The sequence below is a fragment of the Lutibacter flavus genome (genome assembly GCF_900188355.1).
GTDB classification, from domain to species: Bacteria; Bacteroidota; Bacteroidia; order Flavobacteriales; family Flavobacteriaceae; genus Lutibacter; species Lutibacter flavus.
Genome location: NZ_FZNX01000004.1, coordinates 1 through 57,671, shown reverse-complemented (window position 1 = coordinate 57,671; position 57,671 = coordinate 1). Strand labels below are relative to the sequence as shown.

Here is a 57,671-nt window from a genome sequence, read left to right as displayed (position 1 = left end):
CTATTAGCGGCTATTTTTACAATGAAAACGATCTTAAAAATCAACCTTTAGAGCAAGATTTATCTACTGAACAAAAACAGTTGTTAGCTGATGCTGGAAACAATCTAAAAAAAATGGTTACTCCTTCTGCCTATCTTGATACCTATTCAGAAGACAAAATTTTATACAAAAAAACGCTAATTGGGATTGATGAAATTTTTGAATATTCGACCAATGAAACTGATGAATTATACAATGTAGCCTTCACATATATAGGAGGAAATTTAGGTAGTTATGTGTTAAAAGATGTAATTGCTCTTGGTAAAATATTTGAATATGTTGGCGAAAATTCAGGGAATTATAATCCTGTAATTCAGTTAATTGCACCAAACAAACTACAAATAGCTGTTTTTAAAGCTTCTTATAGTCCAACGTTAAAAACTACTATTAATGCGGAAACTGCATTTGGTACAAATGATCAAAATTTATTTTCAACAATTGATGATACAGAAAATGATGGATTGGCTACAAAATTAGGCTGGGATCAAATTATTTTTCAAAAAAAATGGCAATTAAAAAGTGCTGTAAAATTTGATTTTATTAACGATAAGTTTAAAAGTGTTGAACGTATTCAAAATATAGAATTTAATAGAGATTGGAATCTGGAAACTTTATCTGGAAATCAAAAATTAATAAGTACTGCTTTAGAACTTTCAAATAAAAATAACAGTTCGATAAACTACTTATTTGAAAACTTAGAATTTAGCAATTCTTTCAAAGGAAATAAACACTATTTAATTGGGAGTTTAAACAATAAAAATATTTCAATAAATTTTAATAGTAGTTTATTAAATAACGAAACTTCATATGAAAAGGGAGTTTTTTCAAGGAGTTTTATTCAAACTAAATACAATCTTTCAAAAAGTTGGTATGGCTTTATTTTAAATAGTGAAAGCAATAAAAGAACTGAAATTTCAACAAATTCACTTATTAATTCAAGTCATAAATTTAATGAATATGAAGCCTTTTTTGGTGTTGGAGATTCAACCAATGTGTATACTCAATTTGGAGTTAACTTTAGAACAACAGATAGTATTCAAAGCAATAATTTTGAACAAGTTAACAAATCACAAACCTATTATTTAAAATCAACTTTAATAAACACAAATTCATCAAACTTAAAAGCTTATATCAATTATAGAACTGTTGCTAATAAAAACTTTAACAACGAAGAATCTTTAAATTCTAAAATAGTTTATAAACAACAATTATTCAATCAGTTTTTATCGTTTAATACTGTTTATCAAACACTTTCTGGAAATTTACCTCAACAAGATTTCACCTATATTAAAACTGAACCTGGGCAAGGATTTTATACTTGGATAGATTATAATAACAATGGAATTAAGGAATTAAATGAATTTGAAATAGCACAATTTGCAGACCAAGCCACCTATTTAAGAATTATATTACCAACTGTAAATTATATTGCAACACATCAAAATAAATTTACACAGTCGCTTTCAATTAATCCTCAACAATGGAATGCTGCAACAGGAATTAAAAAATTATTTTCGCATTTTTACAATCAAACCAATATTTTAATTGATAATAAACAAAAAAAAATTGACAACACATTTAACTTAAATCCTTTTGATATTAGCAACATAAATTTATTAGGATTGAATTTCAATTTAAACAACAGTTTCTTTTTTAATAAAGGGAAAAAGCATTTTTCAACAACTTATAATTTTATAAAATCTCAAAATAAAAACACCACAACTATTGATGATTTAGAAAATAAAATTAAAATGCATAGAATACAATTTGAACATAAATTAGGCACTTTTTGGCAATTTAATTTCGATTTAAGTAATTCGAAAAACAATATTGCATCATTAAATTATAGCAATAGGAACTATATGTTACAAAACAATTCATTACTGCCTAAATTCTCTTATTATTACAACAATAGCACCTATTTATCTTTGTTTTATGAATTAAAAAAGAAAGAAAATCAGATTGGTGATTTTGAAACTTTAGAATCACAAAAATTTGGAATTGAAATCAACTATGCCAACAATCCTAAAAATTTATTAAAAGCCGATTTCAATCTATTCAATAATAATTTTTCAGGCAATAAAAACTCCCCAATTGCTTACCAAATGCTAGAAGGTTTGCAACCTGAAAGAAACTATACTTGGAGTATATTATTTTACCGAAAAATTAATTCCTACTTAAATTTAAACTTAAATTACTTAGGAAGAAAAAGTGAAACATCTTCTACAATTCATACAGGTACAATTCAATTAAAAGCAGTTTTTTAAAATTCCTTAAAAATTTTGGTTCGGTTATTGTAATTATCATTTTAATTAAATCTTAGAATATGAAAAAAATTACATTTACAATAGCCCTGCTTTTCAGTTTATCAGCCTTTTCACAAGGGTATAGAGGACCTTCTACTCAAGGTTATAGAAATTCCTCAAAAGGATATGGAGGGCCATCTCACTTAAGTGAAATTAAAATTGATGCAGCAAAATTAACCATTGGAGGTATTATTGAAGCTAGTTATGAATTTGTGGGTAATGATCAATCTGGCTATGGTGTTTCAGTATTATTGAATCCTCGAGAAAATGATGTTTATTTTGAAAAGTTTTCAATCACACCTTTTTATAGAATGTATTTTTTAAACCGACAAGATTATGGTGCAAAAGGACTATTTATAGAAGGATTCTCAAAATTTTCATTTGGAACAGATAATGATCTATATTATGATTCTTACAGAAATAATAATAATAATAATAATAATGAGTATTTCGATTCTGCACTTGGTTTATCTATAGGTAAAAAATGGGTGAATAATAATGGCTTTATATTAGAAATATTTGCTGGTGGTGGAAGAACCCTTGGTTTGAGTGATATTTCACCTGAAGGTTTTTTTAGAGGCGGTATATTTATAGGAAAAAGATTTTAACAAAAAAAAACGCCAAGCAAATGCTTGGCGTTTTTTATATATGTGTTTGAAAATTAGTCTGCAAGAATAATAACCTTATTTTCTTTCATTTCAACTGTTCCACTTTTAATTGCTAAACTATATTCTTCTTTGGCATTTGTGAATTTATTTTCAAATTCCTCTTCAATTTTAACATTAGCACCTTTAAATCTAACATTCCCTTCAACAAGTAAAGAAACAATTGGAGCGTGATTATTTAGCATTTGAAACTCACCATTTACTCCTGGCACTGAAATTAAATCAACATCAGTATGTAATAAAGTCGCTTCTGGTGTTACTATTTCTAAAATCATTTTTTTTAGTTTTGAGTTGTTGGTTTTTAGTTATTAGTTTTTGTTGAATTCAACTTAAAATTTAGCACTAAAAACTTAAAACTTTTTTTATGCTTCAGCTAACATTTTCTCACCAGCATCAATTGCGTCCTGAATTGATCCTCTTAAGTTAAATGCAGCCTCCGGATATTTATCTAACTCACCATCCATAATCATATTAAATCCTTTAATAGTGTCTTTAATATCAACTAATACTCCTGGAATCCCAGTAAACTGTTCAGCTACGTGGAAAGGTTGAGATAAGAAACGTTGTGCTCTACGAGCTCTGTGTACAATTAATTTATCTTCTTCAGATAATTCTTCCATACCAAGAATTGCAATAATATCTTGTAATTCTTTATAACGTTGTAATAATTCTTTTACTTTTTGAGCAGTATTATAATGTTCATCACCTAAAATATCAGCAGTTAAAATTCTTGAAGTAGAATCTAATGGATCTACCGCTGGGTAAATACCTAACTCTGCAATTTTACGAGACAATACTGTAGTTGCATCTAAATGCGCAAACGTAGTTGCCGGCGCTGGATCTGTTAAATCATCTGCAGGTACGTAAACCGCTTGTACAGATGTAATAGAACCATTTTTAGTTGAGGTAATACGTTCTTGCATTGCTCCCATCTCAGTTGCCAACGTTGGTTGGTAACCTACCGCTGATGGCATACGACCTAATAAAGCCGATACCTCAGAACCTGCTTGCGTAAAACGGAAAATATTATCTACGAAAAATAATACATCTTTCCCTTGTCCTTCACCAGCTCCATCTCTAAAATATTCAGCAATTGTTAAACCTGATAAAGCAACACGTGCACGTGCTCCAGGTGGTTCATTCATTTGCCCAAATACGAAAGTAGCTTTAGATTCTTTCATTCCTTCTTTATCAACTTTGGATAAATCCCATCCTCCTTCTTCCATAGAATGCATAAAATCATCACCATATTTAATAATACCTGATTCTAACATTTCTCTTAAAAGGTCATTTCCTTCACGAGTTCTTTCTCCTACACCAGCAAATACTGATAAACCACCGTGACCTTTTGCTATATTATTAATTAACTCTTGAATTAATACAGTTTTACCAACTCCGGCTCCACCAAATAATCCAATTTTACCTCCTTTTGCGTAAGGCTCAATTAAGTCAATTACTTTAATTCCTGTAAATAATACTTCTGCTGAAGTAGATAAATCCTCAAACTTTGGAGCTTGACGGTGAATTGGCAAACCATTTTCTCCTTCTTTAGGTAAATCGCCTAATCCATCAATTGCATCACCAATAACGTTAAATAAACGACCATAAATATCCTTTCCAACTGGCATTTGAATTGCATTACCAGTAGCAAACACTTCTGTCCCTCTACTTAATCCATCTGTTGAATCCATTGAAATTGTTCTAACAGTATCTTCCCCAATATGAGATTGTACCTCTAGTACCAATAAAGAACCATCAGCTTTTTTAATTTCTAATGAATCATATAATCTTGGAAGTTCTGCTCCTGATTCAAACTCAACGTCTATAACCGGACCAATAATTTGCGCAACTTTACCTGTAACCTTTGCCATTATTTAACTATTTATATTTTAGATATTTAATCTTTTTAGTTTAACCTCTTTTTTCGAAGTGCAAAGATAGTTCTTTGATTTTATTTTAAAAAAAATAATTAGAGTTTTTTAAAAAAAACAAACGCCCTAAAAATTTAGGGCGTTTGTTTTATAATCTATTTTTAACTTAAATTATGGATTAATTGTCCAAGAAGCAAAATATTGTGATCCTATTTTACCATTACCTGGTGCACTTAAATATTCTTGACCTCCTAAGTTGGCTCCACCTATTTTAAAAGTAGACTTCCATTTAGGAACCGTATAATTAATTTGAGCATCAACTACAGTTCTTGCATCTATTACAGCATCTACAAATGAAGATTGCCAGAAGTATTCATCACTCCAACGAACATTCACATTAAATCCTAAATTTTCTATTAGGTCAGTATTTCCAATAGAAAATTTCACTTTATTTTCTGGTGTATTAAACCCTGCTTCATAATCTGGATCACTTGCCTGATCAAAATCAAATTTAGCATATGTATAACTTAAACCTAAACTATAATTTCCAGCAACTTTGGTTGAAACCCCAATACTACCTCCATAAGAGGTAATATCAGCAGTTGAATTTGTATACACTTGAAATGGTTGCCAATCACCATTACCAATTGCAATTAATGCTGCTGGAGTTGGACCTCCCAATTGTGCCGGTAGTGGAACAATGTCAGAAAAATCAACTTTCCCATAATGTGGTACCACAACTGTTTTATTTCCAATAAAATCTTCGTATTTGTTATAGTAAGCACTTGCATCTAAAGAAAGTCTACCAAATCCTGCTCTGTATCCAATTTCATAAGCAGTAACTTTTTCAGGTTTTACATAATCAAAATTACCAGCTTTTAATAATTCTGGGTTTATAGTACCATCTTCAGCACTTGCGCCAAATGCACGAAGAGATGCTAATGTAAAAGCATTTTCATACGCAGACCTACCGCTTAATTGTACTGTATCAGGAAACCCTAATTGTTGTGCTGTTCCGCTATTAGGTTTTGGATTAGAAGTATATCTATCCAAGTTGTCTGGTGCAGAACCGACTAAAATAGCTTGTGAGGCATCTAAACCGATATACTGGTCTTGTGTTGTTGGGTTTCTAAATCCTGTTTGGAAAGACGCTCTTAAGTTTCTAGTTTTTCCTTCTCCCAATGAATAAGATAATGAAATTCTAGGTGATACATTTCCATCAAAGTTTTTAGCTTTGTCATAACGAATAGAACCTGTAAATTTTAATCTGTCATCTAAATATTTCTTTTGAATTTGTGTATACATACCATATTCATTATAATCAATTGCACCGTCATAATCTGTAAAAATGGTTCCACTAGAGTTTAAAGAATATATTCTATAAGAACCACCTACTTGAATATCTGCAAAATCAACTAACTTATGAAAGTTATAATTAGCATCTGCATGATATATTCTTGTATTATCCTGAAATTTAGCACCTGTTTCTAAATCCGGATCTGAAGCAACAGCATTTAATGCTGCTTTAAATTCTGGAGTACCTGGTTGTAATGTAACAGTTGCATCAGAATTTTGTCTAGCAACTGCATGTGCAACCGAACTATCTCCTCCTGTAACGCCAGGAATTTGTCCAGTAATCGCACCTAAATAAGTTGGAACATAAACGCCAAACCATTCTGTAGCAGATGCTTTATTCATATTAATACCTGCAAAACGCATATCATAAGAATCTCCAGCATCTTCGTCTGTCATATAAGCTCTAACAAAAAAGTCGTCATTTCTAACTTCAATTTTGTGTTGTTGCATAAAAAAGTTTTTAATATTATATCTATTTGCTCCTTGGTAAATAGTATTTCCTTGTCCAAATTTGGCATTGTAAATAATTTCTAAATCATCTTCAAAAGGCTTATAATGGAAAGCTATATCTACTTTAGCGCTTTCGGCTTGATAGTCAGTTAAATCTCTTTCTTTATAACCTGTACGAGAAACCGTTTCAGTTTTAAGTCCTAGAGCATCTGCAACTTGAGCTGGTATTCCATTTGCAATAGCAATACCCCTAAAATCTAATGGAATTGCAACTTCATCCCCATATACATTTAATCTATCAAATGCGGTTTGTCCTGTTTCAGATATTATAGTGGTAGATTCTCCTGGTGCACTATTAAGATGATCATAATCTTTATAATCTGTTGCATACCATTCAGTTCCTTTTAAGAAAGAAAAAGAAGCTTTCGCTGCAAACTTATCACTAAATTTATGGGCAAGTCTAATTCCGGCATCTACAAAATTATTATCTCCAGCATCTTCAGATGAAGTTATTCCAGTTTTACCATAAACACTTACCCCTTCAGAATCAAAAGGATTTCTACTTGTCATAAATAAAATTCCGTTAAAAGCATTTGCACCATATAATGCAGAAGACGCTCCTGGAAGTAATTCTACCGTATTTACATCTAATTCAGACATTCCTAAAAGGTTCCCTAAATTAAAATTAAGAGCTGGTGAAGAATTATCCATACCATCAACCAATTGCATAAAACGAGTATTTGCGAACGTCGCAAAACCTCTTGTATTGATAGATTTAAAGGTTAAACTATTTGTATTAACATCTACCCCTTTTAAATTTTCTAAACCGTCATAAAAAGTAGGCGAAGAGGTGTTTTTAATTGCTCTTATATCCATCCTTTCAATAGTAACTGGCGACTCCAAAATACGTTCAGGAGTTCTAGATGCTGAAACAACAATTTCATCTAACGCCGTAGCAGACTCATCTAAGGCAATATTTAATTCTTGATTATTTTGTGTAATTTCAACTTCTGCTGAAGAATAACCAATTAATGAAACCTCAATTGAGAAAGGCGGGTTTTGGGCAATTTTCAATGAAAAGTTCCCATCAAAATCAGTTGTAGTTCCAATAGATTTTCCTACAACTTTAATATTGGCGCCTGGAATAGGTTGACCAGTTTTAGCCTCTTTTACAGTACCTGAAACTGATGTTTGAGCAATCATCACAGATCCAATAAAAAGAGCAACAAAAAAACTTAATAATTTCTTCATAATTTCTTTATATAATATTGATTAACATGGTCGCAAAATACAATTTTTTTCTAATTATTTGTAAAACAGGCAATAAAAAAAAACATATTATCAATTTATTGCCATAAATAATTGTGAATATGATATTTATCATTAAAAATAATAATTCTAATACTATTTCATTAAATAGCTCCAAATTTCGATTTAAAGAATCAAATAATTACTCATACTATTGATTGTCAGATTATTAATTTAACAAGAATATTAAATTGTATTCTAATAAAATATTAACGCTAAAAATGCTTTTTAAATTTTTATTCTTATTAATAACTGTTTAAATGGTTATTAATAAGAATAAAAAATTACGGGCATTAACTTATTAGAATTTCAATAAATTTAATATTCTATTTATAATCTAATTTTAAATTTCCTATTTTTGCAGCCAACTAAAAACTAACTATTATGATCAAAATGATTCATTCTTATTGGGCCTACCTAGTATTAATTGTATTAATTCTTGCCGTTGTAAACGCAATTTTAGGTTTAACTTCAAAGAAAAAATTTGAAGCAAAAGATGTACGAATTTCTTTATTTGCATTAATTGCTTCTCATATTCAATTAATTATAGGTTTTATATCCTATTACATGTCTTCATTTTATGAAACTATGCGTGGCATTGGAATGGGTGAGGTTATGAAAAACAGTGAACTAAGAAAATTATTAGTTGAACACCCATTAATGATGATCATTTCAATTATATTAATAACAATTGGATTCTCAAAACACAAAAAGAAAACTACAGATTTAGCGAAATTTAAAACAATTAGTATTTTTTATACAATTGCGCTAATAATAATCCTTGGCATGATTCCTTGGAATTTATGGTTTTCTAATTAATTTTAATAATCTATCCTAAGTTAAAACGCTTGGGATTTTTTTATGAAAAAAGTATTATCATATATATTGTCTTCCATTTTCTACCTTTTTTATGGAATTTTATTACTCATTTTTCATGGACTACAATGGCTTGGTTTTAACCTTGGAAAATATAAAGGTCATAAATTAGCTGTAGATTTAATGAATTGCACGCTTACTTATCTTCTTTATATTTTAGGAACCAGCATAAAATTTATTAATGAACATCCCATTCCAAAGGGTGTGCCCTTAATTATTGTTTCTAATCATCAAAGTATGCATGATATATGTCCTATTGCTTGTTATTTAAAGAAACAGCATCCAAAATTTATATCTAAAATTGAGTTGGGAAAAGGAATTCCAGCTGTTTCTTACAATTTAACACATGGTGGTTCTGTATTGATAGACAGAAAAGATCCTCGTCAATCTTTAGCTGCAATTAGAGATTTTGGAAAATACATAGAAAAAAACAACTACGCTGCTGTAATTTATCCTGAAGGAACAAGAAGCAAAGACGGGAATCCAAAAAGGTTTTCTGAAAATGGATTAAAAATGCTTACCAAATTTGCACCATCTGCATATGTAATTCCTGTAACAATAAATAATTGTTGGAAACTTAATAAATTTGGAATGTTCCCTTTAGAAATAGGTGTAAAAGTCACTTTTAAACTTCACAAACCTATTAAAGCAGACTCCATGGAATTTGTTAAACTTTTTGAAAAAGTTGAAAATACCATAAAAAATGCCGTAGTTTAGCGACTTACTACTAAAAAAAATTAAATGTCGTTACACAATATCCGGTTAGAAGTGATGCTAACCTTAGAAAAGAATATTGATACTTTTGTAGAAAAATTCTTAATAACTCCTGAAAAAATTTGGCAACCTACCGATTTTCTTCCAAATTCTCAAAGTGATTCATTTATTGAAGAGGTGAAAGAAATTAGAGAATTATCTAAAGAATTAGATGATGATTTTTGGACAGTATTAGTTGGAGATACCATTACTGAAGAAGCGCTACCAACTTACGAATCCTGGTTATTAGACGTTGAAGGAATTTCACAACATTCCAAAGACGGTGGAGACAATGGCTGGGCAAAATGGATTAGATCTTGGACTGGAGAAGAAAATAGACATGGTGATGTGTTAAACAAATACATGTATCTTTCTGGCAGAGTTAATATGCGTGAAGTTGAAATAACAACACAACATTTAATAAGTGATGGGTTTGATATTGGTACTGCTCGTGATCCTTATAAAAACTTTGTTTACACCAGTTTTCAAGAATTAGCTACTTATGTTTCCCATAATAATGTTGCAAAAATTGCACGTAAAAACGGACATAAATTATTAGCTAAAATGTCTAAAATTATTGCTGGTGATGAAATGCGTCACCATTTAGCATATACCGAATTTGTTCGTCAAATTTTTCAACACGATCCAAGTGAAATGATGTTGGCTTTTCAACATATGATGAAACACAAAATTGTAATGCCTGCATTGTATTTAAGACATTCACATGAAGAAAAAGGAACACTGTTCGATCAGTTTTCAGCAGTTGCACAACGTGCTGGTGTTTATACTGGTTTTGACTATGTTGATATAATTAAAAAATTAAATGCTGCCTGGGAAATTGATAAAATTACTGGTTTAACTGCTGAAGCAGAAAAAGCCAGAGATTATTTAATGAAATTACCTGAAAGAATGTATCGTATTACAGAGCGAATTGTAATTCCTGATACTAAATATAATTTTAAATGGTTAAATCCATTAACTTAAAAGTTTAATGATTGTCAAACTGAGCTTGTGGAAGTTTCAAATATTTCGACAAGCTTAATTTGACTTTCTATTATAAATTTATTGTCATTTTATTTTAAAAGTATCTTTATCGCTTAAAAAGTTTAATTTATTTCTTGTTTCAGAAATATGATTCTTTTCTAAAATAGCAATTATAGTCTCTTCCTTATTTGGTATAGCTTTTACTACTTCTTCACCTAAACAATTATAAATAGCACAATGCCCAGGATATTCTAAATTATTTTCATCTTTCCCTACTCTATTCACACCAATTGTATAGCACATATTTTCTATTGAACGTGCTTTTAATAAAGTGTCCCAAGCTGAGATTCTTGGTTTTGGCCAATTGGCAACATACATTAGTAAATCGTACTCTTCAACATTTCGTGCCCAAACAGGAAAACGTAAATCGTAGCAAACTAACGGACATATTTTCCATCCTTTATATTCAATTATCTTTTTCACTTCTCCTTGCGTATATACCGTATGTTCTCCTGCCAACGTAAATAAATGCCGCTTGTTATAATATTCAATTTTTCCACACGGATGAATAAATAAAAACCGATTGTAATACTTATTATTTTCTGAAATAATTACACTTCCAGCAATTGCAGTATTTTTTTTTGAAGCTATTTTTTGCATCCACTCAACTGTATCACCAATCATATATTCAGCAATCTTTTGAGGCTGCATACTAAATCCAGTGGTAAACATTTCTGGTAAAACAATTAAATCAACTGGTTCAGATATTGCATTAATTTTTTTTGAAAAATTGATCCGATTTTGTTCAGCATTTTGCCAAATTAAATCCGCTTGAATTAGAGCTATTTTTAAATGTTGCATAATATTTCTGCTGCTTTGTTAATGGTTTCATCTTTTTTTGCAAAACAAAAACGCAAAACTTTAGTATCTAATTTATTTTCATTAAACACAGATATTGGTATTGCAGCTATTTTGTTCTCTTTTGTTAATCTAATTGCAAAATCAAAGTCATTTTCATCTGTAATATTTTTAAAGTTTAACAACTGAAAATAAGTTCCTTTAGAAGGAGTAAATTCAAAACGTGAATCTTTTATTAAACTTAAAAACAAATCTCTTTTTTGTTGATAAAATGCACCCAATTCTAAATAATTATTTGGCGTTTTTAAATATTCTGCCAAAGCAACTTGTGTTGGATGATTTACACTAAACACATTAAATTGATGCACTTTTCTAAATTCAGCCATTAAATTTTTGGGTGCTAAACAATACCCTACTTTCCAACCTGTATTATGAAATGTTTTTCCAAATGAAGCCGTAATAAAAGCTCTCTCTGCTAATGCAGGAAATAAAGCTGCAGTTTGGTGTATTTCTCCATCAAAAATAATATGTTCATAAACCTCATCGCTTAACAATAAAATATTGGTGTCCTTTAATATATTTTCTAATTGCAGCATATCTATTGCCGATAATATTTTCCCTGAAGGATTATGAGGTGTGTTAATTATAATCATTCTAGTCTTGCTAGAAATCAAGCTTCTAACCAACTCCCAATCAATATTAAAATCTTCTGGATTTAATTGAACTGCAATTGCTTTCCCTCCAAAAAGTTCAATTGTTGGTTCATAACAATCATAAGCTGGCTTAAAAATTAGAACTTCATCATCTTTTTTAATAGTGGCAGCTATTGCAGTAAAAATTGCCTGAGTCGCACCAGCAGTAATAGTAATTTCAGATTCCGGATTATAAGAAACACCATATAAATTTTCCATTTTTTTTGAAATCTCTCTTCGCAAACTAAAAATTCCAGGCATTGGTGCATATTGATTTTTTCCAGTTAACATTGCTTTATTCACTAATTGAATTAGCTTTTTATCACTATCAAAATCAGGAAAACCTTGTGATAAGTTAATCGCTTTTTGCTCGTTCGCTAAAGTACTCATAATAGAAAATATGGAAGTTGGAACTGCTGGTAATTTTGATTGGATTTTAGACCGATATGTAGGCATCTCTATTTTGAAATTAGGTTTTAAATTTACTAAAACTTAACTTCATAAAATAAAAAAACCTGTTTCATTTCTGAAACAGGTTTTTTGTTTATAATAATATTGATACTAATTAGCTCTTTTATATTTAAAAGAGAATACATTATTAGTATTTAATTTCATTCTCACTATATTTTTGTTATTATCAAAATTATATTCAAAATTTTCAAAATCAGAATTACCAAATGAAGTTGTTGGAACGCCATTATTACCAAATTTAATATTAAAAGCGTGTGATAGTATAAGATCAAGATCCCCAAAAGTATTTACATAAACTGGAAAAGGAAAATGATTAGATATAGTATACTTATTAAATGTAATGGTCTTTGGGGTGATACTACCAATCTTCTCATAGATTTCAACCAACTGATTTTCATTATTGTAGGTGAAATTAAAAGTATTTGGATTTGAAATACTATACCAAACTTCTTTTAAAGTTATCATATTATCGTTATTATAGTAAAAAACAATTTGATAAGGTTGGTCCCATCCTTTTACTGTTATCTTTCCGTTTTCTTTAGTAACTTCTAACTCATGAAATGAACCATCCGCCCCTTCATTTCTAATTGAAGTTAGCTCATTTAAATCATTATATTTAAATAATGTCCTACTAATATCACTTACATTATATTTTGTAAACTTTTAATTAAAAACAATCTATCCTCTGAATCATATTCAATTTCACTAACATAAGTGATATCATCTGTAACTCCGTCGTGATGATTAATTTCAGCAATTAAATATTTAGTTTGTATTAAATCCTCATTATTTTTTGAGCATGAAAAAAATAGCAATATTAAGAATAAACTAAAACAAAATTTTAATCTTTTCATAGTCTATATTATTTTTCTACATATTTAAATCTATAACCTCCATCATATTCTGTAATATTGTCAACATCACTGAAGGTTTTCAATTCACTAACATTACCATTGTTATCAACGTCATATTCAAAATAACCATAATCCCAAGTTGATGGTTTTCCAAGACCATTAAATTTTAAATTAAAAGCGTACATTATTATAAAATCTTCAGTTGGAAATACATAATGAAATTGAAAAGGCTTACTCTTATCAAAATCCATAAATAGCCTAGTATACATTACTTCTCCATCTACACCACTTTCAACTTTAGCCAATTGATCCTCATTATTAAGTAAATAATTACTGAAATTTGTATTAAATCCTATAAAAACATCTTCAGTTTTAGTGATGAAACCATCCAAATCATAATAATAGTTTTTAATATCAGCGCCAAAATTATATAGTGAAACCTTTCCTTCTTCGTGAGTTATTAAATACTCATCTTGATGCTGTGCAGTATTTTTAACTACTTTAATTCTTTCAAGCATTCCATTTGAATCATAAATTAACCTGTTTTCAATTTTATAATAAGTATCTCGAGGATTATATTGAGTTACACTTATAAGTTTTTGATTTTCATCATATTCATAATCCCAAGTATTGTCAACACCATCAAAATCGATTTGGGTATGATCTATAGATGATACTTGAGTAATTAAATACTCCTTTTTGTTTTCGGTACTTTCTGTTCCTTCATTATCAGAACAAGAGAATAAAATACTAACAATAAATAAAATAGGAATTCTTAAATAATAATTTTTCATAGCTTTTTAAATTTTTTATAAAATTATCAATTCTATACCAATAAAAAAGCCTATTTCTTATTTGAAATAGGCTTTTTTATTGAATTTATATTAAGTCTAAATAATACTAGCCTTTAAATATTCACGATTCATACGTGCAATGTTTTCTAATGAAATTCCTTTAGGACATTCTACTTCACAAGCTCCAGTATTTGTACAGTTACCAAAACCTTCTTCATCCATTTGTTTCACCATATTTCTAACACGGTCTGCAGCTTCAACCTTACCTTGTGGTAATAACGCAAACTGAGATACTTTTGCAGAAACAAATAACATTGCTGAAGAGTTTTTACAACTAGCAACACAAGCTCCACAACCAATACAAGCAGCAGCATCCATCGATAAATCTGCATTCAATTTTGAAATAGGAATTGCATTTGCATCTTGTGTATTACCTGAAGTGTTTACAGAAATGTAACCACCTGCTTGTTGAATACGCTCAAAAGCCATTCTATCCACAATTAAATCCTTAATTACAGGAAATGCTTTAGCTCTCCATGGTTCAATATAAATAGTATCACCATCTTTAAAAGTACGCATATGCAACTGACAAGTAGTAATACCTCTATCTGGTCCGTGAGGTTCACCATTAATATGTAATGAACACATACCACAAATACCTTCTCTACAATCGTGATCAAAAGCAATTGGCACTTCATTGTTAGCAACTAAACTTTCGTTTAATATGTCCATCATTTCTAAGAAAGACATGTGCTCTGAAATATCAGTTACTTTATATTCGACCATTTGACCTTTATCTTGTGGCCCTTTTTGTCTCCAAATTTTTAACGTTAAATTCATAATCTTTCTTATTTGTATGAACGAGTTTTTAATTCGATATCTTTAAATTCTAATTCTTCTTTATGTAAAATTGCTTCACTTGGTTTACCAGTGTATTCCCAAGCTGCTACATACGCGTAATTTTTATCATCACGCAATGCTTCTCCATCTTCAGTAACATACTCTTCACGGAAATGACCTCCACAAGATTCGTTTCTGTTTAAAGCATCTTTTGCAAACAATTCACCTAACTCTAAGAAATCAGCAACTCTTCCAGCTTTTTCTAATTCAACATTCATTTCATTTAAATCCCCAGGAACTTTTACGTTTTTCCAGAAATCTTCACGAATATCTTGAATTTCTTTGATAGCTTCTTTTAAGTGCTTCTCATTACGAGCCATTCCTACTTTATTCCACATAACTAAACCTAGCTTTTTATGGAAATAATCTACAGAATGTGTTCCTTTATTATTGATAAAGAATTCTAATTTTTCTTTAATTTCTTTTTCAGCTTCATCAAACTCTTTAGTGTCTGTTGGAATTTTACCTGTTCTAATATCATGAGATAAATAAGCTCCAATAGTATACGGCAATACAAAATAACCATCAGCCAAACCTTGCATTAATGCAGAAGCTCCTAAACGGTTCGCACCGTGATCAGAGAAGTTAGCTTCACCAATACAATATAAACCATCAACAGTTGTCATTAAGTTATAATCAACCCAAACACCACCCATTGTGTAGTGCGTTGCAGGATAAATCATCATAGGTGTTTTGTATGGATTCTCAGCGATGATTTTCTCATACATTTGGAATAAGTTTCCGTATTTAGCTTCAATAACAGCTTCACCTAATTCAGTAATAACTTCTTTAGAAGCATTATCAATTCCTTTAATTTTTGCTTGCTCTGAACCATAACGGTTTATTGCAGAAGCAAAATCTAAATATACAGCTTCACCTGTTGCGTTTACACCAAAACCAGCATCACAACGTTCTTTTGCAGCTCTTGATGCAACATCACGTGGTACTAAGTTACCATAAGCAGGGTATCTTCTTTCTAAATAGTAATCTCTATTTTCTTCAGCAATTTCAGTTGGCTTTAATTTACCTTCTTGAATTGCCTTAGCATCTTCCATTTTTGCAGGTACCCAAATTCTACCATCATTACGTAATGATTCAGACATTAACGTTAATTTAGATTGGTAATCTCCTGAACGTGGAATACACGTTGGGTGAATTTGTGTCATACAAGGATTAGCAAAGAATGCTCCTTTTTTATGAATTTTCCAGGCTGCAGTTGCATTAGATCCCATTGCGTTTGTAGATAAGAAATATACATTTCCGTAACCACCAGTTGCAATAACTACTGCATGCGCTGAATGGCGCTCAATTTCACCAGTAATTAAATCACGTGCAATAATACCTCTTGCTTTACCATCAATTTTTACAACGTCTAACATTTCGTGACGATTGAACATTTCAATCTTTCCACGAGCAATTTGACGGTTCATTGCAGAATAACATCCTAATAATAATTGTTGTCCTGTTTGTCCTTTCGCGTAAAAAGTACGAGATACTAAAACACCGCCAAACGAACGGTTATCCAATAATCCACCATAATCACGTGCAAAAGGAACCCCTTGCGCCACACATTGATCAATAATAGCTCCAGACACCTCAGCTAAACGGAATACGTTTGCTTCACGTGAACGGTAATCTCCACCTTTTACTGTATCGTAAAATAAACGATAGTTAGAATCACCATCGTTTTGATAATTTTTTGATGCGTTAATCCCTCCTTGTGCTGCAATTGAATGCGCTCTACGTGGAGAATCTTGATAAGCAAATGCTTTTACGTTATATCCTAATTCTGCTAACGATGCCGCTGCAGAACCTCCTGCTAAACCAGTTCCTACAACAATAATATCAATATTACGTTTGTTCGCTGGATTTACAAGATCTACGTTTTCTTTATAAACTGTCCATTTATCTTTAATTGGACCTTGAGGTACTTTTGAATTTAAAGTAGTCATATTCTTCTAAGATTAATGGTTAAAATGGTGACACAATGCAATAATGATAAATCCTAGAGGAATTACTATTGAATAAATAGTTCCTAAATTTTTCACGCATTTTGTGTATTTATTGTTAAAACCCATTGATTGAAATGCTGATTGAAAACCATGTGCCAAATGCAAGCCTAAGAAAATAAATGCTACTACATATGCACCAACTCTTAACGGATTTACAAATTTGTGTTGTAGTTCTTCGAAATAACGATAACCTTCTTCTCCAGGTAAAACACCACTCATATCACCTAAGATATATTTAGTGTTAATTTCTGGAATCCAAAAATCGATAAAGTGCAATACAATAAATGCTAAAATAGCAGCACCGCTGTAAACCATGTTTCTTGATATCCAAGAAGCACTTGCAGCACCATTAAATTTCGCATATTTTACATTTCTTGCTCTTTTATTCCTTAGTTCCAAAACAAATCCCATTACAAAATGAAATACAACTCCAAATATTAATACAGGTTGCATAGCAAACTGAATTAAAGGATTTGTACCCATAAAATGTGACATTTCATTAAAAACGTCCTCACTAAATAATGAAGTTAAATTAACCGCTAAATGAATAACTAAGAAAATGATAAGGAAAAGTGCTGACAAAGCCATAGCTACTTTCCTTGCAATTGATGATGATAAAACGCTCATTTTTTATTCTTTTTTTAAAGAAGCAAATATAACATTTTCATTTTTTGTATTAAAAGATAAATTGACCTTATTGTTTATTTAGAATGATTATAAAAAGAAATTCTTTGATAAGCTATTCTAAAAAATTATAAATTAGTAGATTCTAAAATTCTCAAACAATCAATCATGAAAAAATTATCACTATTATTTTTAGTGTTTTCAATTTCACTTTCATCTCAACAAATTGATTTCGAAAAATTAAAAAATATAAAAACCAGATCTATTGGTCCAGCTGGAATGAGCGGAAGGGTTACTGCTATTGATGTAGTTAATAAAAGTCCCGAAATAATTTATGCCGGAACAGCTTCCGGAGGCTTGTGGAAATCTGAAAGTGGTGGTGTTGATTGGACTCCTATTTTTGATAAACAAAATAATCTCTCAATTGGTGCCGTTGCAATTCAACAGAGTAATTCCGATGTTGTTTGGGCGGGAACTGGCGAAGGAAATCCTCGAAATAGTTTAACAGGAGGTTATGGACTTTATAAAAGCTTGGATGCTGGTAAGACCTGGAAGTCCGTAGGATTAGAAAAAACCAGAAATATTCATAGAATAATTATTGATAAAGACAATCCAAATACAGTTTATGTTGGCGCAATTGGATCTCCTTGGGGCGAACATCCGGAGCGTGGTGTTTTTAAAACAACTGATGGCGGTAAAACCTGGAGCAACTCTTTATTTGTAAATAACAAAACTGGTTGTGCAGATTTAGTAGTTGACCCAACTAACCCAAATAAACTAATTGCTTCTATGTGGGAACATAGACGCAAACCTTGGACTTTTAACTCTGGTGGAGAAGGCTCTGGGATTTACATTACTTATGATGGTGGTGATAATTGGAAAAAATTAAGTGATAAAGATGGTTTGCCAAAAGGAAATTTAGGTAGAATCGGACTAGCAATTGCACCAAGTAATCCAAAATTTATTTATGCATTAGTAGAAGCTAAAAAAAATGCACTTTATAAATCTGAAGATGGCGGGATTAAATGGAAAATGATAAATGACAAATCAAGTGGAAGAGGCTCTGGAGGAATTGGAAACAGACCTTTTTATTATTCAGACATTCATGTAGATTCAAAAAACGAAAACCGAATTTATTCAGTATTTACCTATATAAATGTAAGTGACGATGGCGGAAAATCCTTTACTCAATTAATGCCTGCTTATGGAACATCTGTTGGGGTCCACCCAGATCATCACGCCTGGTGGATTCATCCTGAAGATCCAAATTATATGATTGACGGAAACGATGGTGGTTTAAATATTACACGTGATAAAGGTAAAACTTGGCGTTTTGCTGAAAATATCCCTGTCGCTCAATTTTACCATATTAGTGTTGATAATGAATTTCCATATAATGTTTATGGCGGATTACAAGATAACGGCTCTTGGGTTGGACCAGCATACGTATTAAAAGATCAAGGAATACGTAATTCCTATTGGCAAGAATTAATGTTTGGGGATGGTTTTGATGTAGTTCCAGATCCAAAAGATGCAAGATTTGGTTATGCAATGTCTCAACAAGGTAATGTTGGAAGATATGATAGAGTTACTGGAAATGCAAAAGGAATTAGACCTACACATCCAGATGCTGATGTAAAACTAAGATTCAATTGGAATTCTGCTATTTCAATGAATCCTATTGATAATGAGACTATTTATTTTGGAAGTCAGTTTGTACACAAGTCAATAGACAAAGGACATATCTGGGAAATTATCTCACCGGATTTAACAACAAATAACCCGGATAAGCAGAAACAACATGAAAGTGGCGGAATTACTATGGATGCTACAGGTGCAGAAAATCATTGTACAATTTTAGCCATTGAACCAAGTACATTTGATGAAAACTTAATTTGGGCTGGTACAGATGATGGAAATATTCAATTAACTCAAGATGGCGGAAAAACTTGGGAAAATGTTTCAAAAAACATTAAAGGAATGCCAGAAGGAAGTTGGGTTGCGCAAATTAGAGCTTCAAAATTTAACAAAGGAGAAGCTTATGTAGTTGTTAATAATTACCGTCAATTCGATTTTAATCCTTATTTATACAGAACACGTGATTTTGGTAAAACCTGGGTAAATTTATTAGAAGGGAAAGATGAAACTTTTGGATACGCCCTTTCCGTAATTCAAGATCTAGAAGAAACTAATTTGTTGTTTTTAGGTACCGAATACGGATTGCATATTAGTATTGATGAAGGTAAAACCTGGACAAAATGGAATAATAGTTTTCCAAATGTTTCTACAATGGATTTAGCAATTCATCCTCGTGAGCACGATTTAATAATTGGTACTTTTGGTAGAGCAGTTTATATTTTGGATGATATTAGACCACTTAGAGCACTCGCAAAAGAAGGAAAAGAAGTATTGGACAAAACTTTGTATTTATTTACTCCTCCTGCTGCATTTCTAACTCAAACACAACAACCATCAGGAACCAGGTTTGGAGCTAATGCCATTTATAATGGTGAAAATAGAGCTCAAGGTGCAATGATAACGTATAGCATTAACAATCCTGAACATAAAAAAGAAACTAAAACTGCTTCAAAAAAAGAAAAAAAATCGAAAAAAGCAGCAAAAACTGTTGAAGCAAAATCAGAAAAACCTGCTGTAAAATATGATTCAATTATTTTTCAAGTCTTTAATGATAAAAATGAATTAATTCGTACAATAAAAAGAAAAGCTCCTGAAGAAAATGGCGTTCACAGAATGTATTGGTATTTAGGTGAAAAAGGAAAACAAAGACCATCTAGAAGAAAAGCACGTGAAAATGCTCAAGAAAGAAGAGGGGTTACAGTTTTACCTGGTTCATATAAAATTAAACTTCATTACGGAAATCAAACAGCGGAAGAAAAAATAGAAGTTGCTTACGATCCAAGAGTTGAAATGCCTTTTGAAGTTTTAAAAAATCAATATGATATGCTAAAACAACTTGAAGATAAAATGGATGTTGCAGGAAAAGCAACCCAAAGGTTATTAGCTTCAAAAGAAATTGTTTCAGACTACCAAAAAAGGATTAAAGCTCAAAAGAATAAAGAAAAATACAAGGACATACTTAAATCTCATACAGAAGTTTTAAAGAGAATAGATGGTTTACTTGACGAAATGCTTGGCAAAGAAGATAAACGCCAAGGAATTACTGCAACAGAATTCCCTAGTAATGTTTCTTATTTATATTCAGCAAGCAGATATATTAGATCTTTATTACAAAATCCTGGCACAACTGAAACAACCTTAATGAAAAATGCAGATGAAAAAGTAGGTGCTGTAATTTCAAAAATTAACGAATTCTATAAAACAGATTGGGTAAATTATAAAACATCAGTTGAAAAATTATCACTTTCTCCTTTTGAAGAATTAGAAGAATTGAAATATTAAAAAGTTGGTTTCATATATTTAAATCATATTCAGCTTGTCGAAGTTTATTTTCTTTTAATAATGATATTTCGACAAGCTGAATATGACAAAAATGTTTACAATTTAATTTTGGAGTAAATAATGCTTGTAATTTGAATAAACCAAACATTTTTTATTTTTCCATTTATTTAACTCTTGAATAGAGATTTGTTCATTATTACAAGTTAAATAATTTCCCTTTGTATCTTTTTTTATAACTTTTAAATCCCCTTTTTTAATGGCATTTATTATTTTATAAATAAGTCCAACATTAGATCTAGTATCGTTTTTTACTGAAAAAGTTAAACCAATTTTATTATTATATAAATCCATTTTTTTTGATGCATAGTCTGGATAAGTCCCATCTTCAAAATGCCCTTTCTTAAATGATTTATAATTATCTCTTTCATGAGCTTTACCCAAATTACGGGCAGCGTTTCTACCAATTTCCTGATGTAATTTAGCCATCCAATATGCGTGTCTAAAAGCATCTACTTGTCCTCCAGAACCATCTTTATCTAACAAATTGGTTTCAGCAATTGAATCAGTTATTTTTATTGCTTCTTTTGAAATTAACAATGCTTTTTTAGCTTTAAACGGATGTAATAAAACCCATGTTTTTATTGGACAAGACTCTTTCCTAAATCGTTCCCAATTTGTTTGTGCGAATAATTGATTATAAAAAATTAAGAGTAAAAGAATTATTAGATGCTTTTTCATTTTTCTATTTCACTTCAAATGGTTTTTTAACATCCCCAATTTTTATAAAATAGCTTCCTTTAGGCAAGTAAAAAACACCGTTTTGAGCTTCTTTAATCTCAATATTTTTCTTATCAAAATAACTTTTTAAACTTTTTTTGGTTACAGTTATATCGTTTTTAAACTCATTAAACCCCTTAGTTGCTTCAACCGAAAAACTATTAAGTTTAGAATTGTCTTCTGCTAAAACATCAACTTTATAATTACCTGGATTTGAAACATAATAAGAAATTGTTTGGCTTGGCTCATTTGGTTTAGACCATTTGCTCCAGCCACTTCCCCATCTTGGTGAAAATCTGATTGAAGGGATTTCAAAAATTGCAACAGCATCATTTTTAACTTTATTAAATTCCTGTAATGGAGCAATGTTTGCCTTATATATAGAACGGCCATGAGTACCGACAACCAAATCTTTCGCTTCCGATTGAATAACTAAATCGTGAACAGCAACTTTTGGAATTCCATTTGAAAATAACTGCCAGTTTTCACCTTTATCAAAAGAAACATATAACTCGTTATCTGTTCCTAAATATAAAACATTCTCATCTGCAGGATCTTCTTTAATTACGTTTACAGCATAATTAGGTAGCTGATTTCCAATGCTTTTCCAATTGGCACCTTTGTCTTCACTTAAAAAAACATAAGGCTTAAAATTATCATCTCTATAACCGTTTAAAGTAACATAAACTCTGTCTTTTTCATGCTGAGAAGCAATTATTCTAGAAACCCAAAGCCCTTGAGGTAAATCATTTGAAATTCTATTCCAAGTAGCACCACTATTTTCGGTAATATTTATATATCCATCATCACTTCCAACATAAATAAAACCAAATTGAAAAGGACTTTCAGAAATTGTTGTTAAGGTTCCATAGGGTACATTTCCTTTTTTACCTCCTGTTGTTAAATCATTTGAAATAACGTCAAAAGTTACTCCTTTATCCATTGAACGCAATAATTTATTGGCGCCCATATATAAAATATCTTGATTATGAGAAGATAACAATATTGGTGTTTGCCAATTATAACGGTATGGTGAATCACCTAATTCGTGTTTTGGATGAATCCTTAAATAATCATCTGTTTTTAAATTAACACGATAATAATATCCAAATTGAGAACCCGAATACACTATATTATTGTCTCTGCTATCAATTTGAACCTGCATTCCATCACCTCCACCAATACTTTTATATGGATATTCTCCGCTGCTTTCCCAACGTTTTGAAGCAACGTAATTACTTGGGCCATACCAAACTCCATTATCTTGCAAACCCCCATAAACATTATATGGTTTTTGATTGTCTACATTTATATTGTAAAATTGACCAACAGCAGGAGAATTATTTTTGGTCCAATTTTCACCATCATCAAAAGTAATATTTAAACCACCGTCGTTTCCGTTAATCACATGACCTTCTAATTTGGAATTTACCCAAAGCGCCTGATGATCTGAATGCACATTTTCTTTTCCCATTGACGTAAATGTTTTTCCGCCATCATCCGATTTTAAAAGAGGAACTCCTCCAATATATATTTTATTTTCATTTGAAGTATTTACTGCAATAATTCCAAAATAATACCCATAAGAACTATAAACTCCATCTAAATAATCTTCGTGGGTTTTGCTCCAACTTTTTCCACCATCAACAGATTTATACACCTCAGCACCAATCACTTCAGAATTTAATAGCACAAAATTTGCATCTTCTAAATAAGTTGCCAAATCACTTGGAATTATCTTGTTTTTTATAATTGAGGTTTTTACCGATTTTGCTGAATGTTTTTTATCGAATCCATTATTTTTTAAATAGTCGTTAAGCATTTGATCATCTAATTTCAAAAAATCATCTTTATTCATTTTTCTGAAATCATCTTTACTTAGACCTTCTTCTTTCTTTTTTTCTTTTTCCGGCCGCATAAACTGATTGTCTAACAAAGCATAAATTGTGTTATCATTAAAAGTTGCTAACCCAATTCTACCAATACCATTTCCTGTTGGAAATCCACTTTTTTCAGTTGTAATTTTCTCCCATGTTGAACCCACATCTATACTTTTATAAATGGCTGAACCTTCTCCATTTCCAGTAAAATTCCAAGCTTTTCTATTTCTTTCCCACGAAGCAGCATACATTATTTTTGAATTTGTTGGTGAAACACTAACATCAATAATACCTGTGTTTTCATTAATAAATAAAGTATTACTCCAAGTTTTACCTCCATCAACGGTTTTAAAAATTCCGCGTTCCTCATTTGGCGTATATAAATGCCCTATAACTCCGACAACAACTTCGTTTGGATTATTTTTATTAATTATAATTCTACCGACATGCTGAGAATCTGTCAACCCAACATTTGTCCAATTTTTACCTTTATTGGTGCTTTTCAAAATTCCAATACCCGCATACGATGAACGAGAAGAATTGCTCTCTCCTGTTCCAACCCAAATAGTCTCGGTTTCCCAATGAACATCAATATCGCCTATATTTAAAGTTGGTGAATTATCTAACACTGGTATAAATGAAGTTCCGTTATTTGTTGTGTACCATAAGCCACCAGAAGCATATGCTACATAAAACTCATTTGAATTATTTGGGTTTACCGCCACATCAACAATTCTACCACTCATAATTGATGGGCCAATATTTGTAAAAGGTATGTTTTTAACTAAAGAATTTTGTGCATTTATATTTAAAGATAAAAACAGAAAACTTAATAAAAGTGCTAGGTTTTTCATTTCAAATGATTGTGTTAAGTGAAAAAAATTAATAAAATTAAAATAAGATTATCTCAAATTTAATAATAAAAATTAAAGGGAAAAACTAAACACTTTGAATTTTAAGAAACTTAAGGAGCCCCAATTATTTATTTGATTGGTGAAGCGCAAGAAATGGTGTGCTAGAATAATAATTTAAGTCTTCTATTTTTGGTCTAAATAAAATCTGCTCCAACAAATTAAGATTTTTTGCAGCCAATACGATAAGGTTAATCCCCATAGAATCTATGAAATACTCTAATGATTCTTCAAGATTTTTATTTGTCTCAGAATGAAAACTATGTTCCTCATCAATAAAATAATCATGTAATGTTTCTTTATTCCACTTTTGCTCTTTATTAAGTACTTCTTTCTTTTTACATAAATGCAAAAATTTAAGAGCAGAATCACAACAACTAACTTTGCTTATCAATTCCTCAAATAATTTAGCTTCATAAAAATTGGTGTAGTCCGTTGGAAAACCAATCTCTTCTAAACCATTAAACTTCGCTTTTTTTGGAACAACTAAAACAGAACATTTTACTTTAGTAATTACATCCTCAGATATGGAGTTTTTATTTAATTTTCCTTTTAATGACATATCATCAGCTCCAATTACAATTAAATCTATATCCTTATCTTTAACTTGTTTTCTAGTTGCTTCAATAATATTATCATCTTCAATAACTGGATAAAAATGATGTCCATTTTTTAGAGTTAAGGAATCAATTCTTTTAATTAATTTATCAAACTCTCTTTTTACATCTCGTTTATTTCTAACATGAACCAATTCTAATTGATTATAACCAGTTTCCTGAATTTCATTTTCATCTCTAATGCCTGCATTGAGAACAAAAAAATTACAACGCTCTTTTTGAAATAAACCAAGTGCGTATAAAATTGAATTCCAAGATTTCTCAGAAAAATCCGTTAAAATTAATATGTTTTTCATCCTATTTATTAATAGTACAAAAATATATAATGTAGTATTAATAATAAATGACATAAATCAGTGAAATGTTGTATTCACCAAGTTACTTTGAATAATTCTTTATAAAAAAGTTAATAAATAGACTCTAACCTTTCAATATCAACAATTCTAATATTTCTTCCTTCAATTTCAATTACTCCTTCTTTTTTTAAATCGGTTAAAGTCCGTATCAAACTTTCAGTTGCAATTCCTGCAACGCTTGCGAGATCACGACGAGAAATATTAATACTTGTTGAAGGTTTATGTCGCATCTTATTTGCAAATTTTAAAATGGTTTTAGCTGTTTTTCTTCGCATAGAGCCAAAGGCCATTTGTAATAATTGATCTTTTACTTCATACAAATGTTCATTAATTAAATGAAGAATATTTAAAGAAAGGTTGAAATTATTTTGCAATATTTCTTGTACAATCTTTTTTGGAACGACCATTACCTCAGCTTTTTCCATTGTAATTGCCGACTCATAATTTCTTGAATGATCAAAAATTGCTGAAAACCCAAATAAATCATCATCTTTATGAATGGTCATTATTAATTCTTTTCCAAATTCGTCAATTTTAACTCCTTTAACTTTTCCTTTATAAACTAGATAAACAAAATTTGAATTTTCATTTTCCTTATAAATAAATGCTCCCTTTTTATAAACTTTGGTCTCGCCAAAGTCACAAAAATAATTTTTAAGATCTTCTATGCTTTTAATATTTTCAAAAGAATTCTCATTTTCTTCAAAAGTTTCTTCAACAATCAATTCTTCATTTAAAAGTTCCGATTTGGCCAATCTACTTTCAATTGCACTTAACAATTGTTCCTCTTCAACTGGTTTGGTTAAATAATCATCTGCACCTAGGTCCATTCCCCTTCTTATGTCTTTTATTTCTGTTTTAGCCGACATAAAAATAAATGGAATTCTCTTAGTTTTCTCATCTTCGGATAATAATTTAAATACATCATATCCATCCATTTCCGGCATCATAATATCACAAATAATCAAGTCAGGAAGCATTATTCTAGCCTGTTCCGCACCTCTTTTACCATTAGCCGCAGTCACAACTTTATAATTTTCTAATTCTAAAATTTCTGCAGTTGTTTCTCTTAATATAATATCGTCTTCTATTAGTAATATTTTTTTCATTATTTATTATTTAAGGGTAATTTTACAGTAAAAGTTGTTCCTTCATTATGTATGCTTTTAAACATTACTGAGCCGCCCAAACTTTCTAAATGTGTTTTCACAATATTTAAACCTATTCCAGTCCCTTGGTTTGTTAAAGCATTTTCTGCTCTAAAATATCGATTAAAAATATGTTTTTGATCTTTTGGTGGAATTCCAATTCCTTGATCTTTTATCTCAAATACTATAATTTTTGGGCCTGGAGTAATTTTAAAATCGATTTGAGTATTTTCAGGCGAATATTTAATTGCGTTATTTAATATATTTGAAAGTACCAATTCCAAAATTTTTTCATCTTGATATAGATCAAGATTATCTATGTTTTTTGGATATATAATATATTGTCCATTTTTTAACATTAAGTTAGCATTGTAAATAACTTCATTTACCACTTTACTCAGTTTAAAACTGCTAAATTTATAGTTAACTTTTCCGGATTCTAACCTTTCTATAGATAAAAAATCATTTAAAATTCCATCTAAATAGTGTACTTTATTTTTAATTGTAAGTAAATGTTTCTCTCTTTTATCTTGCATTTCAGTCAGTTTGTATTTTCCAACTAAAATTGCTGCATTTAAAACTCCACTCAAAGGGGTTTTAAATTCATGGGACACTAATGATAAAAATTTAGTTTTTAATTCATTAAGCTCCTTTTCTTTTTTTAAGGCACTTATTAGCTTAGATTCAGCTTTTACCCTCTTGTTAATTTCATTTTGAAGGTTTGATACTGTTTTATTCAGCTCACTAGTTCTTTCAGATATTTTTCCTTCTAACAACTTATTTAACTCAATAATTTTATCTTCAGCCCCTTTTCGTACAGTAATATCAATAACAATAGACATTACATATTTTTTATTGTTTATTTCAAACGGATTTAACCCCACCTCTACCGGAAATTTGTCTCCATTTTTTTTTGCACCATATAATTCCCTTTTATGACCCATTTGCCTGGTTGTGGGGTCCTTATAATATTTTTTAAAATGACCACCATGAGTTGGATGATAATTAGGAGGAATCAATATTTGTAATTGCTGAGTTCTTAATTCATCTTTAGCATATCCAAACATTTTTTCAGCAGCTTTATTTGTTGCTACAATTGTTTGATTTCCATCAACAACAACAACACCTTCAGAAACTGCTTCAAATAGGACATTAAAAACAAATTCGTTTTCATGAAATAAATTAGGCAAAGGAATATTTTTTTAGTTTATAGTAATTTCGAAAATACTAAATTTTTATGAATTTCAATTTTTTAAATGAAAAATTAAAACAATTCAGCAGATTAAATTGTTAATAGTCTTTAAAAACCTTAATAAGTCTTTGTCATAGAAGTTGGAACAACAATAATAAAATCTGCTTTTAATTTATTCTCTTTATTAAATTTTTTAACATTTTCCTGTTCAACTACACTTACAGAAACAATTTTTAAATTGCTATCCCCTCGGTTAAGGTACCAATTTATACCTTCATAATCATCAGAATGGTATGAACCATTATAATGAATAAACAATTTATTATTTTCTCTGTTTTTTAAAATAAAGTAGCCCATTGTTGCATCTTTAATTGCCTGAGCCTTTGGCAAATTATCACCACCATGACCACCCATCATTTCTTTCATTTTTACATATCCCGGTAAAGTTGCATCATAACTTATTGGCAAAGGAGCCATCCAAGATTTTTCTTCATCAGAAAGTTCTTCTAGAACCTCAAAACCACCTTTAAAAACTAAACTGGCAAATCTTCTAGGTACATTTGTAGCAACAAATTTTATGTTTTTTGTTTTGGCAAAATCGACTAACGGCTTATAATCTGTTGAATAATTATTCCATAGTCTGGCAACAGTATCAAATGCTTTTTGATCTATCTCACCAACTAGATATGCATTTAATTGAGACTGGTTGTCTGCCTCAAACATTTCTGCACCCATTGTTAAACTTCTTTTTTTGCTTAAATCTTTTGTAGTTTCGTATTGCAACCAGTGAACAATTGGATTGTTATGATGTTCTCCAAATAAAACAATGTCAGCTTTATTCATTTTATCGATCATTTTATTATAAGAAACCTTACTCCCTTTTGCATTGTACAATCTATAAGCTTCTTTTTTCTGTGAATAAATTACAGTTGAAAACAAAATAACAAGCAGAAATACTATTAGTTTTTGCATAAAAAATATTGATTAAATACGGTTTGGTTATAAGCAAATTTATAACTTTGTTACTAAATATGACAATAAATTTTAAATTATGAAATACTTTCCAATTAACAATCAACTTTATATTAAAAATAGAGCAAAATTTACTGCTCAAATGAAATCTAAATCAATTGCTGTTTTTAATTCAAATGATACTTTTACAACTGGTGCTGATAGTACTATGCCATTTGAACAAAGTCGTGATTTATTTTATTTAAGTGGTGCTGATCAAGAAGAAAGTATTTTATTACTTTTCCCAGATGCTATTGATCCAAATCATAGAGAAATTTTATTTTTAACTGAAACAAATGAACATATTGCTATTTGGTATGGAGCAAAATATTCTAAAGATGAAGCCATTGAGGTTTCCGGAATAAAAACTGTTTATTGGTTGTCAGAATTTAAAAAAATATTTTATGATTTAATGACTGAGGCTGAAACTGTTTATTTTAATACTAATGAACATTACAGACAATCAGTTGAAATTGAAACAAGAGAAGATCGTTTTATTAAGAAATGCAAAAACGATTTTCCTGCGCACAAATGGGAAAAAAGCGGACAGATTTTACAACAAATTAGAGGCGTAAAAGAACCTGAAGAAATCGACCAAATTCAAACTGCTTGTAAAATTACTAACAAAGGTTTTAGACGAATTTTACCATTTGTAAAACCTGGAATTATGGAATTTGAAATAGAAGCTGAATTTATGCACGAATTCTTAAGAAATCGATCAAAAGGTTTTGCTTACACTCCAATTATTGCATCAGGTTATAGCGCTTGTGTTTTACATTATATTGAAAACAATAAAGAATGTAGAGATGGAGATATGCTTTTATTGGATGTTGGAGCTGAGTACGCAAATTACTCAAGTGATATGACCAGAACAATTCCAGTAAATGGTAGATTCACTGACAGACAAAAAGAAATTTATGAGGCTGTTTTAAGAGTTAAGAATGAAGCAACAAAAATGTTAGTTCCAGGAAATTATTGGGCTGGATATCACAAAGAAGTTGGTAAAATAATGACTTCTGAATTGTTAGGTTTGGGGTTAATTTCTAAAGCCGATGTGCAAAATGAAGACCCAAATTGGCCGGCATATAAAAAATATTTTATGCACGGAACATCACATCATTTAGGTTTAGATACTCATGATTATGGCGCATTAAAAATGCCAATGGAAGCAAATATGGTATTCACTGTTGAGCCTGGAATATACATTCCTGAAGAAAAAATGGGAATTAGAATTGAAGATGATGTTGTAATCCAAAAAACAGGAGAACCAATTAATTTAATGAAAAATATTCCTGTTGAAATTGAAGAAATTGAAGAATTGATGAATTCTTAGATCCTATAAAAAATTAAAAACTCGAATCAAATGATTCGAGTTTTTTGTTATTTCTAATTTTTATTATTTTACACTAAATGTTTCTCTTAATGAAACAGGCATACCTTCCTTTGTAAAACCCTCCAAACAAATTTCATAATCTCCTTTATTATCAGATGTGAAAAAGGTGATAGATTCTTCTTTTTTATTCAAATAAAAATTAGGTTGCCAGAGTAATTGATTTCTATAATCAGGTATGCGTGCAAATTTATCAGTATTATCATAAACTTGCTTAAAATAGCTTTTTGTTTGCAATGGCTTAAATAATTTAATCATTTTTAAATTGCTTACCGAATAACTATTTTCAAAATTTCCCTCAATGGTTTCAATGGAAATAACACCCTCAAATAATTGTGATCCATAACTATATTTTTCATTTACTACATTTATTTTTTTTACTTTCTTGGCATTAAAATCCAGAAGTTTTTCATGATCTTGAATTAATTGCCCATCTAATAAAACCAAAGGTAATAAACCCGAATCATAATTTTCTTTAGTCCCAATGACACCTAAAGTATTTTTTCCTTTTTTATGCTTTATATAAATAAAATCAACAATTTCAATAATTGTTTCTTTTATTGTTGGAAACCTTGTATAATCATCTAATAAGTATTCTTTAAAACTGGAGCCATAAAATGGAGGATCTGACTCAATTTCATCAATAACATCTTTTTTAACCCCTAAATATGCGTTTTCTATTTGATTATATATACTATGCTTTAAAATTAGCTCATGCTCCTCTTTTGAAATCCGAAATTTATTAAATTTAATATCTCCATAATTTATAGATTTTTGCTTATCAAGTATTATTTCTAAGTCTTTCCCTTCATTGGTTATAACCTGAATAATTGCATCAGAACCTTCATATTCCTCATCGAGATTAAAATAGAAAACTCCCTGATTATTTGTGTTTGAAATTTTAAAAATATAATCTTTTCCAGGAATTGAAAGCGCTACTTTTATATTTGAAGCCAATTTCTTTGAGTCAATGTAACCAACTTTTCCTGAAAGCAACTCTCCCCTTACTTCTGGTAAATAAATAGGATCTTTACTATTTGAAATTTCATTTTTTGAAAACGAAGAAGTATATGTGATACTTGTAAGTAAATTAGAATTTTTTATCTGACCTTTTTTTCGAACTGAAATTGAATAGTTTCCAAAAGGTTCTTCTTCGTTTAAAGTATTTATTTTCACAATAACTTTTTCTCTGTTCTTAAAGTCACTTTTTTCGAGTTTTAACTTAATTAAATCACTGCTGTTATAACTAATTTCATTTATAAGTTTATTCTTTGATTCACTTAATTTGTTGTTTTTAATAATGTCATTTAATTCATTCTTATAAATAATTTCATTTTGATTTTCATTAAATGGATTTATTATACTTATATCATTCATAAAAAAATTAATTTCATCTCCATTTCTCATCCATTGTGTATATGCAATTATTTTATAATTTCCCGATAAAACAGATGTTGGAATGAAAAAATCTCCCTGACCAAGCCCCGAATCTAATCTAACTTTGTGTTTAAAAATTAAGTCTCTATTACTGTTTATTAATTCTACATAGGCAATTTTACTTATATCACTTTGCTTACCAGTTTTTGCATTTAAACAGTAGATTTTATATAGTAAATGCTCACCCGTGAGTAAAAATGAAGAATTAATGTGAGCAAATAATTTTTCCTGAGGTATCTCATTATACATAGAGGAGTTCTCATTTTCTACTTTTACTTGCCCATATGACAAATGATTTTCACCAAGAAGTAAAATAAAAGCTATTAAAATAAATTTTTTCATCATATTTTGTTTTAATTATTCTACCCAAAATTCAGGTGCAATATTTGTTCCCACCTTTGTACAATCTCCACATTCTACTGGGACCATGACATATGGACCTCCTGGTATTACCGGCCCAGCTGTACCATCATTGTCGTAAAAATATTTCAGACTTTCTGAATCAAGATATTCGAATAATGATTTACCATATCTCGGGTCTAATTCAGGCGCTATAAGAGTACAATCCGTTGGGTATGGTGTTGGTAATGGAATAGAAAGATCAAGATCTCTTGGATTAAAAAATATTCTTTTAGTTGATACAGATGAAACCTCAAAAAAACCAATCACTTTTTCATTTGAATTATCTTCTGAGAAAACATTACCACTAACAAATCCTGGCTGATTTTGAGAAAATAAATTTTCAGAACCAGATAAATCATTAAGTGTTTTGTAAAATGTAAATGCTTCTTGTGACTGTACATATTGCTTTAATAACATGCTATATCTATGAGAAATTAGGTAATTATCTCTAGAGATATATCTAACTGGAAACTTTGTAATTTTATCATCAACTAAATTATTTGTTTCAGTTAAAATAATTCCTTTGGAATCTATTGTATTATAACAAATTCTCTTTTGTTCATCTCTTAGAACGAAATCAAATTCATAAGGTTTTACATCAGAAATAACAACTAAATCCCACATAGACCATTTAGGAGCAACAATTTTATAAGTTTCTTCATATTCAAATCTATAATATCTCGAATTCCCATCAGGATTGTAACTGTCAACAAATATATTTACACCATTTCCATCTTCAGATTTTTCAACAGAAACTTTGTCTATTTGAGAACTGTTAGTTAATTGAGTTAGTTGTGATGCGTATGATTTCCCTTCATTTGTTATAATTTTCAATTGATAACTTCTATTATCTACAGCACTAAATTCCTCATTAGAAACATATTTACCAAGAGTAGTTTCATGAAAACTATATATATTTTGAAGGTCATCTATAATTTTAACAACTGCATTACTTTCAATAGAAGGCCCTTTTTCTTCTAGATTGAATGTTCTGGATAAATTTATTTCTTGATGTTTAAATTCATTTGAAATTGTTGCTTCAACTACTAAAGCACTCTCAAAAGTGATCGATTTAATATCGAACGGCTCTGTGCAGCTATTGAAAAAAATTCCAATAATTAAAATTGATATAATATAATATTTCTTACCCTTCATTTTTTTTACTTATTCAACCCAAAAATCAGGTGTTATATTTGTGCCTATCTCTGTGCAATCTCCACAAGCTATTTCTGTCATTATATATGGTCCTCCGTTAGGCGGATCTACTGGAGGGGCACCAGGGCCGTTTCTCGCATAAAATAGAAATCTTCCAGATTCGAGATACTCAAATAATGATAGTTCATATCTTGGGTTTAGTTGAGGAGCTGTTAAATGACAAGGTACAGGATAAGGTCTTGGATATGGAACAATTAAATCAAGATCTTTTGGACTAAAAAATATTCTCTTTGTTGATACAGATGAAACCTCAAAAAAACCAATCACTTTTTCATTGGAATTATCTTCTGAGAAAACATTTCCACTAACAAATCCTGGTTGATTTTGCGAAAGTAAACTTTCAGAACCAGATAAGTCCTCGAGTGTTTTGTAAAATGTATATGCTTCTTGTGATTGTACATATTGTTTTAATAACATGCTATATCTATGAGAAATAATATAATTATCATTATTGATATGTCTAACATGAAACTTTGTGACTTTATCATCAATTAAATTATTTGTTTCAGTTTGTATAATACCTTTGGAATAAATAGTTTTATAACAGTTTCTTTTATTTTCATCTCTAGGTACAAAATCAAATATTGTCGGATATTTTGATACTAAAACCAAATCCCTATATGACCATTTTGAGGCTATAATTTTAAAAGTTTCTTCATAAACGTATCTATAATATCTAGAATTCCCATTGGGGTTGTAACTATCTACAAATATATTTATACCTTTTCCATCTTCAGATTTTTCAGCATAAACTTTATCTATTTGAGCAGTGTTAGTTAATTGAGTTTGTTGAGATGCGTATGATTTCCCTTCATTTGTTACTATTTTTAATTGATAATTTCTATTCGCTACAGCGCCAAATTCCTCATTAGAAATATATTTACCAGGAGTAGTTTCATTAAAATTGTATATATTTTGAAGGTCATCAATAATTATAACGTCTGCATTACTTTCAGTATAAGGACCTTTTTCTTCAAGATCAAATGTTCTGGATAAATTTATTTCTTGTTGTTTTATTTCATTTGAAATTGTCGCTTCTACTACCAAAGCACTCTCAAAAGTGATGGTTTTAATATCAAATGGCGTTACACAACTATTAGTATAAATCCCAATAATTAAAATTAATATAAGATGTAATTTTCTATAATTCATAAATTATACTCCTTTATTAAAATTTAAAATTATATGTTATTGTTGGAATTGGTATAGAAAATATTGAACTTTGATAAGCCTTGATTTTACCTTTTTCAGTTACAAAAAATACAGAATAAGGGTTGTTTCTTCCTAACACATTATAAATTGAAATATTCCAAAAACTATGAGCAAATTTTTTAATTTTATGATTCCCTTCAACATTAAACCCAATATCAAATCTATAGTAATCAGGAATTCTAAATTTATTCCGATCGCTATATAATACCCGCTCTTCGCCATTATAAATATACTTTCCAATAGGATATGTAATTGGTCTACCTGTTTGGTAGGTGAAATTCGCAGAAAAACTATAACGTTTAGTTATCTTATAGTTGGTAATTAAACTCAAATCATGTGGCTTATCAAAATTTGAAGGGAAATATTCACCACTATTAACTCGTTCTTCACCAAACTCACTGTCCAATTTTACAAAAGAACGCGAATAACTATATCCTAACCAGCCATTTAACTTCCCTTTTGTTTTCTTAATTAAAAATTCAACTCCATATGCTTTTCCTTCACCTTGTAAAACTTCAGTTTCAATATTTTCATTAAGTAATAGCTCTGCTCCAACTTTGTAATCTAATATATTTTTAGATTTTTTAAAGTATCCTTCTAAACTCAGTTCATATAAATTACCGTTTAAATTTTTATAAAACCCTAAAGAATACTGCTTTGCCTGTTGCGGTTTAATATTTAAATCTGAAAGTTTCCACGTGTCAGTTGGTGAAACCGTGGTGTTGTTTGATAACGTATGTATGTATTGAAATGTACTATTAAAACTTCCTTTAATAGAAAAACTTGGTGTCAAAAAGTATCTTGCAGATGTTCTAAATTCCGGGCCTCCATAAGTTTTAGCAACTTCATTTTTAGCAAAATTCAAAGTATCTCTAACAGTACCTTCATTTCTTGGTAATCCTTTGGCATAAACTCTTTGAGAAGCTTCACCAAGTGATGAATACAATGAATATCTAATTCCTATATTAAATAATAGTTTTTCATTTACTTTAAAATTATCAGAAATAAATACTGCTGACTCAATAGCTTTTTCTTTTGGAATATTGAATTGTTCAACAATAGATTCTGTACCTTTTGGCTCAATGGTTCCTGGGTTAACTAAGAATAATTTACTGGATATTCCATAATCAAATTTATGTTTTTCACTATGTATATATTTCATTTTAAATTTTAATTCAGTTTCATTTATTTTATATCCTAAATTAAAATCACTGTCTATTTCTCCATCATAATCAATATTAAATCTATACTCACTATTGGCAATAATTAAACTCCCTGAATTTTTATCATTAAAACTGTGATTCCATTTCAAAGAAAATAATCTATTGTTATAACTATATAATGAATCTGAAGTAATGCTAAATGCATCTTTGCTGTAATAGCCTGTTGCTTCTATATTATTCTTATCATTTATTTCATGATTGTATTTTGCAACAATATCAAAAAATGAAGCTTCGCTATTTTTTATTGACTCTTCGTCTATTGATTTTAGAATCCAATCAGAATATGTTCCTCTTGCACCAACAATTAATGATGCTTTATCTTTTACTACTGGTAATTCCAAAGTAAGATTACTGGTAACTGGCCCTAGAGATGCCTCTCCAGAAAAGTTTTGATTATTTCCGTTCTTTGTGTTTATTTCAAAAACTGAAGATAACCTACCGCCATATTCTGCCGGCATATTACCTTTATAAATATTTACATCTCCAGAAGTGAATGGATTTAAAGCCGAGAAAATTCCGAAGAAATGTGCTGGATTATAAAGAACCGCATTATCTAAAAGAATTAAATTTTGGTCCTCTTTACCTCCTCTAACATTATATCCCGAAGATCCTTCACCAGCCGTTTTAATTCCTGGCATTGTGGTTGCTACTTTTAATATATCGCGTTCTCCTAATACCAATGGAATACTTTTTATTTCTTCAACTTTTAATTGAGTTACACCTGTTAATGCTTCTTTTACATTTCTCTCTTGGTTTGCCTCAATTATTACTTCATCTAAAATTTCGGAATCCTCTCTTAAATTAAAATTTAAAGTTCCATTGTTATAAATTATAACCTTTTTAATTAAACTTTTAATCCCTAATGCTTTTGTCTCAATATAATTTACTCCAGGCGGTAATTGTATTGAATAATAACCCTTGTTATTGGTAAGTGCATTTATATTTTTATTTTGAACAACTATAGCTAAATTTGGTATTGGCTCATTTGTATTTAAATTTTTAACGTAACCTGTAAGTTTATAATTTTTTTGTAACGATTCTTTTGTCTCTTTACCAATTCTTACTGTCTCAACAACTGATTTTTCTAAAGAAGATTCTTGATTGTAAAAAACAGGTGAAGTTTCCTCGTACTCAGCAATATTTTCTTTTAAATCGCCAAAAAATCCATCGGGCAAAGAATCATGAATTAAATTGTTAAGAGTAAGAATTACTTTATTATCTGCTGTTATGTAATAATTTACTAGAGTGTTATTAAATATTTTATCAAGCAATATTGGTAAGTTGACATTATTATAATTACCAGAAATAGTTTTATCATCTAACCAATCTTCAATAAAATAAAATTTATAATTTGAAAGTTCCTCTATGCGTTTAATTACTTCAAGCTTAGTTGAATTTTCAAAATGAAGAGATATTTTTTTTTCTATATCATTCTGAGCAAATAAAGACTGGAAATTACAAAGAATTACTAAAAGTATTACTTTTCTCATTAGCTCGGTACGTCATTAAATGTTATTAAACTTTCTATATATTTTGATAATTCAATAAGGAATTTATCGTTATCTGATTTTCGAAGGACTTTGTTACTTTTATAAAAAGCATTAATTCTTTTTTTCTGCTCAGGAAATAATCTCAAAAAATCACCTTTAGATTTCACTTGGTGGTATTTTTTGTCATAATAAATATAACTTTCAATTTGCTCTTTAAAAACATTATAAATAAAATCCTTATCCGAACGCGCTAACTTAGTTTTTCTATGTTTTTTATATAGTTTTATATAATTACTTTGGTATAGTACCTGATAAAAACTCCTGTTTATTTCAGATATTTGTTCCTTATCTCCTATATAAATTCTAACAAATCGATTGTTGTTTATATTAAAACTATCGATTTTTTCCTTTATCAACTTAATTATAATACTTCCACCATATTGACTTGGCAGTTTAACTATTAATTCATCTTCAAAAACATCATACTTCATCTCAATATTAAAATAAGGTTGAGAATCGTATACAATATCTCCATTTAAAAATTGTGAAGTAATATAAAATTCATGGCTTTCTCCTAAAGTTCTATATTTTTTCTCATACTCAATACCATTATAAATTCCTGTATTACCAACACCAATTATAGCATCAAACCATTTATAATAGTTTTCGTGTTCCGGCTTATGAATTTGACTATAAATTGTAGTAGATTGAATTAAAAAGAAAAGAATTAACACATATTGTAAAGTAACTTTTTTTTTCATAGAGAATTCAAAATTAATTTAAATTAAGATTAAATATAAATAAAATAGGGCATAACTTTATTAGTTTTATATTAAATTAAATGAGTTTTTTCAAACCCCGTTTTAAGGCTCTGAAAATTAACCACTTTAGCGCCTCTTAAAAAGTAAAAAACTCGAATCAAATGATTCGAGTTTTTTGTTAACCAATAAATTTAATCGTAGAAATTTATGAGGTAGCAAATTCAAAAATGTAACTATTTAAACGCTTCAATGCTGTAATTTTATCATTCGTATTTACCAATAAAGAAATATTATTATTGCTTCCTCCATAAGAAATCATTCTTACTGAAATATCTTGTAATACCTGAAATAATCGATGTGTTTCTTGATGTCTAACTACTGAATGACCTACCAGACAAATAATACTTTGATTATTATCTACCTCAACTCTAGAAAATTTTTCTAATTCTTCAACTATTGAATCTAAATTGCTATCATCATCTATTGTTAATGAAACCGCAATTTCCGATGTGGTAATCATATCAATTGATGTTTCATATTTTTCAAAAATTTCAAATACTTTTTTCAAAAATCCGTGCGCCTGAAGCATTCGAGCAGATTTAATTTTTATGGCTGTTATTCCATCCTTTGCTGCAATTGCTTTTATGCCCTCACCTTCATATTCTTGTGAAATTAATGTTCCATAAGAACCTGGATCCATCGTGTTTTTTAGTCTTACAGGAATATTTGCTTCACTCGCAGGCATTACTGTTTGCGGGTGCAAAATTTTAGCTCCAAAATATGCTAACTCTGCAGCTTCATCAAAAGATAAATTTGAAATGGCATGTGTATTCTCAACAAATCTTGGATCGTTATTATGCATTCCGTCAATATCTGTCCAAATTTGAACCTCATCCGCTTCAACAACAGCTCCTATAATTGTTGCAGTATAATCGCTACCTCCACGTTGCAAGTTTGCAATATTTCCATAGGCATCCAAACAAATAAACCCTTGGGTTATATATATTTCTGCAGGCAATGCCTCATCAATAATACGTTGTAAATTTTGTTTAATATAAAAATCATCCGGGTCATTTGCTTTATCAACTCGCATAAAACTTAATGCAGGTAATAATCTTGCATTAACTCCTTCTTGATTTAAATATTTTGTAAACATATAAGTAGACATCAATTCTCCCTGAGAAACAATTCTATTATAAAGTAACTCTGTATGTTTATTTGACGTGAATGATTTTAATAATTCAAAAACCTGATCTATATAATTGCTTACTTCTTGTTTTAATTTTGAAGTTTCAAACAATTCATCAATAACATCATTATATTTTGAAGCTAAATTTTCTAATTTCTCAACAGCTTCTTCAATAGCACAACTTTTTATCAATTCAGATACCTCTACTAAAGCATTTGTTGTACCAGACATTGCAGAAAGTACCACTATTTTTTTATCTCCGTCCGTGATTATTTCTTTAACACGTTTTATGTTTTCTATTGAACCAACCGAGGTTCCTCCAAATTTTAAAACTTTCATTTTCTCTGTATTTAAGTGTACAAATTTAAAATCATTTTCAACAAATTGTGTTTATTTAAAAATTATACACTAATTTTGCACAAACTGTTAACTATTTAACAAGATGAGAACAATCGCAACTTGTGTGGAAGAAATTTTAGTTTCACAACCTTTTTTAGAAGACGCATTAACTAGAAATATATTAAACTACAGCGCCTTGGCTGAAGAACTTAGAGATCCTATTTCTAAAATGTTACGTAAACCAGTGAAGTCCGGTGCTATTATGATGGCTTTACGCAGATATAGTCCGCCAAAAGAAATGGCTAATAAAATAAAGCTGAATAAGGTTTTACAAAATTTAGGGGATATAACTGTTCGTTCAGATCTTTCAGATTATACATTTAAAAACTCAAGTACTTTAATTCATAGTCATTTAAAAATGTTGGAAGTTATTAAAGAAGATCCACATATTTTTTACACATTTACACGTGGAGTTCACGAAAGTAATGTGCTTATTACAACAGCATTAAAAGATAAAATTGAAGAAAGTTATAAAAATGAAGATTGCACAACAGTACAAGATCATTTATCTGCAATAACTATTGGTTTGCCTAAAGAAAACACTAAAATTGCCGGGTTATACTATCAATTTTTTAAGCGTTTAGCATGGGAAGGTATTGCTTTATATGAGGTTGTTTCAACTACAAACGAATTCACTATTTTAGTTGAAGATGAAGTTGTTGATAAAGCTTTTTCAGCCATTAAAGGATTGAAAAATTAATAACTTAACTTATAATTCTAATTTTGAAGTATGGAGATATTTCATAAAAATACAATCGTTAATTTTACTTCAACAGGTAAAGGAAAAGCTGTTGTATTATTACATGGCTTTTTAGAAAATAGCTCCATGTGGAATTCCGTATCACAAGAGCTTTCAAAAAAATATAGAGTTATTTGCATTGATTTATTAGGTCATGGAAAAACTGAAAGTCACGGTTATGTGCATTCTATGGAAGATCAGTCCAAAATGGTGAAAGCTGTTTTAAATCATTTAAAACTGAGAAGATATGTTCTAATTGGACACAGTATGGGTGGTTATGTTGCGTTATCCTTTTCCAAATTATATCCAAACAATGTAAAAGGTTTATGTTTAATGAACTCAACTGCTATTGCTGATTCCGCAGAAAAGAAAATTAACAGAGACAGAGCTATTGAAGCAGTAAAACAAAATCACAAAACCTTTGTTAGAATTGCTATCCCAATGCTGTTTTCAGAAAAAAACAGAGCTCTTTTTCCAGCAGAAATTAAGGAAATAACAAATGAAGCTTTAAAAATTTCTCCCCAAGGAATTATTGCCGCGCTTGAAGGAATGAAAATTAGAGAGGATCTTACGAAAATCTATAAAGAGGCAAGATTTCCAATTCAACTAATAATTGGAAAACAAGATCCTGCATTAGAATACTCTACTTTAATAAATCAAACCAAAAATACCACTGTTAAAGTTGTAGAATTTCCTGACGGACATATGAGCCATATTGAAAACAAAGATGCGCTAATTACTTCCTTATTTTCTTTTGTTAAAAATTGTGGTTAATTGCTCTTAACAGATAAGAGTTTGGAAAGTCGCTATTTTGAAACCGTAATTTTTCTATGATTATTGGTTTTAAGAATCACTCTATTTAATTGATGTAGGAATATTTTACACCCATTGTTAGGCACTGGTATTTTTTATTTTAACCGTAATTTCCTTATTGAATCCTTCAATTAGCTTTGGTAACCCAATACAATTAACGTTTAATTCTTTACAGACGGCAGGAATCTTTTTATATAATTTATTATCATTATTTGAACTCGTTTCTTCAGTAACTACGGTAATCTGATTATCCAAGGTTTTCGTTATTTCGATAGCTTTTAGAATTATTTTTGAGTCAGCTGATTTTAGAAAATCATTAGTTAAAGACTCAATATCAACTTCAGATAATAATCTTTTTTGATTCTGATTACAAAATTGATTATCTAATAAATTATAGAATTTTTTAGTTGGAAGTAATTCTGCTGTTTTTGTAATAAGTTTTTTATTTGTTATGAAATCTAATTCTTTTGTAACAATTCTTTTTGATACGTATGAGCATTCTGTTGAAACTTCTGATAATAAAATAAATTCTCCATCTTTGATTTTTTTCTTGAAAAAATCATATATAACAGAACTATTATCAAATGGTTTGTAATATTTAACTAAAGAAACCCAAGTACTCGTGTCAATTATAAATCTCATCAGATATATTGCTCGATTTTTTCAGGTTTAATATTCAGTTTTTTACAAAAGTCATATTCGTTAATTACTCCTCCGTATAATGCTGTTTGCAATGTGTTAACAAATAATGGAGAATTGATAGGTTTTGGAACAGATCCTCCTCTTTTAATACCAGAAAGTTTATCAAGTTCTTTTTTCCTGTTTTCTTCCTCTATTTTTTTTCTATAACGTTCATCAAGCTCTTTTTTTACATTGTTATAACCTTTATATGAAATCTTTCTAGAATATAATAATCTTGTATATAGAGCTAATGTACTTAAATTAGTTTCTCTTGAGATTCTTTGGATTAAATCAAAGTGATAATCATTGGAAGAATCTGCTTTTTTCAAATTCTCAATAATATTAGCGTTATTACCAACTAAAAAGAAATAAGAAAACTCATTACACCAATTTTCAATTTTACTTAAATCTTTTTGAGAAATAGATTTAACATCAACTTCTTCAATTTCTTCTTCATTAAGTAAGTAATGAGCTAACTCGTGGATTAAAGTGAAAATTTCTCGTCTGAATGACTTTTGTTGTCTTTTTAAAACAATTACATTGGGTTTTATGTAAAAACCATTAATGTTTGCTCTATCTTTTTTGTTCCAAGTTTCAATAAACTCAAATACCATTATATTGTTTTCTGCAAATTTTGATATGAGTTCTTTTAAAAAGTCTCTTAAAATTGGAGAAAATTCATTAGGATATAACAATTCCCTAACTTTTTCTGCAATTTTTCTAGGGTTATCCTTTATCGAATAAATTGGAATTTTTCTTTCAAAATGAACGTCAGAAAGTTTAGATATTGCAGTTAGAGAGTTTTTTAAATCCTCAAATTGATTTACAATTTTTTTTGCTCCAATATTTAAATCCGAATTGAATTTATCTTTTCTGAAAAAGATGCTTGCATCTTTATTTTCCTTTAAAGGTTTAGGGTTTATATAATACTCAAGACCTTTATTAAATATCTTATCAATTTTTTTTAAATGACTAATTTTAATCTCACTAGAGTATAAATCATTTTTAGTTATTGGATTTTTAAGACCTTCGCTGATTTTGTCCAACAACTCATTCAAAGTTATTCTATATAACTTTAAAAGATAATTTATTCGTGATATGTTATGTTCAATTGTCAAGAATCTTTCGAATATTTTTACTTATTGCAAATGTACATTTTTTTTTTACTGATTTTCATTTGAGTCATACTTGTGCCAAAGAATTTTTACAAGATTTGTTCGATTGCAAATCGGAAATTTTTCGGTTGTAGCAAATTGAGTGATAAAAATAGGTTCGGATTTATAAATTGAATTATTAATATTAAATTTGCAACACCATAATATTTTATCATTAATCTTTAAATTATGCCGTACCAAGATATGTTTGCTCTTTTCTGGGAACAAGTAAAAGAAAGTTGCCAAGAAGGCCGTTTTGCCAAATTAACTATGGCAAAGACCATTGGTAAGCCTAACTTGAAAAATATATTTGTAAGACCCGTCTATTCTGATAATGACTTTATGGTCTTAGTGAAATTGCGCTACCAATCTAAAGAAACCGAGGATGAGGAAAACGAGCTTACATTAGAAGAGGCTTTTGTATTTTTGAAATCATATCTTAAAACGTCATTTTCAACGGTTCTTTTATTTACTACAACAAAGGATGTAACTTTCAAAATTAATAAAAAGGGTGCTGGAAGAATTACCGAAAATGCGCCAACATTTCATAATGTTACGCAAGCTAAGAACGATTAAGAATAGCTGGAGCGTCAGCAGTGGTTTGCAATGTTACGTGCGTTTATTCATGTCTATTGTTTCTTTAAAAATTATTTCCTTAAAATCTAATAACTCAATAGTTTGACTATTTGTTGAATTGAATAAAAATATTATTGCGGATTTTAGAGTGAAATTCGCCGTTAATTACTTCGGGCTTTTATAAGATTTATACGACTAGAAAACCAGAGATTTTACGGCTGTAGCAAATCGTTTGTTAAATGCCTATCGGTTCACTATTTAGTTCAAATTTAAGCATAAATTTTATGAGTTGTTGTAAGCAGTTTTATTTGAAAAATGTGAGTTAAGTTATTGCTAAAAAAGATAAATCTCCTTCATCACTATATTTAATTTCAGTAATTTGGTGAGATGTTAATTTATTCTTCTAAAAAAATTTAATCATAGTTTATAAATTTAATCTCTGCGTTGCATCCTAGCAAGTTCGCTAAAAATATCTCCTAGACATTTTCTTATCATGCCGCCCTCTAAATAATTTTATCATTGGTTATTGTTTTGCATAATACCACACAAAGTCACATATATGAAAATATGATGTTTGGGAGCAACTTCATTAATAATGAAATTCGTGATTTTTCTTTGCTAACGTATGCTCTGAAAGAATAGTTATTCAAATATGACTCTTCAATAACCTCCAGCATTAATAAAACCTTTTTGATTTTGTTTTTAATATAGATTCTCCTCCGTTTTTTAGGCGTTCCTTAACTGCTCAATAATAAGGATAGTATTCGGTTGGTGGTGATACTACTTGATATTTTGATTGAAGAAAAGTAACAAGATCAATAAGTTCCTGAACTGTCATAACTTCATTGTAATTCTTCATCATTGAAAGGTCTCCTTCGGTAGAGGTTTTTTGATTGTAGAATGATGCAACTTTATGGGAAGGGTTAATTACTGAAGTAACCAGACCTCCATAGGTTTTTAGGGATGTTACTTCACCTCCAAGGTGTATTTTTAGATTATCTTTTCCGCCCTTCCATTCAATATTTGGAATACTATGACATTCATTACATGCCAATCTCTTATAGGTGACTTTCCCCTTTTCAATGTCGCCTTCAGGTAATGCAAATTCACGCGCTTGCCTATTGCAGCTACTTATTAGTAAGCTCCCACATAACAAGACAAACACCATTAAATAATTCAGAAGGTTGATCAAAAATTTATTTCTAACAGTCATAACCGGGTGTTTTAAATTAATGATTTAATGCACCATAGTACATTTATTAAGTCAAAGTTAGAGATTAAGATAAAGAAAGGAAATGATCCTCATCAGTCATGGAACTGATTTTTATCAAGAAAGTGTATCACAAATTGCAAACAACGGGTTATATCCGTTATAAATATACGGATTAACAATAAATACTTCCAGCTAAACGTATGTTTTTCTTTTGTCAATTGGTTAAGTAGTAACTGGTATATATAATGCTTAACTAACTTAAAGCATTCCACCCTTGGGCAGTCAATTTTATTTTCTGGCCTGCTCTAGTTACTAAATTTGCTCCTAAAGATTCATCGGTTATATGGCCAATAACTGTTAAATGTGGATTTCCTTTTATTTTAGGAAAATCTTCTTGTGAAATGGTAAATAATAATTCGTAATCTTCACCTCCACTTAATGCAATTGTGGTGCTATTTAAATCAAATTCTTCACAAGTTGAAATAACCTGAGGATCTAAAGGCAGTTTTTCTTCATATAAATCACATCCTACTTTAGACTGGGTGCAAATGTGTAAAATTTCAGAAGAAAGCCCGTCTGAAATATCTATCATTGATGTTGGTTTCACCTCCAAATCTTTCAATAATTTTACAATATCTTTTCTAGATTCTGGTTTTAATTGTCTTTCAATCAAATAAGAATAGCCACTTAAATCTGGTTGTGAATTGGGATTTACTTCAAAAACCTGTTTTTCACGTTCCAAAACTTGCAATCCTAAATATGCCGCCCCTAAGTCACCTGTAACAACTAATAAGTCATTTGGTTTTGCAGTATTTCTATAAACTACATCCTCCTTATTTACTTGTCCAATCGCTGTAATATTTATTAACAAACCTGTTGTAGACGACGTTGTATCTCCTCCAACTAAATCAACTTTATAATTTTCACAAGCTAAATGAATTCCTTTATATAATTCTTCAAGCGCTTCTAATGGAAAACGGTTTGAAACCGCAATAGAAACAGTTATTTGAGAAGCCTCACCGTTCATTGCATAAACATCCGATAAATTAACCATCACCGCTTTATACCCTAAATGTTTTAACGGCATATAACTCAAATCAAAATGCACACCTTCAATTAATAAGTCCGTTGTAACTAATACTTGCTTGTTTTTTATTTCTAAAACAGCAGCATCGTCACCAACACCTTTAATTGTTGTTTTATTTTGAATTTTAAAATTTTTAGTCAAATGATTTATCAAGCCAAACTCCCCTAATTCAGAAATACTTGTTCTTGATTGGTTTTTATCTTCTATCATTTTGCAAAGATAAATCATAAATTTTGAATAGATAACATCAATTACACTATCAATTTTAACATTATAAATAGTATAATAACTCATTTTTTGTACCTATATTTGCACTAATTTAGAATTAATCTATATAAGAGAAAATGATAAAAGTTTCAGACATAGCAAAAAAGAAAGTTATTGAGCTTATGAATGATGACGGCTTTAATCCAGAAATTGACTTTGTTAGAGTTGGGGTGAAAAGTGGCGGTTGTTCTGGGCTTTCCTATGAATTAACATTTGATAAAGAAAATAAAGAAGGTGATAAAGTTTTTGAAGACAATGACATAAAAATTATTGTTGACAAAAAAAGTTTCTTATATTTAGTTGGTACAACTTTAGAATATTCTGGTGGATTAAACGGAACCGGATTTGTATTTAACAATCCTAACGCTCAACGCACATGTGGATGTGGTGAAAGTTTTTCACTTTAAAAATTTGTAATGAATAAATTTACTGAAGACGATTTAAAAAAAGAACTCGAAACAAAAGAGTACGAATACGGTTTTTATACTGATATTGAAGCTGATAAATTTCCAATTGGTTTAAATGAAGATGTTGTAATTGCAATTTCTAGAAAGAAAAATGAGCCTGAATGGATGACTGAATGGCGATTGGAAGCTTTTAAAGTTTGGAAAGAAATGAAAGAGCCAGAGTGGGCAAATGTTCGCTATGAAAAACCAAAATTTCAAGAAATTAGTTATTATTCTGCTCCAATTCAAAAGCCAAAATTAGATAGTTTGGACCAAGTTGATCCTGAATTATTAAAAACTTTTGAAAAGCTGGGTATTTCAATTGATGAACAAAAACGTTTATCAAATGTTGCTGTAGATATTGTTATAGACTCTGTTTCGGTAGCAACAACATTCAAAAAAACCTTAAACGAAAAAGGAATTATATTTTGCCCTATTTCAGAAGCAATTCAAGAACATCCAGAATTGGTGAGAAAACATTTGGGAACTATTGTTCCAACAACAGATAATTTTTATGCAGCATTAAATTCTGCTGTATTTTCAGATGGTTCGTTTTGTTACATTCCAAAAGGTGTTACTTGCCCAATGGAACTTTCTACCTATTTTAGAATTAACGAAGGTGGAACAGGACAATTTGAACGAACTTTAGTAATTGCTGATGAAGGAAGTTTTGTTAGTTATTTAGAAGGATGCACTGCACCAGCACGTGATGAAAATCAATTACACGCAGCTGTTGTAGAACTAATTGCTTTAGATAATGCTGAAATAAAATATTCTACAGTTCAAAACTGGTTTCCTGGTGATAAAGAAGGTAAAGGTGGCGTTTTCAATTTTGTAACAAAAAGAGGATTGTGTGAGAAAAACGCAAAAATCTCCTGGACGCAAGTTGAAACTGGAAGTGCAGTAACTTGGAAATACCCAAGCTGTGTTTTAAAAGGTGATAACTCTGTTGGTGAATTCTATTCTATTGCAGTAACCAATAACTTTCAACAGGCAGATACTGGTACCAAAATGATTCATTTAGGTAAAAACACAAAAAGCACTATTATTTCAAAAGGTGTTTCTGCTGGGAAATCGCAAAACTCATATAGAGGATTGGTACAAATTGGACCAAGAGCGCATAATGCTCGTAATTTTTCACAATGTGATTCTTTATTAATGGGAGATCAATGTGGAGCGCATACTTTCCCATATATAGAAGTGAAAAATAAATCAGCACAAATAGAGCACGAAGCAACAACAAGTAAAATTGGTGAAGATCAATTATTTTATTGCAATCAACGTGGTATAGATACTGAAAAAGCAATTGCATTAATTGTTAATGGTTTTAGTAAAGAAGTACTAAATAAATTACCAATGGAATTTGCTGTTGAAGCTCAAAAATTATTAGAAATTAGTTTAGAAGGATCGGTAGGATAAAATTTATAATTTTAACCTGTTTAATAGTTTATAGGTTTAATTGTTTAAAATCAATTTCACAGTTAAACAAATACACAAATCAACAAAATAATAATGTTACAAGTAAAAAATTTACACGCAAGTATCAACGATAAAGAGATTTTAAAAGGTATTAATCTCGAAATAAAAGCAGGTGAAGTTCATGCTATTATGGGACCTAATGGGTCTGGGAAAAGCACACTTTCAGCTGTAATTGCAGGAAAAGAAGAGTATGAAGTTACTGAGGGTTCGGTTTTATTAAACAATGAAGATTTAGAGGATTTTGCTCCCGAAGAAAGAGCGCACAAAGGAATCTTTTTATCATTTCAATATCCTATTGAAATTCCTGGAGTAACTGTTACCAACTTTATTAAAACTGCTATTAATTCAACAAGAAAAGCTAAAGGATTAGAAGATCTTCCTGCTAAAGAAATGTTGAAATTAATTCGTGAAAAAGCAGATTTATTAGAAATAGATCGTAAATTTTTATCGCGTTCATTAAATGAAGGATTTTCTGGTGGTGAGAAAAAACGTAATGAAATTTTTCAAATGGCAATGTTAGAGCCTAAATTGGCAATTTTAGACGAAACTGATTCTGGTTTAGATATTGACGCGTTAAAAGTTGTTGCAAATGGTGTAAATAAACTTAAAAGTAAAGACAACGCTGTTTTGGTAATAACACATTACCAAAGATTACTAGATTATATAGTTCCTGATTTTGTTCACGTTTTACATAATGGGAAAATAGTGAAATCTGGCGGAAAAGAATTAGCATTAGAATTAGAAGAAAAAGGTTACGACTGGTTGAAATAAAAGCATTATGGATTTAAAAGAAAAATTAGTTTCTTCATTTTTAGCTTTTGAAAACAAAGGTGGTATCGATTTGGATTCAAACACCCATTCTATTCGATCAAAGGCAATTCAAAACTTTGAAAAGGATGGATTTCCAACTAAAAAAGATGAGGAATGGAAATACACAAGCTTAAAACCATTATTAAAAAATGATTTTAGCTTATTTCCTGAAACCGAAAAATCAATAGGTTTTAAAAATATTGAAGACTATTTAATAAATGATATTGAATCCTATAAATTGATATTTATTGATGGGGTTTTTAGTTCATTTTTATCGGACACTACTCATGATGAATGTGATGTTTGTGTGCTATCTTCAGCATTAACAAGACCAAAATATAAAATGGTTGTTGATAATTATTTTAACACAATTGCTAAAAACAATAATAGTTTAAGTGAGTTAAATACTGCTTTCGCTAAAGAAGGAGCTTTTGTAAACATTCCAAAAAATACAATTTTAGCGAAACCTATACAAATTCTTAATTTTTCAACTGGAAGTGAAAAAGAAGTGATGCTTCAACCTAGAAATTTAGTGGTTGTAGGGGAAAATTCACATGTTCAAATAATTGAACGTCACCAAAATCTATCAAAAAACACTACATTAACAAATGCTGTAACTGAGATTTTTGTTCATAAAAGAGCAATTGTAGATTATTATAAAATTCAAAATGATACAGATGATTCATCTTTAATTGATAGTACTTTTGTTTCTCAAAAACAACAAAGTGTGGCATCAGTTCATACGTACTCATTTGGTGGAAAAATAATAAGAAATAATTTAGAGTTTTATCATGAAGGTGAGCATATTACATCTCATTTGAATGGAATCTCTATTTTAAATGATAAACAGCATGTTGACAATCATACATTGGTAAATCATAAATTTCCTAACTGTGAAAGCCATGAGCTTTATAAAGGTATTTACGCTGATAAGTCAACTGGTGTTTTTAATGGTAAAGTAATAGTGCAACAGGCCGCTCAAAAAACTAATGCTTTTCAACAAAATAACAATATTTTAATTGATGATGGCGCAACAATTAACGCAAAACCTCAGTTAGAAATTTTTGCAGATGATGTTAAATGTTCTCACGGTTGTACAATTGGACAATTGGATGAAAGTGCGTTATTCTATATGCAATCTCGAGGAATTCCAAAAAAAGAAGCAAAAGCATTATTGCTTTTTGCATTTGGAAATGATGTTGTTGAAAAAATTAAAATTCCACAGTTAAAATCTAGGATTACAAAATTAATAGCCAAAAATTTAGGAGTTGAATTAGGCTTTGATTTATAATCCAATATATATTTATAAAAAAACCGCTTTTCAGCGGTTTTTTTATTTAATTACTTCTGGATTTAATATCACAAATTCCGTCCTTCTATTTACCTGATGTTGATCCTCGCTACATTTAACTCCGTTAGCACATTTATTTACCAACTGAGTTTCTCCAAAGCCTTTTCCACTAATTCTTGTAGCACCAATACCTTTACTAACAAACCAATTAACAGTTGCTTTGGCTCTACTTTCCGATAATTTTAAATTATAATTATCATTATCTCGAGAATCTGTATGAGAACCAAGCTCAATAATTAATTTTGGAAATTTCTCCATTATTTCAAATACCTTTTCTAATTCAACAACTGCATCTTTTCTTATTTCTGCTTTGTTAAGATCAAAAAAGATAGGGTTTGTTTTAATTTTTAACAACTCATTTTCTTTTTTAAACTCATTTGACTTATTAACAACTATAGAATCATTTTCTGTATAAATACTACTTGTATAGGATTTACATTTTACAAATATTGGTTTTGAAATTGGATAGTCATCATTCATATCAAAATCCTTCAAGTAACCATCATTTGCAAAGTTATCCATTTCAATTACAGAAACATTATTAAACTCAAACATTACTCTACTTGTAGGCCCATCATTTTCTTCAACTTGTCCAATTGATAGGATTGTTGGAGGCAAATTAATTACTAATAGATTTGAAGGGTTTGCAGTACCTAAAAAACTTAAATTGGCATTACAATTAGTTGCCAAGGCTTCATTATTTGGCCCATCAATGTCATTAATAATAAATCTAAAAGTATTCGGTTCAACCGGTGTTCTTTTATCCTTTTGTAAAAAAGTAAATCTTATTTTACTAAGATTGCCAGGGATTCCAGAAACTGAAGAAATAGCTGTATATCTAATATTATCGCTATTTTGAGTGAAAATACCATTTTGAGGGCCATCAATTCGTTGTGCTCTTATAAAATGTAAAGTTGGAATATCAGATTCTACTAGAAATAAAGCATTATTAGTTTCATTTCCTGAAACAACCGCAATAACTTTAATTAATTGATGATTTTGTGCTGATAAATTTATAAAATTAAAAGGGCAAATCAATAAAATCAAAAAAAAATTAAGCATTATTTTTAAAATTTTCTTAGAATGCATTTGCTATATAATTATTTTAAACTTATTAATTATCAAATTTTAATTTTAATTAAATATCTTAATAAAAACCAAATCTCTAATTTGACATTTTAACTAAACAAATTTATAAATAAAATATATATTTAATTTTTTACTTCTTTTGGATAAACAATAACTAATTCAATTCTTCGCTTTTTAGAAAATAAATAATAAAGAGTTGTGTGGAGTATATGGTGTAGTATTTCCCCACAAAATAGCTACAATTGAAGTAATTAATAACTCCATTTTGCACAACTCTTAATATCTTTTTTAATTTTTAATAACCTCCGGGTTAAGAATTATAAATTCAGTTCTTCTATTTTGCTGATGCTCAACATCAGTACATCTAATACCGTTAGCACATTTGTTAATCAACTGAGTTTCTCCAAAGCCAGCATCAATAATTCTATTTGAAGAAATCCCTTTAGATGAGATATAATCTACTATTCTTTTTGCTCTTCGCTCAGACAGCCACATATTGTATTTATCACTTGCACGAGAATCTGTATGAGAACCACATTGAACCAATGCATCAGGATATTTAACCATTATTTCAACAACTCTTTTCAATTCAACTTCAGCATTTTTACCAAAATAAGATGAATTTAAATCAAAATAAATTGGATTTAATTTTATTCTTAGTTTATCATCTTTTGCATCAAACTCACTTTCAAATGACAAACCGTTTCTGTGCTCAACAATATCTAATATTTTTTGTTTTTCAACTTTTTCTATTTCAGAAATTGGTTTAGGGCTTGGGCAAATTTGTGGATATTTCTCTTTAATTTCATTATAATTTACAATAACAAACTCCGTTCTCCTGTTCATTTGATGAGCTTCATCCGTACATTTTACACCATCTCCACATCCATTTACAAGTTGAGATTCACCATAACCTTTTGCATTTATTCTATTAGGGTTTATTCCTTTTTCAATAATATATTTTACTGTTGATTTAGCTCTTCTAGTTGACAAACTCTCATTGTACTTATATGTTCCTCTACTGTCGGTATGGGAGCCCCCTTCAATTATTAGCTCTGGAAATTTATTCATTACTTCAACAACCTTATTCAACTCTATTTCAGCATCAGGTCTAATAAATGATTTATCAAAATCAAAATAAATTGGGTTTATTTTAATAATACATTTTCCTCCTTCTAAAACAAATTCTTCTAAACTAATTGATAGCGGAAGCTCTAATGCTACTTCCTCAGTTGAATAGAATTCTTCAATATCTGTTGAGTATTTATCTTTACTACAAACTATTTTATAAGACTTATTGCAATCTACTTCAAAATTAAAACGTGCATCATCACCAACTATTGCCCTATTTAATTCATTATTTAAATCATTATACAAAACAACTAAAGCCCCTGGCAACAATTCACCTGAGTTTTTATCTGTTACATCTCCTTTTACAATTTGATTACATTCAAATTCAATTGGTATATTTTGAACGAACGTATAAATATCATCATCTCCTTTTCCACCTAATCTATTTGACGAAAAATAGCCTCTACGTGTTTCGTAATTTATAATAAACGAAAAATCATCTTTTATACTATTTATTGGAGCTCCTAAATTTTGCGGTTCTGTAATATTATTTTCAGTAATTTTTGAAACATATATATCTAATTCCCCTAAACTATCTTCTCTTCCATCTGATGAAAAATACAACTCGTTATTTCCACTAATTGAAACAAACATTTCTTTTTCCGGCGTATTTATTATGGCCCCTAAATTTATAGGATTTCCAATACTTCCATCATCATTAATTTTTGCTTTATAAACATCTGTTTTTCCAAATCCACCAGGCATATCTGAAATAAAATATAATGTTTTTTCATCTGCACTTAAAGTAGGGTGGCCAGTTTGATATTCATCGTTATTAAAATGCATTGCCTCTACATTTATCCATTCTCCTTTTAAATCAATCTTAGCTCTATATAATTGAATTAAACCAGTATTTGTTGAATCTTTTGTTAGCTTATTATTTAAGTAATTATTTCTAGAGAAATAGACAGTTTTTTTATCTTTTGTAAAAGCAACATCTGCTTCATGATAGCGTGTATTTAATTTATTTGAGAATTTTTTTTCGTTAATTAACTGGCCATCTTTAGCTATATCTCCAACATACAAATCTAAAAATGGTTGGTTATTACCTTTCCAAACATTTCTAATTATAAAGGTTTTTTTTGTTGGTGAAGCATATACAACTTTATCCTCTCCAAAAAAAGTAGTTCCAAAATTAGAGTAATGGTTATTTATACTCAGGTTTTGTATAGAATATTTTTCCTCTTGACCATGTATAACTATGGTAAAAAAAAGGACAAATAATATGGTAATATTTTTAATCATTTTTGATTTGTTTTAATTAAAAGAATCTTGGTGATTTTAAGTCTCCTCTAGATAAATCTAGATCATACAATAAAAAAACTTCATGAGATCCTGAGTTAAAATCTCCAACATTTGTATAGGTATAATCATAAGCATATCCAATTCTTAATGCTGGTGATACTAAAAAATTTAGCATTCCACTTACAGAGTCATCAACCCTCCATGACAATCCTAATTCAAAAGCATTTGAAACAAGTGCATTTGCAGATAAATCAACTGATAATGGGGCGCCTTTTACTGCCTTTAACATAAGTGATGGTTTCAATTTTAAATTATTGGAAATATCAAATACATAACCACTGGTTAAAAAATAATGCATGTTTTCTGATGCGTTGGAAATAATTCCATTTCTTTTTTCAAAATACCTGGTCTCTAACATATTAGGCATAGATAGCCCAACATAAAAATCATCTGTATAATAAAAAGCTCCAGCTCCAAAATTTGGAAATGTTTCATTTAAATTATTTGAAAATAACGGGTCTTCTTCTTGACTTATAGACAATTTAAAATAGTCTATATTTTGCATTGTTAAACCTCCTTTTATACCAAAAGCCAGCCTACCTTCATCTGAAGTTTCCAATGTATAAGAGAAATCTACAAATACATTTTGTTCTTTAACCGGACCTATTTCATCTGCAATCGCTGAAAATCCCAAACCAACATTTCTCCCTACCGGAGCATGAATAGCAGCAGTCATTGTTTTTGGAGCACCAGTTAGCCCAACCCATTGAGTTCTTCCTAACAAACCTATGCTTAACGTTCCTTGTGAACCAGCATAAGCTGGATTTAGAATATTCATGTTGTACATATACTGGGTGTATTGGGCATCCTGTTGGCTGTACATTGATGATATTGTTAGAACAAATATCAAGAATATTATAATTTTATTGTTTTTCATAAAAATTGATTATTGAGAGTATAAATATTAATACCTCAAATAATTTTATTTAGTTAAATATATATATCCGGATACCGGCTTATGGCTATCTCTATTTAAATTAATTATATAAAAATAAGTCCCGGCCGGAAGAACTTCTTCTTTATTAATTGTCATTCTTCCAGTAGACTTCCCATCCCACCAAATTGGTTCACTTTCAGCATTTCCATTATGAGTATATTCAAATATAACATTACCCCATCTATTAAAAATTTGGATATCAAAATCTGGATAACAAAATACTAAATTATCTATTATAAAATAATCATTAAAACCATCTCCGTTTGGAGAGAAACCATATCCATTAAAATTACTATCCTTTTGCCCTGGAAATGACAATTCACATTCTGACAGCACTCCAACATAAACTAAAATTACCGATGCTGTATCACAATCACCACCTGAATTGCATATAGTATATTCAAAAGATGTTTCTCCAACAAAACCTTCATTAGGAGTGAAAACTAAAATATCATCACTTGGGTTGTTAGGAGTATCATTATCATCTACTGTAATAGTACCATCTTCTGGCTGAGTCACAGTTATTGTTCCAATAATTGGAATAGTAACATCATTACCAAAAATATCTAATTCCATTGATTCCACAACTTCTATAATATCATCTACAACATCCGGAAATTCTGCAGTTGTAACCGTTAACTTAACAGTTGCTGTATCGCAGTTTCCAGCTGCATCACAAACTGTATATTCAAATGTATCGTCTCCACTAAAATCTTCCGCTGGTGTGTATGTAACTATATCATCACTTGGATCTGTCGGTGTTCCATTATCTTCTACTGTTACTGTTCCGTTTGCTGGATTAGTTACTGTAATAGTTCCTTCCGTTGGAATATCATTATCATTATCAAATACCGGAATTATTATAGATACATCTTCATCTGTTGTGGCAGCATCATCTATTGTATCAATAGATGTATCAATAGTTATAACTACTGTTGCCGATTGACATTTACCTACTGAATCACATACAGTATATTCAAAGGTATCTTCTCCTGTGAAACCGTCATTTGGTGTATAAGTAACGATATCATCACTTAGATCCGCTAGCGTTCCATTATCATCAACTATTACTGTTCCATTTGCAGGATCAGTTACTGTTAATGTACTCTCCGTTGGAATATCATTATCATTATCAAATATCGGAATTATTACAGGAACATCTTCATCCGTCGTAACAACATCATTAGTTAGATCTAATGTTGGAACTACCGTTACAACAACAGTTGCAGTATCACAATTTCCAGCTGCATTACATATAGTATAGTCAAATGCATCTTCTCCATTAAAGTTTGAATCTGGTGTATATGTTACTTCATCATCACTTGGATCTGTAGGTGTTCCATTATCATCAACTGTAACTGTTCCATTGGCTGGATCAGTTACAGTAATAGTTCCTTCATTTGGAATATCATTATCATTGTCAAATACTGGAATTATTACTGACTCATCTTCATCTGTTGTGGCAACATCATTTGTTACATCTAATGTTGGAACTACCGTTACAACTACAGTTGCTGTATCACAAGCGCCATCATCATCACATACAGAGTATACAAAAGTATCTTCTCCAAAGAAATCATCATTTGGAGTGTACGTAATTAAACCTGTATCAGGATCAATACTTATTGAACCATTTGTTGGTGCTGTTACCTCTGTTACACTTTCTGAATCTATCGTTCCGTCTAAATCTATATCGCCATCCAATACATTAATAATAACTGGTGTGTCTTCATCTGTTGATGCAGTATCGTCATCGGCTACTGGTGGTTCATTTACAGTCTTGATTGCAATCGTTACAACCCCTGTTTCATCTGTTAATAATCCGCTATCTGTTACCGTATAAGTAAATGTTCCTACAGCATCTGTTCCGTTGTAATCCGTTGGTGCATCGTAAACCAATCCAACTAATTGTGCCGGTGTTAACGTCATTCCAGCTGTTACTGCGGTTCCATCTGCTAAGGTTACCTCTCCTAATGTTGGTATTCCAGTTACTGTAACTCCTAAGTCTGCAGCTGTATCCTCCTCATCCGTTGGGGCTGTTAAGCCTAATGAAGTATCTGTACTATCTTCTGATACGGTGATGGCATTACTATCGGCTACTGGTGGTTCATTTACAGCATTGATTGCAATCGTTACAACCCCTGTTTCATCTGTTAATAATCCGCTATCTGTTACCGTATAAGTAAATGTTCCTACAGCATCTGTTCCGTTGTAATCCGTTGGTGCATCGTAAACCAATCCAACTAATTGTGCCGGTGTTAACGTCATTCCAGCTGTTACTGCGGTTCCATCTGCTAAGGTTACCTCTCCTAATGTTGGTATTCCAGTTACTGTAACTCCTAAGTCTGCAGCTGTATCCTCCTCATCCGTTGGGGCTGTTAAGCCTAATGAAGTATCTGTACTATCTTCTGATACGGTGATGGCATTACTATCGGCTACTGGTGGGCAATTTGGTTGTGGGTTCATCACAACACTTAGAGAAGTATCTGATACACATCCATCAACATTACTTGCTGTAATTGTATATGTTCCTACTGGTGCTGTAACTATACCTGCTAATTCACTTACACCTGTTGATGGGCTAATTGTATAGGTATAATTTGCATCATAATTTGTGATAGAAAAACTTCCTGTTACACTAATACAAGTTGGTTGAGATACTAAACTCGCTATTGGTCTTTCTAATGCGGCTGGTTGTCCTATTGTTACATCAACTGTCGTTTCACAGTTATTTGCATCTTTTACTGTAA

The 57,671-nt window shown here is 30.0% G+C and carries 45 protein-coding genes (1 of these 45 running past the window's edge); 14 read left to right on the top strand and 31 right to left on the bottom strand.

The genetic code is table 11. The features are described 5' to 3' along the window. On the top strand, positions 1-2,306 hold the 3' portion of the coding sequence (locus CHB63_RS11440) for a hypothetical protein (RefSeq protein ID WP_089378618.1). It extends 1,084 nt beyond the left edge of the window; the window shows 2,306 of its 3,390 coding nt (coding positions 1,085-3,390); its start codon lies beyond the left edge, outside the window; its stop codon occupies positions 2,304-2,306. 59 nt (positions 2,307-2,365) lie between these two features. Beyond that, complete coding sequence (locus CHB63_RS11435; protein WP_089378617.1) at positions 2,366-2,953, top strand: hypothetical protein; 588 nt, start codon at positions 2,366-2,368, stop codon at positions 2,951-2,953. A 53-nt stretch (positions 2,954-3,006) separates the two neighbouring features. Here the strand turns inward: CHB63_RS11435 and CHB63_RS11430 are convergent, their stop codons facing one another. From CHB63_RS11430 to CHB63_RS11420, 3 genes are all read right to left on the bottom strand, one after another. Further along, positions 3,007-3,285 carry a FoF1 ATP synthase subunit delta/epsilon gene (locus tag CHB63_RS11430; RefSeq protein ID WP_089378616.1) on the bottom strand — a complete coding sequence of 93 codons (279 nt, stop codon included), beginning with the start codon at positions 3,283-3,285 and terminating at the stop codon, positions 3,007-3,009. Between the two features lie 87 nt (positions 3,286-3,372). Next, on the bottom strand, positions 3,373-4,881 hold the full coding sequence (atpD, locus tag CHB63_RS11425; RefSeq protein ID WP_089378615.1) for a F0F1 ATP synthase subunit beta: 1,509 nt from the start codon (positions 4,879-4,881) through the stop codon (positions 3,373-3,375). Positions 4,882-5,052: 171 nt separating this feature from the next. Beyond that, a complete protein-coding gene (locus CHB63_RS11420) occupies positions 5,053-7,938 on the bottom strand; it encodes a TonB-dependent receptor (RefSeq protein WP_176420353.1) in 2,886 nt (961 codons plus the stop codon). A 441-nt stretch (positions 7,939-8,379) separates the two neighbouring features. Here CHB63_RS11420 and CHB63_RS11415 point away from each other — a divergent pair, with 441 nt between their 5' ends. The 3 genes from CHB63_RS11415 to CHB63_RS11405 are packed head-to-tail and all read left to right on the top strand — an operon-like array spanning position 8,380 to position 10,608. Next, on the top strand, positions 8,380-8,814 hold the full coding sequence (locus CHB63_RS11415; protein WP_176420351.1) for a hypothetical protein: 435 nt from the start codon (positions 8,380-8,382) through the stop codon (positions 8,812-8,814). A gap of 42 nt (positions 8,815-8,856) precedes the next feature. Further along, positions 8,857-9,588, top strand: a complete 732-nt coding sequence (locus CHB63_RS11410; protein ID WP_089378612.1) for a lysophospholipid acyltransferase family protein — start codon at positions 8,857-8,859, stop codon at positions 9,586-9,588. Positions 9,589-9,612: 24 nt separating this feature from the next. Next, complete coding sequence (locus CHB63_RS11405; RefSeq protein WP_089378611.1) at positions 9,613-10,608, top strand: acyl-ACP desaturase; 996 nt, start codon at positions 9,613-9,615, stop codon at positions 10,606-10,608. A gap of 84 nt (positions 10,609-10,692) precedes the next feature. Here CHB63_RS11405 and CHB63_RS11400 read toward each other — a convergent pair whose 3' ends face one another. From CHB63_RS11400 to CHB63_RS11365, 8 genes are all read right to left on the bottom strand, one after another. After that, positions 10,693-11,469, bottom strand: a complete 777-nt coding sequence (locus CHB63_RS11400) for an amidohydrolase (protein ID WP_089378610.1) — start codon at positions 11,467-11,469, stop codon at positions 10,693-10,695. Then, positions 11,457-12,614 (bottom strand): methionine aminotransferase, encoded by a 1,158-nt coding sequence (locus CHB63_RS11395; protein ID WP_089378609.1) that lies wholly within the window; start codon positions 12,612-12,614, stop codon positions 11,457-11,459. Before CHB63_RS11395 ends, CHB63_RS11400 begins: the two co-directional genes overlap by 13 nt. 105 nt (positions 12,615-12,719) lie before the next feature. After that, a complete protein-coding gene (locus CHB63_RS11390; protein WP_089378608.1) occupies positions 12,720-13,094 on the bottom strand; it encodes a hypothetical protein in 375 nt (124 codons plus the stop codon). Positions 13,095-13,270: 176 nt separating this feature from the next. After that, the gene (locus tag CHB63_RS11385) at positions 13,271-13,483 is read right to left on the bottom strand and encodes a hypothetical protein (protein WP_089378607.1); all 213 of its coding nucleotides are present in this window, start codon (positions 13,481-13,483) and stop codon (positions 13,271-13,273) included. 8 nt (positions 13,484-13,491) lie between these two features. Then, entirely contained in the window at positions 13,492-14,277 is a 786-nt protein-coding gene (locus tag CHB63_RS11380; RefSeq protein WP_089378606.1) for a hypothetical protein, read from the bottom strand. A 96-nt stretch (positions 14,278-14,373) separates the two neighbouring features. After that, positions 14,374-15,117, bottom strand: a complete 744-nt coding sequence (locus CHB63_RS11375) for a succinate dehydrogenase/fumarate reductase iron-sulfur subunit (RefSeq protein WP_089378605.1) — start codon at positions 15,115-15,117, stop codon at positions 14,374-14,376. Between the two features lie 8 nt (positions 15,118-15,125). Then, entirely contained in the window at positions 15,126-17,129 is a 2,004-nt protein-coding gene (locus CHB63_RS11370; protein WP_089378604.1) for a fumarate reductase/succinate dehydrogenase flavoprotein subunit, read from the bottom strand. Positions 17,130-17,141: 12 nt separating this feature from the next. Next, positions 17,142-17,816 (bottom strand): succinate dehydrogenase cytochrome b subunit, encoded by a 675-nt coding sequence (locus tag CHB63_RS11365; protein ID WP_089378603.1) that lies wholly within the window; start codon positions 17,814-17,816, stop codon positions 17,142-17,144. A gap of 165 nt (positions 17,817-17,981) precedes the next feature. Between CHB63_RS11365 and CHB63_RS11360 the strand changes: the two genes are divergently transcribed. Further along, a complete protein-coding gene (locus CHB63_RS11360; RefSeq protein WP_089378602.1) occupies positions 17,982-21,233 on the top strand; it encodes a WD40/YVTN/BNR-like repeat-containing protein in 3,252 nt (1,083 codons plus the stop codon). 102 nt (positions 21,234-21,335) lie between these two features. Here CHB63_RS11360 and CHB63_RS11355 read toward each other — a convergent pair whose 3' ends face one another. The 6 genes from CHB63_RS11355 to CHB63_RS11330 form a co-directional block, all read right to left on the bottom strand. Then, positions 21,336-21,971 (bottom strand): DUF6973 domain-containing protein, encoded by a 636-nt coding sequence (locus CHB63_RS11355; RefSeq protein ID WP_089378601.1) that lies wholly within the window; start codon positions 21,969-21,971, stop codon positions 21,336-21,338. A gap of 4 nt (positions 21,972-21,975) precedes the next feature. Next, positions 21,976-24,744: a beta propeller repeat protein gene (locus CHB63_RS11350; RefSeq protein ID WP_089378600.1), complete on the bottom strand. Its 2,769-nt coding sequence runs from the start codon at positions 24,742-24,744 to the stop codon at positions 21,976-21,978. A gap of 124 nt (positions 24,745-24,868) precedes the next feature. Next, the gene (locus CHB63_RS11345; RefSeq protein ID WP_176420349.1) at positions 24,869-25,714 is read right to left on the bottom strand and encodes a universal stress protein; all 846 of its coding nucleotides are present in this window, start codon (positions 25,712-25,714) and stop codon (positions 24,869-24,871) included. Positions 25,715-25,824: 110 nt separating this feature from the next. After that, positions 25,825-26,883: a response regulator gene (locus CHB63_RS11340; RefSeq protein ID WP_089378598.1), complete on the bottom strand. Its 1,059-nt coding sequence runs from the start codon at positions 26,881-26,883 to the stop codon at positions 25,825-25,827. Next, positions 26,883-28,112, bottom strand: a complete 1,230-nt coding sequence (locus CHB63_RS11335) for a PAS domain-containing sensor histidine kinase (protein ID WP_089378597.1) — start codon at positions 28,110-28,112, stop codon at positions 26,883-26,885. Before CHB63_RS11335 ends, CHB63_RS11340 begins: the two co-directional genes overlap by 1 nt. Positions 28,113-28,231: 119 nt before the next feature. Continuing rightward, entirely contained in the window at positions 28,232-29,086 is an 855-nt protein-coding gene (locus CHB63_RS11330) for a ChaN family lipoprotein (protein WP_089378596.1), read from the bottom strand. 79 nt (positions 29,087-29,165) lie between these two features. Here CHB63_RS11330 and CHB63_RS11325 point away from each other — a divergent pair, with 79 nt between their 5' ends. Beyond that, complete coding sequence (locus tag CHB63_RS11325; RefSeq protein ID WP_089378595.1) at positions 29,166-30,458, top strand: aminopeptidase P family protein; 1,293 nt, start codon at positions 29,166-29,168, stop codon at positions 30,456-30,458. Positions 30,459-30,521: 63 nt separating this feature from the next. On the opposite strand, the gene CHB63_RS11320 is transcribed toward CHB63_RS11325, so the two are convergent. The 6 genes from CHB63_RS11320 to CHB63_RS11295 all read right to left on the bottom strand — a co-directional run bounded on the left by CHB63_RS11320 (position 30,522) and on the right by CHB63_RS11295 (position 39,783). Beyond that, positions 30,522-32,294: a hypothetical protein gene (locus CHB63_RS11320; protein WP_089378594.1), complete on the bottom strand. Its 1,773-nt coding sequence runs from the start codon at positions 32,292-32,294 to the stop codon at positions 30,522-30,524. A gap of 15 nt (positions 32,295-32,309) precedes the next feature. Next, positions 32,310-33,509 (bottom strand): DUF4249 domain-containing protein, encoded by a 1,200-nt coding sequence (locus CHB63_RS11315; RefSeq protein WP_089378593.1) that lies wholly within the window; start codon positions 33,507-33,509, stop codon positions 32,310-32,312. Positions 33,510-33,518: 9 nt separating this feature from the next. Then, positions 33,519-34,721 (bottom strand): DUF4249 domain-containing protein, encoded by a 1,203-nt coding sequence (locus CHB63_RS11310; protein WP_089378592.1) that lies wholly within the window; start codon positions 34,719-34,721, stop codon positions 33,519-33,521. Between the two features lie 16 nt (positions 34,722-34,737). After that, positions 34,738-37,494: a TonB-dependent receptor gene (locus CHB63_RS11305; protein ID WP_089378591.1), complete on the bottom strand. Its 2,757-nt coding sequence runs from the start codon at positions 37,492-37,494 to the stop codon at positions 34,738-34,740. Beyond that, on the bottom strand, positions 37,494-38,255 hold the full coding sequence (locus CHB63_RS11300) for a hypothetical protein (RefSeq protein ID WP_089378590.1): 762 nt from the start codon (positions 38,253-38,255) through the stop codon (positions 37,494-37,496). The genes CHB63_RS11305 and CHB63_RS11300 overlap by 1 nt, the downstream gene beginning before the upstream one ends. A gap of 205 nt (positions 38,256-38,460) precedes the next feature. Then, entirely contained in the window at positions 38,461-39,783 is a 1,323-nt protein-coding gene (locus CHB63_RS11295; protein ID WP_089378589.1) for an aspartate kinase, read from the bottom strand. A 103-nt stretch (positions 39,784-39,886) separates the two neighbouring features. On the opposite strand from CHB63_RS11295, the gene CHB63_RS11290 reads away from it, so the two are divergent. Both CHB63_RS11290 and CHB63_RS11285 read left to right on the top strand, forming a co-directional pair. Further along, positions 39,887-40,543 (top strand): hypothetical protein, encoded by a 657-nt coding sequence (locus CHB63_RS11290; protein WP_089378588.1) that lies wholly within the window; start codon positions 39,887-39,889, stop codon positions 40,541-40,543. Between the two features lie 30 nt (positions 40,544-40,573). Continuing rightward, positions 40,574-41,356 (top strand): alpha/beta fold hydrolase, encoded by a 783-nt coding sequence (locus tag CHB63_RS11285; RefSeq protein ID WP_089378587.1) that lies wholly within the window; start codon positions 40,574-40,576, stop codon positions 41,354-41,356. Positions 41,357-41,473: 117 nt separating this feature from the next. Here CHB63_RS11285 and CHB63_RS11280 read toward each other — a convergent pair whose 3' ends face one another. Together CHB63_RS11280 and CHB63_RS11275 are read right to left on the bottom strand one after the other, a co-directional pair. Next, complete coding sequence (locus tag CHB63_RS11280; RefSeq protein WP_089378586.1) at positions 41,474-42,037, bottom strand: DUF4411 family protein; 564 nt, start codon at positions 42,035-42,037, stop codon at positions 41,474-41,476. Beyond that, complete coding sequence (locus tag CHB63_RS11275) at positions 42,037-43,122, bottom strand: ImmA/IrrE family metallo-endopeptidase (RefSeq protein ID WP_245856937.1); 1,086 nt, start codon at positions 43,120-43,122, stop codon at positions 42,037-42,039. The genes CHB63_RS11280 and CHB63_RS11275 overlap by 1 nt, the downstream gene beginning before the upstream one ends. A 297-nt stretch (positions 43,123-43,419) precedes the next feature. Between CHB63_RS11275 and CHB63_RS11270 the strand changes: the two genes are divergently transcribed. Beyond that, on the top strand, positions 43,420-43,806 hold the full coding sequence (locus tag CHB63_RS11270; protein WP_089378584.1) for a hypothetical protein: 387 nt from the start codon (positions 43,420-43,422) through the stop codon (positions 43,804-43,806). Between the two features lie 745 nt (positions 43,807-44,551). On the opposite strand, the gene CHB63_RS11265 is transcribed toward CHB63_RS11270, so the two are convergent. Both CHB63_RS11265 and thiL read right to left on the bottom strand, forming a co-directional pair. Further along, complete coding sequence (locus CHB63_RS11265) at positions 44,552-45,019, bottom strand: cytochrome C (protein WP_141107303.1); 468 nt, start codon at positions 45,017-45,019, stop codon at positions 44,552-44,554. A gap of 253 nt (positions 45,020-45,272) precedes the next feature. Continuing rightward, positions 45,273-46,316 (bottom strand): thiamine-phosphate kinase, encoded by a 1,044-nt coding sequence (gene thiL, locus CHB63_RS11260; RefSeq protein ID WP_089378582.1) that lies wholly within the window; start codon positions 46,314-46,316, stop codon positions 45,273-45,275. 134 nt (positions 46,317-46,450) lie between these two features. On the opposite strand from thiL, the gene CHB63_RS11255 reads away from it, so the two are divergent. From CHB63_RS11255 to sufD, 4 genes are all read left to right on the top strand, one after another. Next, positions 46,451-46,780 (top strand): HesB/IscA family protein, encoded by a 330-nt coding sequence (locus tag CHB63_RS11255; RefSeq protein WP_089378581.1) that lies wholly within the window; start codon positions 46,451-46,453, stop codon positions 46,778-46,780. Between the two features lie 9 nt (positions 46,781-46,789). Continuing rightward, a complete protein-coding gene (sufB, locus tag CHB63_RS11250) occupies positions 46,790-48,238 on the top strand; it encodes a Fe-S cluster assembly protein SufB (RefSeq protein WP_089378580.1) in 1,449 nt (482 codons plus the stop codon). A gap of 93 nt (positions 48,239-48,331) precedes the next feature. Further along, entirely contained in the window at positions 48,332-49,069 is a 738-nt protein-coding gene (sufC, locus tag CHB63_RS11245) for a Fe-S cluster assembly ATPase SufC (protein WP_089378579.1), read from the top strand. Between the two features lie 7 nt (positions 49,070-49,076). Further along, positions 49,077-50,399: a Fe-S cluster assembly protein SufD gene (gene sufD, locus CHB63_RS11240; RefSeq protein WP_089378578.1), complete on the top strand. Its 1,323-nt coding sequence runs from the start codon at positions 49,077-49,079 to the stop codon at positions 50,397-50,399. Positions 50,400-50,441: 42 nt separating this feature from the next. Here the strand turns inward: sufD and CHB63_RS11235 are convergent, their stop codons facing one another. The 4 genes from CHB63_RS11235 to CHB63_RS11220 all read right to left on the bottom strand — a co-directional run. Next, positions 50,442-51,521 carry an OmpA family protein gene (locus tag CHB63_RS11235; RefSeq protein ID WP_245856935.1) on the bottom strand — a complete coding sequence of 360 codons (1,080 nt, stop codon included), beginning with the start codon at positions 51,519-51,521 and terminating at the stop codon, positions 50,442-50,444. 315 nt (positions 51,522-51,836) lie between these two features. Further along, positions 51,837-53,924 carry an OmpA family protein gene (locus CHB63_RS11230; protein WP_089378576.1) on the bottom strand — a complete coding sequence of 696 codons (2,088 nt, stop codon included), beginning with the start codon at positions 53,922-53,924 and terminating at the stop codon, positions 51,837-51,839. Between the two features lie 16 nt (positions 53,925-53,940). Then, positions 53,941-54,861 carry a PorP/SprF family type IX secretion system membrane protein gene (locus CHB63_RS11225; RefSeq protein WP_176420347.1) on the bottom strand — a complete coding sequence of 307 codons (921 nt, stop codon included), beginning with the start codon at positions 54,859-54,861 and terminating at the stop codon, positions 53,941-53,943. A gap of 45 nt (positions 54,862-54,906) precedes the next feature. Next, positions 54,907-57,671: Ig-like domain-containing protein (locus tag CHB63_RS11220; protein WP_141107302.1), on the bottom strand; the 2,765-nt coding region annotated here is incomplete at its 5' end.

What these genes read in the sequence shown, in the direction of transcription:
- CHB63_RS11435 (WP_089378617.1), top strand. Translation starts at nt 2,366, where the DNA reads ATGAAAAAAATTACATTTACAATAGCCCTGCTTTTCAGTTTATCAGCC.
- CHB63_RS11430 (WP_089378616.1), bottom strand. Translation starts at nt 3,285, where the DNA reads ATGATTTTAGAAATAGTAACACCAGAAGCGACTTTATTACATACTGAT.
- atpD (WP_089378615.1), bottom strand. Translation starts at nt 4,881, where the DNA reads ATGGCAAAGGTTACAGGTAAAGTTGCGCAAATTATTGGTCCGGTTATA.
- CHB63_RS11420 (WP_176420353.1), bottom strand. Translation starts at nt 7,938, where the DNA reads ATGAAGAAATTATTAAGTTTTTTTGTTGCTCTTTTTATTGGATCTGTG.
- CHB63_RS11415 (WP_176420351.1), top strand. Translation starts at nt 8,380, where the DNA reads ATGATCAAAATGATTCATTCTTATTGGGCCTACCTAGTATTAATTGTA.
- CHB63_RS11410 (WP_089378612.1), top strand. Translation starts at nt 8,857, where the DNA reads ATGAAAAAAGTATTATCATATATATTGTCTTCCATTTTCTACCTTTTT.
- CHB63_RS11405 (WP_089378611.1), top strand. Translation starts at nt 9,613, where the DNA reads ATGTCGTTACACAATATCCGGTTAGAAGTGATGCTAACCTTAGAAAAG.
- CHB63_RS11400 (WP_089378610.1), bottom strand. Translation starts at nt 11,469, where the DNA reads ATGCAACATTTAAAAATAGCTCTAATTCAAGCGGATTTAATTTGGCAA.
- CHB63_RS11395 (WP_089378609.1), bottom strand. Translation starts at nt 12,614, where the DNA reads ATGCCTACATATCGGTCTAAAATCCAATCAAAATTACCAGCAGTTCCA.
- CHB63_RS11390 (WP_089378608.1), bottom strand. Translation starts at nt 13,094, where the DNA reads ATGATAACTTTAAAAGAAGTTTGGTATAGTATTTCAAATCCAAATACT.
- CHB63_RS11385 (WP_089378607.1), bottom strand. Translation starts at nt 13,483, where the DNA reads ATGAAAAGATTAAAATTTTGTTTTAGTTTATTCTTAATATTGCTATTT.
- CHB63_RS11380 (WP_089378606.1), bottom strand. Translation starts at nt 14,277, where the DNA reads ATGAAAAATTATTATTTAAGAATTCCTATTTTATTTATTGTTAGTATT.
- CHB63_RS11375 (WP_089378605.1), bottom strand. Translation starts at nt 15,117, where the DNA reads ATGAATTTAACGTTAAAAATTTGGAGACAAAAAGGGCCACAAGATAAA.
- CHB63_RS11370 (WP_089378604.1), bottom strand. Translation starts at nt 17,129, where the DNA reads ATGACTACTTTAAATTCAAAAGTACCTCAAGGTCCAATTAAAGATAAA.
- CHB63_RS11365 (WP_089378603.1), bottom strand. Translation starts at nt 17,816, where the DNA reads ATGAGCGTTTTATCATCATCAATTGCAAGGAAAGTAGCTATGGCTTTG.
- CHB63_RS11360 (WP_089378602.1), top strand. Translation starts at nt 17,982, where the DNA reads ATGAAAAAATTATCACTATTATTTTTAGTGTTTTCAATTTCACTTTCA.
- CHB63_RS11355 (WP_089378601.1), bottom strand. Translation starts at nt 21,971, where the DNA reads ATGAAAAAGCATCTAATAATTCTTTTACTCTTAATTTTTTATAATCAA.
- CHB63_RS11350 (WP_089378600.1), bottom strand. Translation starts at nt 24,744, where the DNA reads ATGAAAAACCTAGCACTTTTATTAAGTTTTCTGTTTTTATCTTTAAAT.
- CHB63_RS11345 (WP_176420349.1), bottom strand. Translation starts at nt 25,714, where the DNA reads ATGAAAAACATATTAATTTTAACGGATTTTTCTGAGAAATCTTGGAAT.
- CHB63_RS11340 (WP_089378598.1), bottom strand. Translation starts at nt 26,883, where the DNA reads ATGAAAAAAATATTACTAATAGAAGACGATATTATATTAAGAGAAACA.
- CHB63_RS11330 (WP_089378596.1), bottom strand. Translation starts at nt 29,086, where the DNA reads ATGCAAAAACTAATAGTATTTCTGCTTGTTATTTTGTTTTCAACTGTA.
- CHB63_RS11325 (WP_089378595.1), top strand. Translation starts at nt 29,166, where the DNA reads ATGAAATACTTTCCAATTAACAATCAACTTTATATTAAAAATAGAGCA.
- CHB63_RS11320 (WP_089378594.1), bottom strand. Translation starts at nt 32,294, where the DNA reads ATGAAAAAATTTATTTTAATAGCTTTTATTTTACTTCTTGGTGAAAAT.
- CHB63_RS11315 (WP_089378593.1), bottom strand. Translation starts at nt 33,509, where the DNA reads ATGAAGGGTAAGAAATATTATATTATATCAATTTTAATTATTGGAATT.
- CHB63_RS11310 (WP_089378592.1), bottom strand. Translation starts at nt 34,721, where the DNA reads ATGAATTATAGAAAATTACATCTTATATTAATTTTAATTATTGGGATT.
- CHB63_RS11305 (WP_089378591.1), bottom strand. Translation starts at nt 37,494, where the DNA reads ATGAGAAAAGTAATACTTTTAGTAATTCTTTGTAATTTCCAGTCTTTA.
- CHB63_RS11300 (WP_089378590.1), bottom strand. Translation starts at nt 38,255, where the DNA reads ATGAAAAAAAAAGTTACTTTACAATATGTGTTAATTCTTTTCTTTTTA.
- CHB63_RS11295 (WP_089378589.1), bottom strand. Translation starts at nt 39,783, where the DNA reads ATGAAAGTTTTAAAATTTGGAGGAACCTCGGTTGGTTCAATAGAAAAC.
- CHB63_RS11290 (WP_089378588.1), top strand. Translation starts at nt 39,887, where the DNA reads ATGAGAACAATCGCAACTTGTGTGGAAGAAATTTTAGTTTCACAACCT.
- CHB63_RS11285 (WP_089378587.1), top strand. Translation starts at nt 40,574, where the DNA reads ATGGAGATATTTCATAAAAATACAATCGTTAATTTTACTTCAACAGGT.
- CHB63_RS11280 (WP_089378586.1), bottom strand. Translation starts at nt 42,037, where the DNA reads ATGAGATTTATAATTGACACGAGTACTTGGGTTTCTTTAGTTAAATAT.
- CHB63_RS11270 (WP_089378584.1), top strand. Translation starts at nt 43,420, where the DNA reads ATGCCGTACCAAGATATGTTTGCTCTTTTCTGGGAACAAGTAAAAGAA.
- CHB63_RS11265 (WP_141107303.1), bottom strand. Translation starts at nt 45,019, where the DNA reads ATGACTGTTAGAAATAAATTTTTGATCAACCTTCTGAATTATTTAATG.
- thiL (WP_089378582.1), bottom strand. Translation starts at nt 46,316, where the DNA reads ATGATAGAAGATAAAAACCAATCAAGAACAAGTATTTCTGAATTAGGG.
- CHB63_RS11255 (WP_089378581.1), top strand. Translation starts at nt 46,451, where the DNA reads ATGATAAAAGTTTCAGACATAGCAAAAAAGAAAGTTATTGAGCTTATG.
- sufB (WP_089378580.1), top strand. Translation starts at nt 46,790, where the DNA reads ATGAATAAATTTACTGAAGACGATTTAAAAAAAGAACTCGAAACAAAA.
- sufC (WP_089378579.1), top strand. Translation starts at nt 48,332, where the DNA reads ATGTTACAAGTAAAAAATTTACACGCAAGTATCAACGATAAAGAGATT.
- sufD (WP_089378578.1), top strand. Translation starts at nt 49,077, where the DNA reads ATGGATTTAAAAGAAAAATTAGTTTCTTCATTTTTAGCTTTTGAAAAC.
- CHB63_RS11235 (WP_245856935.1), bottom strand. Translation starts at nt 51,521, where the DNA reads ATGCTTAATTTTTTTTTGATTTTATTGATTTGCCCTTTTAATTTTATA.
- CHB63_RS11230 (WP_089378576.1), bottom strand. Translation starts at nt 53,924, where the DNA reads ATGATTAAAAATATTACCATATTATTTGTCCTTTTTTTTACCATAGTT.
- CHB63_RS11225 (WP_176420347.1), bottom strand. Translation starts at nt 54,861, where the DNA reads ATGAAAAACAATAAAATTATAATATTCTTGATATTTGTTCTAACAATA.